Source organism: Roseateles sp. T103, assembly GCF_057219915.1.
Map to the genome: position 1 here is coordinate 847128 of NZ_JBXVVS010000001.1, position 57671 is coordinate 904798.

A 57671-nucleotide genomic window follows, 5' to 3' on the forward strand; every position below is an offset into this window, starting at 1 on the left:
ACCGCTTCATCCTCAGCAAGGGCCACGCTTGCGTGGCGGTCTATGCGGCGCTGGCCGAGACCGGATACATCAGCGAGCAGGACCTGCTCAGCTACGGGCAGGACCACTCGATGCTGATGAATCACATCAGCCACAAGGTACCTGGCGTGGAGTTCTCCACCGGTTCGCTGGGCCACGGCCTGTCGTTCGGCGTGGGCAAAGCGCTGGCGGCCAAGAAGCGTGGTCAGTCCTGGCGTACCTTTGTGCAGCTCAGCGACGGCGAACTGGGCGAGGGCTCGAACTGGGAGGCCTTCATGTTTGCGGCCCATCACCGCCTCGACAATCTGGTGGCCATCATCGACTACAACAAGCTGCAGAGCCTGACCACGGTGGAGCAGACCCTGCGCATTGAGCCGCTGGCCGACAAGCTGCGCGCCTTTGGCTGGGCCGTGCGAGAACACGACGGCCACGACCATGCAGCGCTGGCCGAGGCGCTGGGCGGCGCGCCGTGGCAGCCCGACCAGCCCTCGGTATTGATTGCCCACACTATCAAGGGCCGTGGGGTCAGCTTCATGGAGAACAGCGTGGATTGGCACTACAGATCGCCCTCGGCCGAGCAGCTGGCCCAGGCCCTCGCGGAGCTGAATCATGCGTAACGCATTCATCCAGGAGCTGGTCACGCTGGCGCGCGCCAACCCGCAGATTGCACTGGTGGTCGGTGATCTGGGCTACTCGGTGATCGAACCCTTCGCCGACGAGTTCCCCGATCGCTTCATCAACGCCGGCGTCGCCGAGCAGAATATGACAGGCCTTGCCGCCGGCATGGCCTCCGAGGGCTACCACGTCTTCACGTACTCGATCGCCAACTTTCCGACCTTCCGCTGCGCCGAGCAGATCCGCAACGACGTGGACTACCACCGGCTGCCGGTGACCGTGGTCTCGGTCGGTGGTGGACTGGCCTACGGCGCACTCGGCTACTCTCACCATGCAGTGCAGGATTACGCGCTGATGCGCAGTCTGCCCAACATGCTGATCGCAGCACCTGGAGATCCGATGGAGGTGCGGGCCTGCCTGAGGCACCTGGTGGCCAACCCGGGGCCCTCTTACCTGCGCCTGGGCAAGGCAGGTGAGCCCTGCTTTCATGCCGATGTGCCATTGCTTGCGCCCGGTCAGTGGCTGAGTGTTCGGCCGGGTGCCGGCCCGCGCGCCCTGCTGTGCACCGGCGCCGGCCTGGGCATCGCGATGGGCTGGAGCGGGTCCAGTGTCGAGTTGCCCGTCTACAGCCTGCCCCTGTGGTCGATGAGTAGCAAGTCAATGCAGGCGCCGCAACTGGCTGCCTATGAAGAAGTGACGTCGGTCGAGGACCATCTGCTCGATGGCGGCTTCGCCTCCTGGTTGTTGGAGGCGCAGGCGCTGAATCCTGCCCTGCGGACCCGCATCAGGCCGCTCGCACTGGACCCGCGGGTTTGTGGCACGGTGGGCAGCCAGGCCATGCTTAACAGCCTCGGCGGCCTGAACTGTCCTGACTGAGGCAATTGCACTCAGCCCCAGTCACATCTGAACAAGCAGAGCATTCCCATGAGCCCTTTGGACCAAAGTCTGCGCAGTCGTCGCCAGGTCGATTTCGACGGCTTCGCAAACGGCACGGTGTTCTGCATCTGGAGCGGCGACAACCCGATGTCGTCTGACCGTGAGCAGGCTCTGCTGTCGATCTTCCGCAATGTGCAGACGCCCGTGATGTTCTTGGACCGTCGCAACATCGACGAGTGGCAGTACCCCGGGGCGCCGTTTCACGCCGCTTATCCCTACCTGAGTGCTACCCACAAGTCCGACTACCTGCGCTGTTACCTGATGCATCACTACGGCGGCGGCTACACCGATATCAAGCACACGTCTAAGCCCTGGGGGCCGCTGTTTCGCATGCTCGACGCGCTGCAGGCGCACGAGGCGCTGGGTTACCAGGAGATCGGGCCGCAAGGTGTGGCACGCGTGGGGGGAGGCCTGCAAGTCGAGATGCAGCAGAACTACCAACGCCTGATTGGCCTTTGCGCTTTCATCTTCAGGCGCCGCTCGCCACTGACTGCGGAATGGCTGACGCAAACGCATGCGCTGCTGGACAGCAAGCTCGAGGCCTTGAAGCAGCACCCGGCTCGGCATCCTCAGGACCAACGCGGCGCGCAGTTCACCGACGGTTCGGTGAGCGAATACCCGATAGGCTGGACTGAGATGCTGGGCAACCTGTTCCATCCGCTGGTGTACAAGTGGTCGGATAGGATCGCGCAGGCCGATATCGCCCCCAGCTTCAGCAACTACCGCTGAACGACAGCCCCTCATGACCCAAGAAGGACACCCAGTGCAAGCGAGGACTTGGATCGATGCCAGCGCCATGGTGCGCAGTCGCAGTGTGGCGGCGGATTGCCGCATCGGTCCCTTCGCCATCGTTGAGGACGATGTCAGTTTAGGCCGCGGCGTCGAGATCGGCGCCGGCGTCTATCTTTGGTCTGGCATGCGGGTGGAAGAGGGCGCGCAGATCGCTGCCCGCGTTTGCTTCGTGCGCGGCGACGCGGACAAACCCTGCGCCACCCATGTGCGCGCCGGCGTGCAGATCGGCGAGAACGCCACCATCGCCGCCGGCGTCGTGCTCGGGCCCGGCTGCCGCATCGCCGCCGGCTCGGTGGTCACGCGCGACGTGCCGCCCAATGCCATCGTCAGCGGCAATCCGGCGCACATCAGCGGCTATGTCAACACGCCGCACCTCGACCTGCCCGGCCAGGGCACGCGCGGCAGCGCGCTGGCCAGCCAGGATGCGCTGCCGCAGCTCAATGTCGCCGCGGCAAAGCTTCATCGTCTGCCCAAGATCGTCGACCTGCGTGGCGCCTTGAGCTTCGGCGAGACCGGCGCGCACCTGCCGTTTGCGCCGGAGCGCGTCTTCCTGGTCTACGACGTGCCGAGCAAGGAAGTGCGCGGCGAGCATGCGCACAAGGCCTGCCACCAGTTCCTCGTCTGCGTGAAGGGCAGCGTCGGCATCGTGCTGGATGACGGCGACAAGCGCGATGAGATCGTGCTGGACAGTGCCCGCGTCGGCCTGCACATCCCGCCCATGGTCTGGGGCATCCAGTACCAGTTCTCCGCCGACGCGGTGCTGCTGGTGCTTGCCTCGGACCGCTATGACGCGGCCGACTACATCCGCAACTACGACGAGTTCCTCGCCGCCGTCGGCAAGGGAGGCGCGCGTCATGGCTGAGCCCGGCAGCATCAAGGTTCCCTTCCTGGACCTGCAGCCGATCTACCGGCGCAGCCAGGCAGCGATCGACGCGGCGCTGGCGCGCGTGGCCGGCAGCGGCTGGTTCCTGCTCGGCAAGGAACTGGCCGATTTCGAGGCCGCCTATGCGCAGCACTGCGGCGCTGCACATTGCGTGGGCCTGGCCAACGGGCTGGATGCGCTGCACCTGGCGCTGTTGGCGCTGGGCGTGGGCGAGGGCGACGAGGTCATCGTGCCGTCCAATACCTATATCGCCACCTGGCTGGCGGTGAGCCAGTGCGGCGCGACGCCGGTGCCGGTGGAACCGGACCCGGCGACTTTCAACATCGATCCCGCACGGATCGAAGCCGCGATCACGCCGCGGACCAAGGTGCTGCTGCCGGTTCATCTGTACGGCCAGGCGGCCGATATGGATGCGATCCGCGCCATCGCCGCTAGGCATGGCCTCAAGGTGCTGGACGACTGCGCGCAGGCCCACGCCGCCCGCTACAAGGGCCGCGCGGTAGGCAGCCTGGCCGATGTCTCGGCCTGGAGCTTCTACCCCGGCAAGAATCTCGGCGCGATGGGCGACGGCGGTGGTGCCACCACCGACGACGCGGCGCTTGCCGAGCGCCTGCGCGTGCTGCGCAACTACGGCTCGCGGGTCAAGTACCACAACGAGGTCAAGGGCTTCAATTCGCGCCTGGACGAGATCCAGGCCGCGGTGCTGGCCGCCAAGCTGCCGGCGCTGGAAGAGGCGACGAACGAGCGCCGCGCCATCGCCGCGCGCTTCCTAGACGGCATTGCCGGCCTGCCGCTGCAGCTGCCGCAGGTGCCTGAGTGGGCCGAGCCGGCCTGGCATCTGTTCGTCGTGCGCCATGAGGACCGCGACGGCCTGCAGCAGCGCCTCGCTGCCGAAGGTGTGGGCACGCTGATCCACTACCCGGTGCCGCCGCATCTGCAGCCGGCCTATGCCGAGCTGGGCTATGCGGCGGGCGACCTGCCTGTCGCCGAAGCCATCCACCGCGAGGTGCTCAGCCTGCCGCTGTGGCCGGGCATGAGCGAGGCGCAGGTCGAGCGGGTGATCGCGGCGGTGCGGCGCTGCGTGTAGCAACCGGCGTCGGCTGGACGGCGAAGCTCTGTCGCCTGCTTGTGGGCTAGGCAAGCGGCCTGGGGTTTGCTCGTTCCTAGGGCCTGCAAAGGTCGGCGCGTGACGGCGACTCGGCCCGCTGCCGGGCTCATGCTGCACGGGTCGGCCCTGCGGGCCGACTGCCCTCGATGCTCGCTGCGCGGGTCGGGGGCGCAGAACTCGCTTCGTTCGCTGCGCTCACTTCGCTCGACCAACCGCGCCCAGTCAGATGTGGAAGCGCGCTGCGCGCGCCGACCCACTCCGCTGCGCTCTCGGCCGTGCAGAAATCGCCCGGCAGCGGGCCGAGCCGCCGCCCGAGCACGTGGTGGCACGCCATGAGTTCTTGCCAGCGCTCAGCTTCCGTTAGCACTGTGGCCTGGGCAGTCGCCGGGTGAATGTGAGGCGCTGAGCAGCGCAAGGGAGTCGGCTCGGGGAGCCGACCGCCGAACCTGAACCCGGCGGCTGCCCGGGTCGCAGTGCCGCGCTCCAGCCTTCGCAAGGACCGCTGTGCTCAACAAGTGCAAGCGCTTGATTGAGCAAGCCTCAGCTACCCGGCACCAGCCCACGCGACCGCGCCGGATTCCCCAGCCACAGCTCGCCTGCCGGCACGTCGCGCGTGACCACGCTGCCGGCGCCGATCAGCGCGCCTTCGCCTATGGTCACGCCGCCGAGGATGGTCGCGTTGGCGCCGATTGACGCGCCGCGCTTCACCACCGTGCGCTGGAAGCTCTCAGGGTAGATCTTGGAGCGCGGGTACTTGTCGTTGGCGAAGGTGACGTTGGGGCCGACGAAGACGTCGTCCTCCAGCGTGATGCCGTCCCACAGCTGCACCCCGCACTTCACCGTCACGCGGTCGCCGACCAGCACATCGTTCTCTATGAAGCACTGCGCGTTGATATTGCAGTCGCGGCCGATGCGCGCGCCGGGCAGCACCACACAGAACTGCCAGACCAGCGTGCCCGGGCCGATGGCCGTGCTCTGTACGTCGGCGCTGGGATGGATGCGGGGCGGCTGCCCGCTGTCGGTGCTCGCAATCATGGCCGCAAAGCATACGTGAGATGCCCGGCGGGGAAGCCCTGAAAAACGATGCCCCGCCGGGCTTGCACCGGGCGGGGCATCTTTGTGGGGACTCTTGCGGGTGGCTTGCGCCACCTGCTAGCCCCATGGCGTCAGCCTCAGATCAGCGGCGTCAGGCGGTTGAGGTCGTCGTCGTCCAGCTTGGGCTTGATCAGCAACTGCGCCGACTGCTCTGCCGGCGGCGGCGTGTAGCCGCTGGCGGCGCTGGACGCCTCGCCCAGCAGCGTGCCCGCCGGTCCAGCCAGCACATCGCCCAGGCTCAGCTTGCCGGCCTTGCCCTCGTCGCTGGACGGCTCCTGGTCGGCCGGCACATCCTTGGCGAACCAGACGTCGGCCACCGTGTGGCTGGTGCCATCGGCAGTCTTGTAGCTGGAGACCAGGCCGATCAGGTTGCCGTTGTCGGTCTGCGTGCTCGTCTGGGCGCCAAGGCCGATCTCGGTGATGCCGAGATCCACCAGGCCCTTGAGCTCGCCGACGTCGGTGATGCCATCCTTGTCGGCGTCGACCCAGACCTGCAGCTTGTGGAAGTCGGCGTCGGCAGCGCTGAGCTTGCCGTCGGCATTGCTGTCGAGTTCGGCCATGGCCTGGTAGCCGTTGGCGGCACGTTGGCCGTTGCCGAGCACCGTGCCGGAGCCGAACAGCTCCTTGCCGTCGTTGATGCTGCCGTCGCCGTTACGGTCCATCACCAGCAGGCCGTCCTTGCCATCCGTCCAGCCCCAGGTCTGCGCGTTGCCGGTGCCGTTCAGGTCGAACGAGACACCTTGAGCCGCAGCCGTGGTCCTGATGCCGTCGCCGTTGAGGTCCAGCATGATCGGCGTGGCCAGGAACATCGCGTCGAGCTGCTCGCCGGTCATCGACTGGATCTGATCCGAGGTGAACGCTCCCACCTGGGTCATGTTCATCTTCGCGATGTCGGCCGCATCCAGACCGTCGATCTGGTCGGTGGTCAGGCTCTTGATCTGGTCGGTGGTGATGCCGGCCATCTGTGCCGTCGTCAGCGCCTTGATGTCGTCCGAGTCCAGCGCACGCAGCTGATCGGTGCTGATCGCACGGATCTGCGCCGAGCTGAAGGCGGCGATCTCGTCGGTGCGCAGCGCGGCGAACTCGTCGGTCGAGATGGCCGCGATCTGGTCGGTGCGGATCGCGGTGATCTGCGCCGTCGTCAGGCTGGACAGCTGCTCGCTGGTGAAGGCCTCGAACTGCTCGGTCGTCAGGGCGCGCAGTGCCGCGCTGCTCAGGCCGCGCAGGGCGTCGGTGGCGATGTTGTCCAGATCCGCCGCGTCGATGCCCAGCACCTGCGCGGTGCTCAGCACGCCGAGCTGCACGCTGGTGAAGGCCGCGATCTGGTCGGAGTCCAGCGCCTTCAGGTCTTCCGAGGCCAGGCCGCGGATGCCCGAGGTACCCAGCGCCTGCAGATCGTCGGTCGCGAAGACCTTGATCTGGTCGCTGCTCATCGCGCCGATCTGGCTGGACGACAGGGCCGAGACCTGGCTGGAGCTCAGCGCCTGCACATCGTCGGTGGCCCACTTGGACACCTGCGTCGTGCTCAGGCCGAGGATCTGCACATTGCTCAGCGCCTGCACCTGGTCGGTGGTCAGCGCATTGAGCTGGTCGGTGCTCAGGGCGCGGACGCCGAAGATGCTGATCGCACGCAGGTCATCGGTCTCCAACTTGGCCATGGCGTCGGTGGACAGGCCGGCCACCTGGACCGATGTCATCGCCGCGAACTGCGCCGTCGTCATCGCCACCACATCGTCGGTGGAGAAGGAGGCTACCTGGGCCGAGCTGAGCGCTGCTACCTGGGCGTTGGTCAGCTGCGAGACTTGGTCGGAGTCGAGCGCGCCGATCTGGTCGGTCGTCATCTTGCTCAGTGCTGCGGTCGACAGGGCGCGCAGGTCGTCGCTTTCGAGCTTGAGCACCTGGTCGGTACTCAGACCCTGGACCTGGGCGCTGGTCAACGAGGCCACCTGGGCGGTGCTCAGCGCGACGATGCCGTCGGTGGTCAGCGCGGCGAGCTGGGCAGAACCCAGACCACGCAGGCCGGCCGTCGAGATCGAGGCGAGATCCTCGGTCTGCATCGCCTTGAGCTGGTCGGTGGTCAGCACGGCCACCTGTGCCGAGCCAAGCGCCCGGAACTGGTCGGACACCATGGCGTTGAGGTCGTCGGTCGACAGGCCCTTGATCTGGCCGGTGGTCAGCGCGCCAACCTGGACGGTGGTCAGCAGACCGATCTGGTCGGTGGTCAGCGCGTTGAACTGGTCGGTGCTCAGCGTCCGCAGCGCGGTCGTGGACATCGCCCGCAGGTCATCGGTCTCCAGCTTGCCGATCTGGTCGGTCGTCAGGCCGGCCACCTGCTGGCTGCTCAGCGAGGCGAACTGGGCGGTCGACAGCGCGACGATCTGGTCGGTCGTCATCGCCGCGATCTGTGCCGAGTTGATGCCGCGGAAGCCCGCCGAGCTGATGCCACCGAGGTCGTCCGTGGTCAGCGCCTTGAACTGATCCGAGGTCAGGCCGGCGATCTGCGCCGAGCTCATCGCGTAGAACTGCTCGGTGGTGAAGGCGTTCAGGTCGTCGGTGTTCAGCCCACGCAGCTGCGAGGTCTGCAGTGCGGCCACCTGCACGGTGCTCATCGCGCCGAGCTGATCGGAGCCCAAAGCGCCGAGCTGGTCGGTGCTGAGATTGCGCAGCGCAGCGGTGTTCAGCGCACGCAGATCGTCGGTCTCGATCGCGGCCATCTGGTCGGTCGACAGGCCGCGGATCTGGCTCGAGCTCAGTGCTGCGAACTGTGCCGTGGTCATAGCACGCAGCTCGTCAGTGGTGATCGCCGAGAACTGGTTCACCGGGCTGGTCGCCAGCGCGGCCACCTGGGCGGTGGTCAGCGCCGACAGCTGGTCGGAGTTCAGCGCGGAGATCTGGTCCGAGCTGAACTTGCTCAGCGCAGCGGTGGACAGTGCGCGCAGATCATCGGTCTCGAGCTTGGCGATCTGGTCGCTGGTCAAGCCGGCGGTCTGGGCGCTGGAGAGCGCGGCGACCTGCTGCGTGCCCAGCGCCACCACCTCGTCGGTGGTCAACGCGCCGAGCTGGCTGGACGTCAGACCCTTGATGCCGGCGGTGGAGATCGCCGCCAGATCGTCGGTGGTCAGCGTGCGCAGCTGGTCGGTGCCGATGGCAGCAACCTGGGCCGAGCTCATCAGCGCGAACTGTTCGGTGGTCAGCGCATTCAGGTCATCGCTGACCAGGCTGCGGATCTGCGCCGAGCTCAGCGCATTCACCTGGGCGCTGCTCAGTGCGGCGAACTGGTCCGAACCCATGGCGCCGAGCTGATCGCTGTCGAGCGAGCGCAGCGCGGCGGTGTTCAGCGCACGCAGGTCATCGGTCTCCAGCTTGGCCATCTGGTCGGTGCTCAAGCCCTTGACCTGGGCGGTGCCGAGCTGGGCCACCTGCTGGGTACTCAGGGCGACCACCTCGTCGGTGGTCAGCGCGCCGATCTGCGCCGAGCCCAGGCCCTTGATGCCGGCGGTGGAGATCGCCGCCAGATCGTCGGTGGTCAGCGTCTTGATCTGATCGGTGCCGATCGCGGCGATCTGCGCCGAGCTCATCTGGTTGAACTGCTCGGTGGTGAAGGCGTTCAGGTCGTCGCTGACCAGGCCGCGAATCTGTGCCGAAGTCAGGGCATTGACCTGGGTGCTGCTCATCGCGGCGAACTGGTCGGAGCCCATCGCGCCGAGCTGGTCGGTGCCGAGGTTGCGCAGCGCGGCGGTGGAGAGCGCCCGCAGGTCATCGGTCTCGATGGCGGCCATCTGGTCGGTGGACAGGCCACGGACCTGGGCTGAGCTCAGCGCCTTGAACTGGTCGGTGCCCATGGCGCGGAACTCGTCCGTCGTCATCGCGGCGAACTGGTTCACCGGGCTGGTGGCCAATGCGGCCACCTGGGCGGTGGTCAGCGCGGCGATCTGGTCGGAATTGAGCGCCGTCATCTGGTCGCTGCTGAACTTGCTCAGCGCGGCGGTATTGAGGGCGCGCAGATCGTCGGTCTCGATCTTGGCAATCTGGTCGCTACTCAGGCCCGCGGTCTGGGCGCTGGTCAGTGCCGCGACCTGGGCGGTGCCGAGCGCAACCACTTCGTCGGTGGTCAGCGCGCCGACCTGGGCCGAGCTCAGGCCGCGCAGACCGGCCGTCGAGATGGCGGCCAGGTCCTCGGTCTGCAGCGTCTTCACCTGATCAGTGCTCAGGGCGCTGATCTGTGCCGAGCTCATCAGGCGGAACTGCTCGGTGGTGAAGGCGTTCAGGTCGTCGCTGACCAGGCCGCGGATCTGCGCCGAGGTCAAGGCGTTGACCTGGGCACTGGTCATGGTCGACAGCTGGTCGGAGCCCAGAGCGCCGAGCTGGTCGGTATCCAAGGCACGAAGTGCCGCGGTGTTCAGCGCACGCAGGTCGTCAGTTTCGATCTTGGCGATCTGGTCGGTGCTCAGGCCCTTGACTTGGGCGCTGCTGAGCTGGGCCACCTGCTGAGTGCCCAGTGCGACGATTTCGTCGGTCGTCATCGCAGCGATCTGCGCCGAACCCAGGCCGCGGATGCCGCCTGTGGAGATCGAGGCGAGATCCTCGGTCTGCAGCGTCTTGATCTGGTCGGTGCCGATTGCGGCGATCTGCGCCGAGCTCATCTGTGCGAACTGCTCGGTGGTGAAGGCGTTCAGGTCGTCGCTGACCAGGCCGCGGATCTGCGCCGAGGTCAGCGCATTCACCTGCGCCGTGGTCATCGCAGCGAACTGGTCAGAGCCCATGGCGCCGAGCTGGTCGGTGCCGAGTGCCCGCAGCGCGGCGGTATTCAGCGCACGCAGATCATCGGTCTCGATCGCGGCCAGCTGGTCGGTCGAGAGGCCCTTGACCTGGGCTGAATTCAGCGCAGCGAACTGTGCCGTGGTCAGCGCACGGAACTCGTCCGTGGTCAGCGCCGACAGCTGGTTGGCCGGCGTGGTCTGCAGCGCGGCCACCTGGGCGGTGGTCAGCGAGGCGAGCTGGTCGGAGTTCAGCGCGGTGACCTGGTCGGTAGAGAGCTTGCTCAGCGCGGCGGTGGACAGCGCGCGCAGATCGTCGGTCTCGATCTTGGCGATCTGGTCGCTGGTCAAGCCGGCGGTCTGGGCGCTGGAGAGCGCGGCGACCTGCTGCGTGCCCAGTGCCACCACCTCGTCGGTGGTCAGCGCGCCGAGTTGTGCGGACGACAGGCCCCGGATGCCGGCGGTGGAGATGGCCGCCACATCGTCGGTGGTGAGGTTCCTGATCTGGTCCGTGGTCAGCGCTGCGATCTGCGCCGAGCTCAGCGCCCTGAACTGATCGGTGGTCAGTGCATTGAGGTCATCGCTGGACAGGCCCTTGAGCTGCGCCGTCGTCAGCGAGCTGACCTGGGCGGTCGTCAGCGCGGCGATCTGGTCGGAACCCAGCGCGCCGAGTTGGTCGGTGTCGAGCGCACGCAGCGCCGCGCTGTTGAGCGCACGCAGGTCGTCGGTCTCGATCTTGGCGATCTGATCAGTGTTCAGGCCCTTGATCTGCGCAGTGCCGAGCTGGGCCACCTGCTGTGTGCCCAACGCGACGATTTGATCGGTGGTCAGCGCGCTGATCTGTGCCGAGCCCAGGCCCTTGATGCCGGCGGTGGAGATCGCGGCGAGGTCGTCGGTGGTCAGCGTCTTGATCTGATCGGTGCCGATCGCGGCGATCTGCGCCGAGCTCATCTGGCTGAACTGCTCGGTGGTGAAGGCGTTCAGATCGTCGCTGACCAGGCCCTTGATCTGGGCCGAGGTCAGGGCATTGACCTGCACGCTGCTCATCGCGGCGAACTGGTCGGAGCCCATCGCGCCGAGCTGGTCGGTGCCGAGGCTGCGCAGCGCCGCGGTGTTCAGCGCACGCAGGTCGTCGGTCTCGATGGCGGCCATCTGGTCGGTGGACAGGCCACGGACCTGAGCCGAGCTGAGCGCCTTGAACTGGTCAGTGCCCAGTGCGCGGAACTCATCGGTCGTTAGCGCCGCGAGCTGGTTGACCGGCGTGGTCTGCAGCGCGGCCACCTGGGCGGTGGTCAGCGCGGACAGCTGATCAGAATCCAGCGCCGTCATCTGGTCAGAGCTGAACTTGCTCAGCGCCGCGGTGGACAGGGCGCGCAGATCGTCGGTCTCGATCTTGGCAATCTGGTCGCTGCTCAGGCCGGCGGTCTGCGCGCTGGTCAGCGCGGCGACCTGCGCGGTGCCAAGCGCCACCACTTCGTCGGTGGTCAGCGCGGCCAGCTGGGCCGAGCTCAGGCCGCGGATTCCGGCGGTGGAAATGGCCGCCAGGTCCTCGGTGCTGAGGTTCTTCAGCTGATCGGTGGTCAGCGCGGCAATCTGCGTGGAGCTCATCAGGCGGAACTGGTCCGTCGTGAAGGCATTGAGGTCGTCAGTGGACAGGCCCTTGATCTGGGCCGATGTCAGCGCGTTGACCTGGGCGCTGGTCATGGCCGCCAGCTGGTCGGAGCCGAGGGCGCCGAGCTGGTCGGTGTCGAGCGCACGCAGCGCGGCGGTGTTCAGCGCACGCAGGTCGTCGGTTTCGAGCTTGGCGATTTGGTCGGTGCTCAGGCCTTTGACCTGTGCGCTGCTGAGCTGGGCCACCTGCTGGGTGCCCAGCGCGACGATCTCGTCGGTGGTCAGCGCGGCGATCTGTGCCGAGCCCAGGCCCCGCATGCCGGCGGTGGAGATCGCGGCCAGATCATCGGTGGTCAGCGTCTTGATCTGGTCGGTGCCGATCGCGGCGATCTGCGCCGAGCTCATCTGTGCGAACTGCTCGGTGGTGAAGGCGTTCAGGTCGTCGCTGACCAAGCCGCGGATCTGCGCCGAAGTCAGGGCATTGACCTGGGTGCTGCTCATCGCGGCGAACTGGTCGGAGCCCATGGCGCCGAGCTGGTCGGTGCCAAGGCTGCGCAGCGCCGCAGTGTTCAGCGCACGCAGGTCGTCGGTCTCGATCGCGGCCATCTGGTCGGTGGACAGGCCACGGACCTGGGCCGAGGTGAGAGCCCGGAACTGCTCGGTGCCCAGCGCGCGGAACTCGTCCGTCGTCAGCGCCGAGAGCTGGTTGACCGGCTGGGTCTGCAGCGCGGCAATCTGGGTCGTGCTCAGTGCGGCGAGTTGGTCGGAACTCAGGGCCGTCATCTGGTCGGTCGAGAACTTGCTCAGCGCAGCAGTGGACAGGGCGCGCAGATCGTCGGTCTCGATCTTTGCGATCTGGTCGCTGCTCAGTCCGGCGGTCTGGGCACTTGTCAGTGCGGCGACCTGCTGGGTGCCGAGCGCCACCACCTCATCGGTGGTCAGCGCGGCTACCTGGGCCGAGCTCAGGCCCCTCAGGCCGGCCGTCGACAGGGAAGCCAGGTCCTCGGTCTGCAGCGTCTTGATCTGGTCGGTGCTGATCGCGGCGACCTGGCCCGAGGTCATGGCCCTGAACTGCTCGGTGGTGAAGGCATTCAGGTCATCGCTGACCAGCCCCTTGATCTGCGTGGAGGTCAGGGCGTTGACCTGGGCGCTGCTCATGGCGGCGAACTGGTCTGAGCCCAGGGCGCCGAGCTGGTCGGTGTCCAGCGCACGCAGTGCGGCGGTGTTCATCGCGCGCAGGTCGTCGGTCTCGAGCTTGGCCGCCTGGTCGGTGGTCAGGCCCTTGATCTGCGCGGAATTGAGCGACGCTACCTGGGCGGTGCCCAGGGCGACGATGCCATCGGTGCTCAGTGCCGCCAGCTGTGCCGAGCCCATGCCGCGCAGACCGGCGGTGGAGATCGCGGACAGGTCATCCGTGGTCAGCGTCTTGAACTGATCCGTGCTGATCGCGGCCACCTGGGCCGAACTCATGGCGCGGAACTGGTCGGTGGTCAGCGCATTGAGGTCGTCGCTGGACAGGCCCCTGATCTGCGCGGAGGTCAACGCGTTGACCTGGGCCGTGGTCAGTGCGGCGAGCTGATCGGAACCCAGCGCTGCCAGCTGGTCGGTGCCGAGGTTGCGCAGCGCGGCGGTGCTCAGCGCGCGCAGGTCGTCGGTCTCGATCGCGGCCATCTGGTCGGTCGACAGGCCGCGGACCTGGGCCGAGTTCAGCGCCTTGAACTGGTCGCTGGTCATGGCCTGGAACTCGTCGGTGGTCAGCGCAGACAGCTGGTTGACCGGCTGGGTCTGCAGCGCGGCCACCTGGGCGGTGCTCATGGCGGCGATCTGGTCGGAGCCCAGCGCCGACATCTGGTCGGAGCTGAGCTTGCTCAGTGCCGAGGAGGACAGGGCGCGCAGATCGTCAGTCTCGATCTTGGCCATCTGGTCGCTCGTCAGACCGGCGACCTGGGCGCTGGTCAGTGCGGCGAACTGGGCCGTGCTCATCGCGACGATCTCGTCGGTGCTCAGTGCGGCCAGCTGGGCCGAACCCAGGCCGCGGATGCCTGCGGTTGACAGCGCGGCCAGGTCTTCGGTCGTCAGGTTCTTCAGCTGGTCGGTGCTCAGTGCGGCGATTTGCGCCGAGCCCATCTGGCGGAACTGCTCCGTCGTAAAGGCATTGAGGTCGTCGCTGGAGAGCGCGCGCAGCTGGGCCGAAGTCAGCGCATTGACCTGGGCCGTGCTCATCGCGGCCAGCTGGTCGGAACCGAGGGCGCCGAGCTGGTCACTGTCCAGCGCGCGCAGCGCGGCGGTGTTCAGGGCGCGCAGGTCGTCGGTGGCCAGCGCAGCCGCCTGGTCGGTGGTCAGGCCCTTGATCTGGGCCGAGTTCAGTGCAGCGACCTGCTGGGTGCCCAGCGCAACGATCTCGTCGGTGCTCAGTGCAGCTAGCTGGGCCGAGCCAAGACCGCGGATACCGGAGGTGGAGATCGCGGCCAGGTCGTCGGTGCTGAGGTTCCTGAGCTGGTCGGTCGTCAGCGCAGCGATCTGGGCCGAGCTCATCAGACGGAACTGGTCCGTCGTGAAGGCGTTCAGGTCGTCGCTGGACAAGCCCCTGATCTGTGCCGAGCTCAGCGCATTGACCTGGGTCGAGGTCATTGCCGCGAGCTGGTCTGAGCCCAGGGCGCCAAGCTGGTCGGTATCGAGGGCGCGCAGCGCCGCGGTATTGATGGCGCGCAGATCATCGGTCTCGAGCTTGGCGATCTGGTCGGTCGTCAGCCCCTTGAGCTGCGCCGAGCCCAGGGCGGCGACCTGCTGGGTGCCCAGCGCGACGATCTCGTCGGTGGTCAGCGCGGCGAGCTGGGCCGAGCCCAGGCCCTTGAGGCCGGCGGTGGAGATCGAGGCCAGGTCTTCGGTGCTGAGGTTCTTGAGCTGGTCGGTGCTCAGCGCCGCAACCTGATTCGAGCTCATCAGCCGGAACTGGTCGGTGGTCAGTGCATTGAGGTCGTCGCTGGACAGCCCCTTGATCTGCGCAGAGGTCAGCGCGTTGACCTGCGCTGTGGTCAGCGCAGCGATCTGGTCGGAGCCCAACGCGCCGAGCTGGTCGGTATCCAGCGCGCGCAGCGCGGCGGTGTTCAGCGCACGGAGATCGTCGGTCTCGAGCTTGGCGATCTGGTCGCTGCTCAGCCCCTTGACCTGGGCAGAGCCCAGCGCTGCCACTTGCTGTGTACCCAGCGCGACGATCTCGTCGGTGCTCAGTGCAGCCAGCTGGGCCGAGCCCAGACCGCGGATGCCGGCCGTCGAGATGGCGGCAAGGTCATCGGTGGTGAGGCTCTTGAGCTGGTCGGTCGTCATCGCGCCGACCTGGGCCGAGCTCAACAGGCGGAACTGCTCCGTCGTCAGCGCATTCAGGTCGTCGCTGGACAGGCCCTTGATCTGCGTCGAGCTCAGTGAGATCACCTGGCTGCTGGTCAGCGCGGCAATTTGGTCGGAACCCAGCGCGCCGATCTGGTCGGTGCCCATGGCGCGCAGCGCGGCGGTGTTCAGCGCGCGAAGGTCGTCGCTTTCGAGCTTGGCGATCTGGTCGGTGGTCAGGCCCTTGACCTGGGCCGAGCTCAGCTGGGCGACCTGCTGGGTGCCCAGCGCAACGATCTGGTCGGTGCTCAGCGCGCCGAGCTGCGCTGAGCTCAGGCCCTTGATGCCGGCGGTGGAGATGGCCGCGAGGTCCTCGGTCTCCAGCTTTGAGACCTGGTCGGTGCCGATGGCGGCCACCTGGGCCGAGCTCATCAGGCGGAATTGGTCGGTGGTCAGCGCGTTGAGGTCATCGCTGGCCAGGCCCTTGATCTGCGCGGAGGTCAGCGCGTTGACCTGCTGGCTGGTCAGCGCGGCGAACTGGTCGGATCCCAGCGAACTCAGCTGCTCGGTATTGAATGCCCGCAGCGCTGCGGTGTTCAGCACGCGCAGGTCATCGGTCTCGAAGGCGGAGAGCTGATCGGTGCGCAGACCGGCGGCCTGGGCGCTGGTCAGCACGCGGAACTGCTCGGTCGTCAGCGCGTTGAGGTCATCGGTGCTCAAGCCGCGCAGCTGGGCCGAGCTGAAGGCCGTCACTTGCGAGGTGGAGAACGCCGGCAGCTGATCCGAACTCAGCGCTCCCAGCTTGTCGGTGGCGATGGCGCGGATCGCCGCGGTGTTCAGCGCGCGCAGGTCATCGGTCTGGAAGGCCTGGAACTGGTCGCTGCGCAGCGCGTTGATCGCGAATGTGCCCAGCGTCGAGACCTGCCTGGTCGTCAGCGCCGCGATCTGGTCCGAGTTGAACGCTGCCCAGTCTTCGGTGGTCAGCTTGGCCAGTGTCGAGGTGGAGAGACTGGCAATCTGGTCAGTCGTGAAGCTGGAGATCAGAGAAGCCATGGTGAACTCACTTATTAGTCTGGTTGACCCAAGCTGCTGGGTACTCGATCAGCCCGGCCCTATGACGCGGTCTGCTCGCAAAAGGATCGACTCATGCCGGGCAAAGCTGTCCATGGCTCGCACGGCCTCATCCCGCCTCGTTCGGCGAAGGTATCCCATTAACAATCCGTCACTCGAAGTTACGCACGAGACCAAACCGGCCTCATGTGAACTCCTACGTGCTTCCGTCGGTTTTCGTCTGAGGCGGGCAGAACTTGAGCCATGCCCAGCGTCGCGGACTTCACGGACCTTGAATGCTAGGGACGCGCGTTTTCGGCAAAGGGTTCAAAAGCTTGAGCTTTGTTTGGCTGTTTTTTTGATGCAGATTCACGCCCGGCGGGTGTAATGCCATGGCTCTCATTGCGAGGGCGATGCGCATATGGACATCACCACCCTGATCCCGGCCTACAAGACCAAGTACCTCCCGGACCTGCTGACGGGTCTGCGCGTGCAGACCGTGCCGTGCCGGCGCATCATCGTTTCTGATGACAGCCCGGGCGGCGAGTTCGCCGAGGCGCTGATGTCCCCCGAGATGGCCCGGTATCGCGGCCGCTTGCCGATCGAGATCCATCAGGGCCCGCGCGCCGGCGCTTACCAGAACTTTCAGCATCTGGTGAAGCTCTGGGACGGCTCCAGCGAGTTCGTCCACCTGATGCTGGACGATGACATCCTTTATCCGGACTTCTTCGAGCGCCACCGCGCTGCGCATGCGGCCGGTGCCTTCAGCTGCAGCATCAGCGCACGCTGGACCGCCAACGAGCAGGGCATGCCGATCGAAGGCATGCCCATCCCGCCGGGCGTCTGGCACAACCCGCAGCGCATGCTGGCACTGGATTCCAGCGTGATGCTGGCCAGCACCGTGGCGCTGTGCCAGAACTGGTTTGGCGAGTTCTCCAACTGCGTGTTCCGCCGCGAGCAGGCCGACCTGATCTTCAAGCCCGAGTTCGGCGGCGTGTCCTACGCCGGCCTGTGGGACCTGGGCTTCTTCATCGCCGCCAGCCTGCGCGCGCCGGTGGCCTATATACAAGAGCGGCTCGGCGCCTTCCGCACCGGCGGCGAGGGGCACTCGGCCCAGCTGATGGGCAAGCACATGAAGGCGGCGCACCTGGGCTATGCCGCGATTGCGCGAGGAGCGCACAAGCTGGGCCGGCTCGACGAGACCCTGGCCCGCCAGTGCTACGAAGGCATAGGCCTGGCGGTGCAGCAGCGCTATGCGAGCCAGGACGACATCGCGCACTTCGGGCCGATGCTGCTGGCGATGGCACGTGGCGACGCCGCGGCGGCCGAGCAGTTCGAACCGGCGTGGACGAAGTTCCTCGCCCATCACGGCTTCTGAACAGGCGCGCCGGCATGAACATCCTGCTCAAACGCATCGAGAAGCTGCGGGCGCTGATCGCCCAGGCGCCGGCGCTGGAGCTGGACCACTGGCTGCGCATGCTGCTGGTGCAGTACTTCTTCCAGGTCTCCGACCGCGGCCGGCTGGAGGTCTTCGGCGAGGGTCAGCGCTTGCTGAACCTGCTGACGCCCACGCATTTCAAAGGGGCAGGGCGGATCCGCATCGCCGCGAATGCAGTGCTGGGCGTGCCGCGCTCGCCGGGCAGCTACAGCGCCAGCTATGTGGAGGCGCGCACGCCGGAGTCGCTGATCGAGATCGGCCCCGGCTCGGTGTTCAACAACCGCTGCGTGCTGATTTCTGAGGGCGCGAGCATCCGCTTCGGCGCGAACTGCCTGATCGGCCCGGAGCTGCATGTGATGGACAGCAACTCGCACGACCTGGCGCTGGAGCGCCGTCGCCAGCCCGACCCGCGGCCGGCGCCGGTGCTGATCGGCGACGACGTCTTCATCGGCTCGCGCGTCACCATCCTGAAGGGCGCGCAGATCGGCCGCGGCTGCGTGATTGCCGCCGGCGCGGTGGTCTTTCCGCATTTCGTCGCGCCCGAGATGAGCATGATCGCCGGCAATCCGGCCCAAGTGGTCAGCCGGCTGCAGCCGGCCGAAACAGAAGAGGAGAACCCGGCATGAGTGCAACGGCAAGCAGCTCCGGCAGCGTCCAAGACATTCCCATCGTCACCGTCTCCTACAACGCGCCGCAGCTGCTGCAGGGCCTGCTGGTCTCGCTGCGCCGCTTCTACCCGCACAACCCGGTGCATGTGGTGGACGGCTCCGACGCGGGTCACCAGGCGGCGATCAAGGGCGTCTGCGACGCCATCGACGGCGTGATGCTGCATGCGATGGGCTACAACATCCACCACGGGCCCGGCATGGCCTGGGCGATCCAGAACCTGGGCCTGCAGGGGCGGGTGCTCTTCATGGACACCGACATCGTCGTGCTGCGCGAGGGCTTCATCGAGTCGCTCGACCAGGCGCTGCAGCCCGGCGACTATGGCGCCGGCGGCGTCGCCTACGTGAACCGCGAGGGCTTCGACATCCCCTATGCCTACGGCGCGGTGGCCTATCTGCATCCGCCCTGCATGCTGTGCAACGTCGAGGTGATGCGCCAGTGGCCGATGCCGATCAAGCACGGCGCGCCGATGGTCGCGCCTATGCTGGCGCTGCACGATGCCGGCAAGTCCGGCCTGCTCAAGGCGGTGGACTGGTGCGGCAACGACGTGCTGATGGGCACGCGCAAGGTCTACATCGACCACATCGGCATGGGCACCAGCAGCGCCACCGGCGGCTACCACCTCGAGGAATGGTTCGCCGAGGTGCAGGCCCGCCAGGCGGCCAAGAAGGCCAAGGCCGCACCGACCGAGGCGCCCGGCGAGGGCTACAACCCTGACCTGCTGGCGATGATCCCGCCGCAGGCGCGCGCGATCGTCGAGGTAGGCTGCAGCACCGGCGCGCTGGCCTATGCGCTGAAGCGCCAGCGCCCCGAGGTGCATTACCTCGGGCTGGAGCTGGACGCCAAGGCCGCCGAGATCGCCGCGCGCTACTGCGACGGCGTCTCCGCGTTGAACATCGAGGAAGCCGACGGCTCGCTGTACCGCGACTACGCCTCGCGCGACTGCTGGGTGTTCGGCGACGTGCTCGAACATCTGCGCGATCCTTGGACGGTGCTGGAGCGCATCCGCGCGGTGCTGCCGCCCGGCGGCTGCGTCGTCGCCAGCGTGCCCAACGCGCAGCACTGGAGCCTGCAGGCCAAGCTGGCGGTGGGCGAGTTCCGCTACGAGAGCGCCGGCTTGCTGGACCGCACGCATCTGCGCTGGTTCACGCGCGTGACGCTGTTCGAGCTCTTCGCCCGCGCGGGGCTGCGCATCGAGGCCGGCGTGCCGCGCATCTTCGACGAGCCGGGCCGCGAGCCCATCCTGAACGCGATCCGCCAGATGGCCGCGGCCCAGGGGCGCGACCCCGAGGGCGCCGTGCGCGATGCGCTGCCGCTGCAGTACGTGGTGCGGGCGGTGGCCGCCTGAGGCGCGCCGCCAGCCGATACAGTCTTGAGACGCCCTCGACGGGCGCAAGGAGCAAGAACGATGAGCGAGAAGGACAACAACAACAAGCGCAAGGTCGCCCTGATCACCGGTGTGACCGGCCAGGACGGCTCCTATCTGGCCGAGTTCCTGCTGGAGAAGGGCTACCAGGTGCACGGCATCAAGCGCCGCGCCTCGTCCTTCAACACCGACCGCATCGACCACATCTTCGAAGACCCGCATGTGCAGTCGCCGCAGTTCCATCTGCACTACGGCGACCTGAGCGACACCAGCAACCTGATCCGCATCGTGCAGGAGGTGCGGCCTGACGAGATCTACAACCTCGGCGCGCAAAGCCATGTGGCGGTGTCCTTCGAGTCGCCCGAGTACACCGCCGACGTCGACGCGATCGGCACGCTGCGCCTGCTGGAGGCGATCCGCATCCTCGGCCTCGAGAAGACGACGCGCTTCTACCAGGCCAGCACCAGCGAGCTCTACGGCCTGGTGCAGGAGGTGCCGCAGCGCGAGACCACGCCCTTCTATCCGCGCAGCCCCTATGCGGTGGCGAAGATGTACGCCTACTGGATCACGGTGAACTACCGCGAGGCCTACGGCATCTACGCCTGCAACGGCATCCTCTTCAACCACGAGAGCCCGCGCCGCGGCGAGACCTTCGTGACGCGCAAGATCACCCGCGGGCTGTGCAATATCGCGCAGGGGCTGGACGCCTGCCTCTACGTCGGCAATATGGATGCGCTGCGCGACTGGGGCCATGCCAAGGACTATGTGCGCATGCAGTGGCTGATGCTGCAGCAGGACCATCCGGAGGACTTCGTCATCGCCACCGGCGTGCAGCACAGCGTGCGCGAGTTCGTGCAGATGAGCGCCGGCGAGCTGGGCCTGACGATCAAGTTCGAAGGCAAGGGCGTCGATGAGATCGGCGTTGTCGAACGCGTCGGTGCGCCGGACAAGACGCCTGCGGTCAAGGTGGGCGACGTGATCCTGCGCGTGGACCCGCGCTACTTCCGTCCCACCGAGGTCGAGACCCTGCTGGGCGACCCGGCCAAGGCCAAGCAGAAGCTGGGCTGGACGCCCGAGATCACGCTGGCGCAGATGACCGCCGAGATGGTCGCGCACGACCTGGACCAGGCGCGCCAGCATGCGCTGCTCAAGCGCCATGGCTACACGCCGACGGTGAGCCACGAATGACGCAACAGACGGCCAAGCCGCGCGTCTTCCTGACCGGCGGTGGCGGCATGGTCGGGCGCAATATCGCCGAACATCCGGCCGCTGCCGCCTGGGAGCTGATCGCGCCGCGCCGCACCGAGCTGGACCTGGAGCGCTTCGACGCGGTGGCGGCCTTTATCCGCGATGTGCGGCCCGATGTGGTGATCCACTCGGCCGGCCTGGTCGGCGGCATCCAGGCCAATATCGCGCGGCCGGTGGACTTCCTGGTGCGCAATGTGGACATGGGCCGCAACGTCATCCTCGCCGCGCATCAGGCTGGCGTGCAGCAGTTCATCAACCTGGCCAGCTCCTGCATGTACCCGCGCAATGGACAGAACCCGCTGCGCGAGGAACAGGTGCTGGCCGGCGAGCTGGAACCCACCAACGAGGGCTACGCGATCGCCAAGATCTACGCGACGCGGCTGTGCCAGTACCTGCGCCGCCAGGAGCCGGCGCTGCAGTACAAGACGCTGATTCCCTGCAATCTCTACGGCCGCTTCGACAAGTTCGACCCGGCGCATTCGCACCTGATTCCCGCGGTGATCCGCAAGGTGCATGAGGCCAAGGCGGCCGGCGCGCCCACGGTGGAGATCTGGGGCGACGGCCTGGCGCGGCGCGAGTTCATGGATGCGGCCGACCTGGCCGACGCGGTGGTCCGCCATGTGGAGCAGGGCGACCCCGCGCCTGAGCTGATGAATATCGGCCTGGGCCACGATTACACGATCAACGAGTACTACGCGGCGGTGGCTCGCGTGGTCGGCTGGCAGGGCGAATTCGTCCACGATCTGAGCAAGCCCGTGGGAATGCGCCAGAAGCTGGTGGACGTGAGCCGGCAGACGGCCTGGGGCTGGGCGCCGAAGATCAGCCTGGAGCAGGGCATCGCGCGCTGCTATCAATACTTTCTCGACAAGGTGGCTTGAGACATGACTTACCAGTTCCCGCTCGCGACTTCGTCCTGGGGCGCCGAGGAGTATGCGGCGATGGCCGGCGTCATCGCCAGCGGCCACTTCACGATGGGCGAGAAGGTCGCGGCCTTCGAGCGCGACTTCGCGCGCTTCACCGGCTCCAAGCACTGCGTGATGGTCAATTCGGGCTCGTCGGCCAATCTGCTGATGATCGCCGCGCTGTGCTACACGAAGAACGACAAGCTGCGCTTGAAGCGCGGCGACGAGGTCATCGTGCCGGCGGTGTCCTGGCCGACCACCTACTACCCGCTGCACCAATACGGCCTGCGGCTGAAGTTCGTCGACATCGACCCTGAGACGCTGAACTACGACCTCGAGGCGCTGGCATCGGCGATCGGTCCGCGCACCCGCGCGATCATGATCGTCAACCTGCTGGGCAACCCCAACGATTTCGACGCGATCCGCAACATGGTCGCCGGCCGCGATATCGTGCTGATGGAGGACAACTGCGAGTCGATGGGCGCGACCTTCGGCGGCAAGCAGACCGGCACCTTCGGCGTGGTCGGCAGCTTCAGCAGCTTCTTCTCGCACCATATCTCGACGATGGAAGGCGGCATGGTCGTCACCGACGACGAGGAGCTCTATCACGTGATGCTCTCGCTGCGCGCCCATGGCTGGACGCGCAACCTGCCCAAGCACAACCATGTCTGCGGCACGAAGAGCGACGATCCTTTCGAGGAGAGCTTCCGCTTCGTGCTGCCGGGCTACAACCTGCGGCCGCTGGAGTTGTCTGGCGCTCTGGGCATCGAGCAGGTCAAGCGCCTGCCCGGGCTGATCAAGGAGCGCCGCGCCAATGGCCAGGCGCTGCAGGCCGCCTTTGCCGATCACCCGCGGCTGATGATCCAGCGCGAGCTGGGCGAGAGCAGCTGGTTCGGCTTCGCGCTGACCATCAAGCCCGGCGTGGGACGCGATCGCAAGGCTCTGGTGGCGGCGCTCAGCGAGGCGGGTTTCGAGTGCCGTCCGGTAGTGGCCGGCAACTTTGCCAAGAACACCGTGGTGCAGTACTTCGATCACGAGATCCACGGTTCGCTGCGCAATGCCGAGTATCTGGACAAGAACAGCCTGTTCGTGGGGAATCATCACTATCCGATTCCGGAGGCGGTGGCGGCGTTGAGCAGCGTTTGGCGGAGTTGATTGCCGGGGCATGCCATGTGTGAGGCTTGGCGGCGGCTCGGCCCGCTGCCGGGCTCCTGCTGCACGGGTCGGCCCGGCGGGCCGACTGCCCTCGGTGCTCGCTACGCGGGCCGGGGGCGCAGAACTCGCTACGCTCACCTGCGGTTCGCTGCGCTCGGACAACCGCGCCCAGTCAGGTGTTGAAGCGCGCTGCGCGCGCCCGGCCCACTACGCTGCGCTCTCGGCCGTGCAGAAGTCGCCCGGCAGCGGGCCGAGCCGCCGCCTGGCAGCATGGTGGCGCGCCACGAGTTCGTGCCAGTACTCGTTCGTCCGGCACTGCGGCCCGGGCAGCGGCAGGGTGAATGTGAGGCGCTGAGCAGCGCAACTGCGCCGGGTGCGCGCGAAGCGCGCTTCAAGCACTGACTCGGCGCCACTGTCTGACCAGAGCGAGCGTTAGCGAGCGGCGGGAGTTTGGCGCCGACCCGGCGCGGCGAGCAGCGCAAGGGAGTCGGCCCGCAGGGGCGACCGCCGAACCTGAACCCGCCCGCTGCCCGGGCCGCAGTGCTGCACCAAACCGCTGCAGTAGAGCGGCTGCAGTCAGTCCGCCGCAGTCAGGGCGCCGTCGTCGCCGCCGCCAGCCCGTTGTCGAAATGCTCGCGCATCAACTGCGCGGCCTTCGCGCCGTCGCGCCTGAGCATGGCCTGCATCAGCGCGCGGTGCTCGGCCAGCGAATCCGCCAGGCGGCCTTGCTTGAACAGCGAGTGGTGGCGGTTGAGTTTCATCACACGGCGCAAGTCAGTGACGATCTGTTGGCGCCAGCGGTTGCCTTCGATCTCCAGCAAGCGCATATGGAAACGCTCGTTGGTGGCGAAGAAGGCATCGCGCTGCTCGACCTGACGTTCCAGGTCTGCGTGCAGGGTGTTGAGCTCGGCCAGCGCTGCCTCGCTGGCCGACCGTGCCACATTGGCGGCGGCGTCGCTTTCCAGTAGCGCCAGCAACTGGTAGGCCTCGCGCACGTCCTGCTCGCTCATCTCGGTGACATAGGCACCGCGGCGCACCTTCATTGTCACCAGGCCTTCGACGGCCAGCACCTTCAGCGCCTCGCGCAGCGGCGTGCGGCTGATGCCCATCTCATGGCACAGCTTGAGCTCGTCGATCCAGGCGCCGGGCTCCAGCTGACGGCCGAAGATGCGCTGGCGCAGCTGTTCCGCCACTTCCTGGTAAAGGGCGCGTGGGGCGAGCGGCGCGGCGGTTGAGGCGGTGGCGTTCATCGACGGAGCAGGGCTGTTTCGACCCTTATTGTAGTCGGCTTGCATTCATAATTATGAATGACAAATGGGCTAGAATGCCGCGATCTCAGGAGTTCCTCCCATGTCGCAGACGCCGAACAAGCCCAATCCCAGCAACGAATTCGCCCAGGCCACGCTGGAGCAATGGCACAAGGCCGCCGCCAAGTCCGCCCCCGGCGGCGATGTGTCGGCGCTGAACTGGGTGACCCCCGAAGGCCTGACGGTCAAGCCGCTGTACACGGCCGAGGACACGGCGAATCTGCCCTACGCGAACACGCTGCCCGGCTTCGAGCCCTTCCTGCGCGGCCCGCAGGCCACGATGTATGCGGTACGTCCTTGGACCATCCGCCAGTACGCGGGCTTCTCGACCGCCGAGGAAAGCAATGCCTTCTATCGCAAGGCGCTGGCCGCCGGCGGGCAGGGTGTCTCGGTGGCTTTCGACCTGGCCACGCACCGCGGCTACGACAGTGACCATCCGCGCGTGACCGGTGACGTCGGCAAGGCGGGCGTGGCGATCGATTCGGTGGAGGACATGAAGATCCTCTTCGACGGCATCCCGCTGGACAAGGTCTCGGTCTCGATGACGATGAACGGCGCCGTGCTGCCGGTGCTGGCCGGCTATGTGGTCGCTGCCGAAGAGCAGGGCGTCAGCCAGGACAAATTGAGCGGCACCATCCAGAACGACATCCTCAAGGAGTTCATGGTCCGTAACACCTACATCTACCCGCCCGAGCCGTCGATGAAGATCATCGGCGACATCATCGAGTACACGAGCAAGAACATGCCCAAGTTCAACTCGATCTCGATCTCGGGCTATCACATGCAGGAAGCGGGCGCCAACCAGGCGCTGGAGCTGGCCTTCACGCTGGCCGATGGCAAGGAATATGTGAAGACCGCCATCGCCAAGGGCATGGACGTCGACGACTTCGCCGGCCGCCTGAGCTTCTTCTGGGCGGTGGGCATGAACTTCTATCTGGAGATCGCCAAGATGCGCGCTGCGCGTCTGCTGTGGTGCCGGATCATGAAGGGCTTCAATGCCAAGAACCCCAAGAGCCTGATGCTGCGCACGCACAGCCAGACCTCGGGCTGGAGCCTGACCGAGCAGGACCCCTACAACAACGTGGTGCGCACGACCATCGAGGCGATGGCCGCGGTGTTCGGCGGCACGCAGAGCCTGCACACCAACTCGCTGGACGAAGCGATCGCGCTGCCCACCGAGTTCAGCGCCCGCATCGCGCGCAACACCCAGCTGATCATCCAGGAAGAGACGCACATCACCAAGGTCATCGACCCCTGGGCCGGCAGCTACCTGATGGAGTCGCTGACCCAGGACATGGCGGACAAGGCCTGGGCCATCATCGAGGAAGTCGATGCGATGGGCGGCATGACCAAGGCGGTGGACAGCGGCTGGGCCAAGCTGAAGATCGAGGCCAGCGCTGCCGAGAAGCAGGCGCGCATCGATTCGGGCAAGGACGTGATTGTCGGCGTCAACAAGTACAAGCTGGCCAAGGAAGATGCGATCGACATCCTCGACGTCGACAACGTCAAGGTGCGCGACAGCCAGATCGCACGACTCAAGGACATCAAGGCCAAGCGCGACAATGCCGCGGTGCAGGCCGCGCTGGACGCGCTGACCGCAGCAGCGCAGAGCGGCCAGGGCAATCTGCTCGACCTCAGCATCAAGGCCGTGCGCCTGCGCGCCACGGTGGGCGAAGTTTCCGACGCGCTGGAAAAGGTCTATGGCCGCCATCGCGCCGATACGCAAAAGGTGACCGGTGTGTATGCCGCTGCTTACGATTCCGCCGAGGGCTGGGCCAAGCTGCAGGACGAGATCAAGGCCTTTGCCGACGAACAGGGCCGCCGCCCGCGCGTGATGATCGCCAAGCTGGGCCAGGACGGGCACGACCGCGGCGCCAAGGTGGTGGCCACGGCTTACGCCGACCTGGGCTTCGACGTGGACATGGGCCCGCTGTTCCAGACCCCCGAGGAATGCGCCCGCCAGGCGATCGAGAACGATGTGCACGCGGTGGGCATCTCCACGCTGGCCGCCGGTCACAAAACCCTGGTGCCGGCCATCATTGCCGAGCTGAAGAAGCAAGGCGCCGACGACATCATCGTCTTCGTCGGCGGCGTGATCCCGCAGCAGGACTACGAGTTCCTCTATGAGGCCGGCGTCAAGGGCATCTACGGCCCGGGTACGCCGATTCCGGCCAGCGCCAAGGACGTGCTGGAACAGATCCGCAAGGCGGTCGGCGCGGCGTCCTGAATCAGCTCCGACAGCGGTAGCCCGTCATGACCTCACCGAGTTGGCCCGAGCTCGTGCAGTCCATCCTGTCCGGCCCGGGCCCGCGCCAGCGCCGCGCGATGGCCAAGGCGATCACGCTGCTGGAAAGCAGCCGGCCCGATCACCGCGCGCAGGGCGATGCGCTGCTGACCGAGTTGCTGCCCAGAAGCGGCCGCTCGCTGCGCCTGGGCATCTCCGGCGTGCCGGGCGTGGGCAAGAGCACCTTCATCGAGGCGCTGGGCCTGTTCCTGATCGCGCAGGGCCACCGCGTCGCGGTGCTGGCCGTCGATCCCTCGTCCAGCGTGTCCGGCGGCTCCATCCTGGGCGACAAGACTCGCATGGAGCATCTGTCGATGGACGAGCGTGCCTACATCCGCCCCAGCCCGAGCAGCGGCACGCTCGGCGGCGTGGCCGAGAAGACGCGCGAGGCCATGCTGGTCTGCGAGGCCGCGGGCTACGACATCGTCATCGTCGAGACCGTTGGCGTCGGCCAGAGCGAGACCGCGGTGGCCGGCATGACGGACATGTACGTGCTGCTGCAGCTGCCCAATGCCGGCGACGACCTGCAGGCGATCAAGAAGGGCGTGATGGAGCTCGCCGATCTGGTGGTGATCAACAAGGCCGACCTCGACGCTGCCGCGGCCACGCGCGCGCAGGCGCAGATCGCCTCCAGCCTGCGCCTCTACGGCCTGCACGGCCACCCGGACCATGCGCACCACGACACGTCCATCTGGCACCCGCAGGTGATGCAGCTCTCGGCACTGAAGTCCGAAGGGCTGGACCGCTTCTGGGCGCAGGTGGCGAAGTTCAAGGACACGCAGCAGGCCAATGGCCGCTTCGAATCCAAGCGCCAGCAGCAATCGCTGGCGTGGATGTGGGAGCGCATCCAGGCCGGGCTGAAACATGAGTTCCAGGAAGCGAGCGCGGTGCGCGCCGTCCTGCCCGAGACCACCGAGCGCGTGCTGCAAGGCCGGCTCGCGCCCTCGACCGCAGCCCGCGAGCTGCTGACCCGATTCTTTGGAGACCACCATGCATGACATTCAGAAGATGCTCGAAGAAAAGCGCGCATTGGCGCGCCTGGGCGGCGGCGAGAAACGCATCGCCGCCCAGCACGCCAAGGGCAAGCTGACCGCGCGCGAGCGCCTGGAGCTGCTCTTCGACGAAGGCACGTTCGAGGAATGGGACATGTTCGTCGAGCACCGCTGCGTGGACTTCGGCATGGCCGACAACAAGATCCCCGGCGACGGCGTGGTCACCGGCTACGGCATGATCAACGGCCGCCTGGCCTTTGCCTTCAGCCAGGACTTCACCGTCTTCGGCGGTGCGCTCTCCGAGACGCATGCCGAGAAGATCTGCAAGGTGATGGACCAGGCGATGAAGGTCGGCGCGCCGGTGATCGGCCTGAACGACTCGGGCGGTGCCCGCATCCAGGAAGGCGTGGCCTCGCTCGGCGGCTATGCCGACGTGTTCCAGAAAAACGTGATGGCCTCGGGCGTGATCCCGCAGATCAGCATGATCATGGGTCCCTGCGCTGGCGGCGCGGTGTACTCGCCGTCGATGACCGACTTCATCTTCATGGTGAAGGACTCGTCCTATATGTTCGTCACCGGCCCCGAGGTGGTGAAGACGGTCACGCACGAGGAAGTCACGGCCGAGGAGCTGGGCGGCGCGGTGACGCACACCAGCAAGAGCGGCGTGGCCGACCTGGCCTTCGACAACGACGTCGAAGCCATCCTGATGCTGCGCCGCTTCTTCAACTACCTGCCGCTGAACAACCGCGAGAAGCCGCCGGTGCGTCCCAGCGGCGACCCCGGCAGCCGCCTGGACTACTCGCTGGACACGCTGGTGCCCGAGAACCCGAACAAGCCCTACGACATCAAGGAACTGATCCTGAAGGTCGTCGACGACGGCGACTTCTTCGAGCTGCAGCCCGACTACGCGGCCAATATCGTCATCGGCATGGCGCGCATGGAAGGCCAGACGGTGGGCATCGTCGCCAACAACCCGCTGGTGCTGGCCGGCTGCCTGGACATCAAGAGCTCCATCAAGGCAGCGCGTTTCGTGCGCTTCTGCGATGCCTTCAACATCCCGGTGATCACCTTCGTCGACGTGCCCGGCTTCATGCCCGGCACCAGCCAGGAGTACGGCGGCATCATCAAGCACGGCGCCAAGCTGCTTTACGCCTATGCCGAGTGCACGGTGCCCAAGGTCACGGTGATCACGCGCAAGGCCTATGGCGGCGCCTATGACGTGATGGCCTCCAAGCATCTGCGTGGCGACGTCAACTTCGCCTGGCCCAATGCCGAGATCGCGGTGATGGGTGCCAAGGGCGCGGTGGAGATCATCTTCCGCGAGGACAAGGGCGACCCCGAGAAGCTTAGCAAGCGCGAGGCCGAGTACAAGGCCCGCTTCGCCAACCCCTTTGTCGCCGGCGCGCGCGGCTTCATCGACGACGTGATCCAGCCGCACGAGACGCGCAAGCGCATCTGCCGCTCGTTGACCATGTTGAAAGACAAGAAGCTGGAAAACCCGTGGCGCAAGCACGGCAATATTCCTCTGTGATCGGGACCCAAGGAGATAGCAACATGTTCAAGAAGATCCTGATCGCGAACCGGGGTGAAATCGCCTGCCGCGTCATCAAGACCGCCAAGAAGCTCGGCATCAAGACGGTGGCCGTCTATTCCGAGGCCGACAAGGAAGCCCGCCACGTCGAGCTGGCCGACGAGGCCGTGCTGCTGGGACCGGCACCCAGCCGCGAGTCCTATCTGGTGGCCGACAAGATCATCGCCGCGTGCAAGGCGACCGGCGCCGAGGCCCTGCATCCGGGCTACGGCTTCCTGTCCGAGAACGAGGACTTCGCCCGCCGCTGCGAGGAAGAAGGCATCGTCTTCATCGGCCCCAAGCACTACAGCATCGCGGCGATGGGCGACAAGATCGCCTCGAAGAAGCTCGCCAACGAAGCCAAGGTCAGCACCATCCCTGGTCACAACGAGCCCATCCTCTCGCCCGAGGAAGCTGTCGAGATCGCCAAGAAGATCGGCTACCCGGTGATGATCAAGGCCAGCGCCGGCGGCGGCGGCAAGGGCCTGCGCGTGGCCTTCAACGACAAGGAATGCTTCGACGGCTTCAGCTCCTGCCGTAACGAGGCGCGCAACAGCTTCGGCGACGACCGCGTCTTCATGGAGAAGTTTGTCGAGCAGCCGCGCCACATCGAGATCCAGGTGCTGGGCGACAGCCACGGCAATGTGGTCTACCTGCATGAGCGCGAGTGCTCGATCCAGCGCCGCCACCAGAAGGTGATCGAGGAAGCCCCTAGCCCCTTCATCAGCGACGCCACCCGCAAGGCCATGGGCGAGCAGGCCGTGGCGCTGGCCAAGGCGGTGAAGTACCAGAGCGCTGGCACGGTGGAGTTCGTCGTCGGCAAGAACCAGGACTTCTATTTCCTGGAGATGAACACCCGTCTGCAGGTGGAGCACCCGGTCACCGAGTGCATCACCGGCCTGGACCTGGTGGAGCAGATGATCCGCGTGGCCGCCGGCGAGAAGCTCGCGTTCAAGCAGCAGGACATCCGACGTGAAGGTTGGGCCATCGAGTGCCGCATCAATGCGGAAGACCCGTTCCGCAACTTCCTGCCCTCGACCGGCCGCCTGGTGAAGTACCAGCCGCCCGAGGCGAACCTGGAGCAGGGCAGCGAGACGCTGGTCGGCGCCAGCTACGCGGCGGGCAGCTTCGGCGGCGTGCGGGTGGACACTGGCGTCTACGAGGGCGGCGAGATCCCGATGTTCTACGACTCGATGATCGCCAAGCTCATCGTGCACGGCAAGGATCGCAACGACGCGATCGCGAAGATGCGCGAGGCGCTCAACGGCTTCGTGATCCGCGGCATCAGCTCCAACATTCCCTTCCAGGCCGCGCTGCTGGCGCACCCGGACTTCGTCACCGGCAACTTCAACACCGGCTTCATCGCGCAGCACTATGGCGGCGGCTTCCGTGCCGAGGACGTGCCGCACGAGGATCCGGCCTTCCTGGTCGCGCTGGCCGCCTTCATCCGCCGCAAGACGCGCGAGCGCGCCGCCGGCATCAGCGGCCAGCTGCCCGGGCACGAGATGCGCATCGACAGCGACTATGTCGCCATCGTCAACGAAGGCCAGGGCAAGACGCGCCGCCACAAGGTGCATGTGGCCGAGTACGCCGGCCATAAAGGTGAAGCGCGTGTCTGGGTGGACGAGCAGAGCTACGACATCTGCTGCGCCTCGCGCCTGAACGACATCCGCCTGACCGGCACGGTCAACGGCAAGCCCTTCACCGCCCAGGCCGAGCGCGGCACGCTGAAGAAACCGCTGGCCTACCGCGTCAGCCACAACGGCACGGCGATCGAGGTCACGGTGCTGTCGCCACGCGCTGCCGAGCTGGCCGCGCTGATGCCCTACAAGGCGCCGCCCGATACCAGCAAGTCGCTGCTCTCGCCGATGCCGGGTCTGCTGGTCGCGATCGCCGCACAGCCGGGCCAGATCGTCCAGGCCGGCGAGCGCCTGGCGGTGATTGAGGCGATGAAGATGGAGAACATCCTCGTCGCCACGCAGGACGTCAAGGTGGCTGAGGTGCTGGCCAAGGTGGGCGAGAGCCTTGCGGTCGATCAGCCCATCATGAAGTTCGAGTGAGGGTCAGGTCATGACAGCCAAGCCCTACAAGATCCTCGGCATCCAGCAGATCGCCATCGGCGGCCCGGACAAGGCCGCATTGCGCAAGCTGTGGGTGGATGTGCTGGGCCTCACGGTGACCGGCAACTTCGTCTCCGAGCGCGAGAACGTCGACGAAGACATCTGCGCCATCGGCAGCGGCCCGCACAAGGTCGAGGTCGACCTGATGCAGCCGCTGGACCCGGAGAAGAAGCCGGCCGTGCACGCCACGCCGCTCAACCACGTCGGCCTGTGGGTGGACGACCTGCCCAAGGCGGTGGAGTGGATGAGCGCCAACGGCGTGCGCTTCGCTCCCGGCGGCATCCGCAAGGGTGCGGCCGGCTACGACATCTGCTTCATCCACCCGAAGAGCAACGACGAGTTCCCCATCGGCGGCGAAGGCGTGCTGATCGAGCTGGTGCAGGCGCCGCCGGAGGTGGTGGCAGCGCTCGGCTGAGCCCGCCAGTCGCCGCGCTCGCGAGGCTCCCAGTGTGCCGCGGTGGGCATCAGCAGTCAGCTGGAGCCTGCGGCGAGCTGTGCATGCTCAGCCCTGGAGCAGACGGTCGACCTGGGTCATCAGCTCTGACTTGCGAAAAGGCTTGCTGAGTGTCGAGCAGCCGCTTCGAGCAAGGAAGGCAGCCGACACCGACGACAAGGCGTCGCCGGTCATGAACAGGATGCGCCGCGCGAGCGCTGGCTGCTGGCTGCTGAGCCGAGCCCACAGCGCCGCCCCATCCATCCCTGGCATGTGCAGATCGCTGACCACGGCGTCGATGGCGTCTGCTGCCAGGATCGCCAGCGCCTCTTGCCCTGTCCGCGCCGTGCTGACTTCGTAGCCGGCGCTCTCGAGCATCTCGCCCACCATCTGCGCGAGTGCCACCTCGTCATCCACGACCAGAATTCGCCCTGAGCGTGCCGAGGCTGTCCCAGCTGGCGCAGCCGCGGCTGTCGCCGCGTCCTGACGTCCTTCCATCTGACCGACCGGCAACTCCAGCACGAAGCTCGCCCCGCAGCCGACGGTCTGGCTCGCCAGCCGGAGCTCGCCCCCATGCTCGCGAGCGATGGCTCGCGATGACGACAGTCCCAGCCCCGTGCCGCGGCCGTTCGTCTTGGTCGTGAAGTAAGGTTCGAAGACACGCTCGCGCAGTTCCGCTGGCACGCCGGGTCCGGTGTCGGTTACCTTCAAGCACACGCGCTCGGTCTTGTGCGGACCTTCTTCCCTGCTGGTGCAGACGCGGATCTTTCGTTCGCCATCGGTCCGGCTCTCCAGCGCCTGTTGCGCATTGACCAGCAGATTCAGCAACACCTGTCCCAGCTGATCGCCGTCGGCTTGAATCTCCGGCAGGTGCTCGTCGAGCTCCAGTTCGATGGTCACCCCGTGGCTGCACAAGGAGTACGCAAGCAGTTCGGTGCTCGCGTTCACCAGCGTGTTCAGCTGCACGGCACGTCGGTCGGCAGGCTTCTTGCGTGCCAGATCGAGGAAGGTGCGCACGATACGGCCGCAACGCTCCGCAGCCTCGCGCACCTGTCGCGCCTCGGTCTGCAGCGTCTCGGTCTGCAAGGTCGCACAACCGCGCACGCGCTCTTCCAGCAGCGTGGCGCGGCCGATCACGATGGCCAGAGGGTTGTTGAGCTCGTGGGCTACGCCGGCGAGCAGGCCGCCCATGGCGCTGAGTTTCTGGGCCTGGTGAAGAGCGTCGCGATGCGCTCGCGGCACCAGCGCCTCGGACGCACAGTGGCCGAGAACCTGAGAAGCCGTGCAGTCGAACAGCGACTCCGCCGCCCGGTTCATGCTCGTAATCCGCCCCTGCTCGTCGGTCGTGATGAGCAGGGTGTGCCCACCGCCTGGCAGCGGCGCTGCGCGGGTGAACGGCGCTGCTCCTGTTCGGCAGTTCGGCTCAGTTCGACTCGAGTCCATGTTCAGCCAGGCGGCAGAGCGACGAGCTCAGATGCCTTCCATGCCAACGAAGCCCGGCAGCGCGCGGACGCGGTCGCACCATGCGATGACGGCGGGATAGTCCTGCAGCGAGAAGTTGCCTTCATGGCAAAGCGCTGTGTAGGGAAAGCAGGCGATGTCGGCAATGCTTGGATGAGCGCCAGGCAGCAGCCAGGGCTGGGTGGCCAGCGTCGCCTGCATCAGGCCGAAGGCCCGCCGTGTGACGGCAGCGGCCCATTCGACGTTGATCGGGCGCTTGAAGCGTGCGCCGACGCGCAGCGCTGCCGGCCCATTGGCCAGCTCGTTGGCTGCCAGCGAGAGCCAGGCGACAAGCCGTGCCTGACCGAGCGGGTCCTCGGGCATCCATTTGCCTTGCCCGTAGCGGCGCGCGAGGTAGAACAGGATCGCCTGCGAGTCCCGCAAGGCTTCGTCGCCGTCGCGAAGGGCTGGCACCTGCCCCAGCTCGCTCACGGCCAGGTACTCCGGCCGTTGGCCTTCGCCAGCGAACAGGTCGACCCGGTGCGCGGTGAAGGGCAGATTCAGCAGCGAGAGAAAGAGCCTGACCTTGTAGGAGTTGCCCGACAGTTCGTGCTCGTACAGATGGAGGGGGCTGTTCATTGGACGCGTCCTCGGCGCGGTAGCTCGGTGCGAGGAAATTTACCAAGCAGGCGTCAGCGGTGGGGCTCCGTAAATGCGCAGGTGCACAATCTGATATTGCATTGGTGCAATAAAGAACGAGGTGCCACGACATGGACTGGAACGATCTGCGCCTGTTGGCCACGCTCATGGCCGAGGGCAACCTGAAAGCCACTGCACGGGCTCTTGAACTCGACTACTCGACGGTCTGGCGCCATGTGCAGCGGCTCGAAGCGGCGCTCGGCGGGCGCCTGTTCGTGCGCATGCGCGGCCGCGTGCAGCCGACGGCACTGGGGCGCCAGCTGGGCGAGCGGGCTCGCGAGATTGAGCGCCTGCTCGTCGCCGCGCAGGCGATGGGCGCCGAAAGCGCGGAGCTGGCGGGAGAGCTTCGCGTCGGCACCGCAGACATGCTGCTCGGCCCGCTGGTGCTGCCCACGCTGCGCCGATTGCGCCAGGACGCACCCAGTCTGCGGCTGTCGCTCGCAGTTGCACCCGATCTGCGCAGCGTGGCGCGGCTCGAGATCGATGCCGCGATCCGTCTGGGCGCCCCGGCCAGCGACGATGTCGTCGATCTGCCGCTGGGACAACTCGGCTACGGCGCCTATGCGACCCCGGAGCTGGCCAGCCAGTGCCGCGGCCAGAAGATCGCGCAGTGGCCGATGCTGATGCTGCATGAGCGCTGGCACCGTTTCACGACCATGCAGTGGCTGTTTCGCCAGGTCGCCGTGCCGCGCGGCGTGGGTGAGTTCGACACGATGATGTCCATGGTCGAGGCAGCAGAGGCAGGACTGGGCGTCGGCCTGCTGCCGCACGCTGTCGCGGTGCGCTCGGGACGACTGTCGGAGCTGCCCCTGGAATCGCCCATTGAATCGTCACGCCTGGCCCTGGTCTATCACCCCGGCATGCGCAAGGATGCGCGCATCCGCGCGCTGGCCTCGGCCGTGAGCGCCGAGGCCAAGGAGCGTCGGCACCTGTTGCTCGGCGGCAGCAGCGCGCCGCGGCGCTAGACGGCGGCGGCCAGGACCGAGCGCTCAGTTCTGTGCAGCAAGGGCGGGTTCAGCCTGGCGTGGCCAAGGCCGCGGGTCTGTCCAGCATGCGCTGCACCTGTGCCAGAAGATCACCCCGTGTGAAGGGCTTGTCGAGGCTCAGGCTGCCTGTCTCGTCAAGGAAGCTGCGTGCGCCTGGGCTCAAGGTATCGCCGGTGACGAACAGCAGGCGCTGCGCCAGAGTGGGCCAGTCGCTGCGCAGCTGCCTGAAGAACCCTGCGCCGTCCAGATCGGGCATGCGCAGGTCCGAGATCACGCCGTCGAAGCGCGCTTCCTTCAGCAGGGCCAGCGCAACTTCGCCCGACTCGCAGGTGGCCACTTCGTAACCGGCGCCCTCCAGAAAGGTGCGTATCAGCGCGGCGATGTCCGGCTCGTCGTCGATGACCAGCAGTCGGGCGCGCCCCTCCTCAAGCGGCGCCGGCGGGGCAACAGGTGGCGCGGGAAGCGGCGCCCCGCTGACGGGCAGGCTCAGGCGAAAGCAGGCGCCGCTGCCCTGGTGCTTGGCCTCGATGCGAAGTTCTCCGCCATGCTCGCGCGCCATCGAGCGAGACATGGCCAGTCCCAGGCCAGTGCCCATGCCCTCCGATTTGGTGGTGAAGAAGGGTTCGAAGATGGTCTCGCGCATCTCCTGCGGCACCCCAGGCCCGTTGTCCTGGACGCGCACCCAGACATGCGGCTCGCGGTCCGTGCGGCGGACCTCGACGCCGGAGCTGATGTGCAGCCAGCGAGGCTGCGGCGCGCCGGCCATGGCCTGCTGCGCGTTGACGATCAGATTCAGCAGGATCTGGCCGATCTGTTCCGACTCGGCCATGACTGTCGGCAGGCCCTCGGCCAGTTCGAGCTGGACCTCGATGCCGTGGCTGCGCAAGCCGTAGTTCAGCAATTCGGTGGCACCGCGCACCAGGTCGTTGATCGCCACTTGCACACGTTCGGCAGGTCTGCTGCGCGCCATGTTCAGGAAGGTGCGCACAATGCGGCCGCAGCGTTCGGCGGCCTCATGGATGCGCTGCGCGTCGGCCTCCAGCGCCGTGCCCGCTGCCTTTTCCTCGAGCAGGCTGGCGCGGCCCATCACGATGGCCAGCGGGTTGTTCAACTCGTGCGCCACGCCGGCCAGCAGGCTGCCCATGGCGGTGAGCTTCTCGCTCTGCCGCAGGGCATCACGCTGGCGTTCGATGATCTCCTGCGTGCGCAGCCGCTCGCTGACGTCGAGGATCGACGCGGTGTAGTAGATGCTGCCGGCCGCGTCGGTGCGCCACAACACCATCTCGATCGGGAAGGTGCTGCCGTCGGCACGCAAGGCCTGCAGCTCCAGTCGCCGGCCCATCACGCGGGGTGCGCCGCCGCTGGCCATGCGCGCCATGCCTGCCGCATGCGCCTCTCGGTAGCGGGGCGGGATCATCACCTCGGCAACCGGGACACCGACGACAGCCTGCCGGGCGTGCCCGAACATGGCCTCGGCAGCGGGGTTGAACTCGACGATGCGGCCCTCGGCATCGGTGGTGACCAGCGCGGCAAACGCGTTGTCGACGATGGCGGTCTTCAGGTGCTCAGCCAGCTGCGTCTGGGCTGCCTGTTGCTTCAGCTCGGTGAGATCGCTCGCCACGCCCATGACGAGTTGCATGCGGCCGTCCTTGAAGTAGGGCACAAGCCATTCCTGGGTGTAGCGTCGCCCCACGCCGGCATACTCGGCCCAGCCTTCCCACTCGATGCGTTCGCCGCTGCGAAGGCGCTCGAACACAGGGCGGTTGCGCTCGGCGATGTGCTCGCCGCGTATGTCGGCGACGGACCGACCGATCAGTTGCTCGGCCGGCAGCCGCAGGAACTCCAGGGCGGCACGATTCGCGTACAGATAGCGCTGATCGCCGTTCAGCAGCACCACGCGCGAGGGGACATCGTCCAGCAGCGCCAGCAGCAGTTCAGCGTTGAGCAGGTCGTTCATGGTCGAGGTCCGAGCCGAGGAAACCATCGCTGGCGAAGCCTCAGTCCCGCTGCGGGGGGCTGCGGCGCGCCTGAGGCCCTATTCAGCGCGCACGAACACATAGCCGACATTGCGCACCGTCTTCAGCACCTCCGGTTTGTCGGGGTTGCGCTCGATCTTGCGGCGCAGCCGCATCACGCGCAGGTCGATGCTCCGGTCGTAGACGTCCCAGCCGCGGTTGTGCGCCTGCTCCATGATCTGGTCGCGGTTCAGCGGCCGGTTGGGATGGCGCGCGAACAGGGCCAGCAGGTCGAACTCGGCCGAGGTGATCGGCACCTCCTCGCCGTCGGCATCGAAGAGCCGGCGCTGGTCCAGGTCGAGCTGGCAGCGGCCGAAGCCGACGCGGCGTGAGGCGGGTGCCGTCGCTGGTTCAGGTGCCAGCGGTGCGGCCGCTGCTGCTGTCGCAGTGGCGGGCTGCAGCCGGCGCAGCACCGCGCGCACGCGGGCCAGCAGTTCACGCAGTTCGAAGGGCTTGGGCACGTAGTCGTCCGCGCCCATCTCCAGCCCGACGACGCGATCGACAGACTCGCTGGCGGTGGTGAGCATCACGATGCCCAGGCCGGGCTGCGTCTCGCGCAGCCAGCGGGCCAGTGACAGACCGTTCTCGCCGGGCATGTTGACGTCCAGCACCGCCAGCTGCGGCAGCTGCGCGGCGACGGACGCGCGCGCCTCGGTGGCATCGGCCGCCAGCGCGACGCGCATGCCGTGGCGCTGGAAATACTCGCCCAGCAGTTCGCGCAGCGCCGGCTCGTCGTCGACGACCAGCACCAGCGGGTTGGCGAAGGGATTGCTCGTTGCGTTCATCGTGGACAGCGGCCGGCCGGGCCGATGATAGTCGTCTGCCTGCGCGGCCTGGCCCTGGGTTTGCACCGCCGCTGCGGCCGGGCGTAGCGCCTGGGCGACGACCGCGCCGAGCCAGGGATGGACATGGTGGCCGTCGTGCGCTGCCTGATCGCGGGCCGGATGCTGCTGCGGCTGGCCGTGGGGACGGCGGATCTCGGCCATGGCTTCAAGCCTGTGTGCTGCGGTCGTTGCGGCGACGCAGCTGCAGCCGGGCAGCACCCAGGGCCAGCAGCACGAGGGCAGCGCTGGCGGGTTCGGGCACGTTGTTGTCGCCGATGCCGCCGCCACCGCCACCGCCACCACCACCACCACCACCACCGCCACCACCGCCACCGCCACCGCCGGCAACGCAGCCGGAGACGCAATCGAAGGCGGAGAGCCTGCCTTGGAAGCTGTCGCTGCCGTCCTCGAAAAGGAAGTCGCTCCAGTCGAAGTTGGCCAGCGTCAGGCCGCTGTTCAGGGCGCTAAGACTGATGTCGCCGAGCAAGGCGGCCGTGAAGTCCTGCAGGTCGAAGCTGGCGCTGTGCGTGCCGTCGCTGGCCAGGGCACCGATGCGATCCCAGCCGGCGAGGTTGTTGCTGACATTGATGTTGAGGCTGCTGTCCAGCGTGAAGCTGGCGCCGCCGATGAAGCTCAGCGTCATGCCCCAGCCACCGCCGCTGGCATGCGCGTAGGTTTCGGTAACGCCGTTGTTGATGGCAGGTGTGGCGGCACTGTTGTAGGTGAAGCTGCCGCTGAAGCTGGCGGCGCTGGCGTCGCTGCTCCAGTCTCCGCTGCCGGCGAAGCTGTAGGTCACCGCGGCGGCCTGGGCCGGCGGGGCAGCGGTGCCGAGCATCGCGGCAGCGACCGCCAGTGCGGAGGCGCCGGCGAGGGAACGCCAGGCGGCGCGGGGCTTTCTTGTCGTGAGCTGCTTCATCAGGGATGTCGTGGCCATGGGGCACCTCGAAGAGGGTTGAATCGATGGATCAGTGACTGGGCGATTGGCTTGCAAAGCCGTAGCGACGGGATGCGGACGCGAGTGAAACTGGCTGCCACTGTGCCGGTCGCCGGTGTCAAGCCGGTTTCGCGGCCGATGGCGCTGTGTTGCAAATGTTTCAGCGTGTTTGGATGCCGCAGTGGCGCCTGCCGAGTCAGAAGAAGGTTGTTCCTTCGTGGTTCCCGCCAGCGGGAATCGGTGTGCCAAGCATGTTGCCGCCGCCCGAGTTGTTGAACAGGAAGGTATTGCCCCGAAGCACGGCCGTGGCGTAGTTGGTCAAGCGCAGGCCATGCAGGTGGTTCCCATGTGCCAGCGAATCGGAGATGTAGCTGACGACATAGTCGCTGGTTGCTGAAGTGATTCCCCAGGCACCGTTGAACATCGCCATCACGTTGAGCAGCACGGCCGACTGGCCGAGCCAGAATCCGGCGTATCGGTTTCGTTCGGCGCGCACGCGCTCGAAGAAGGCGCCAGCCGTTGACCCAACCACGTACGCCCCGTTGGCGATGTTGTCGTTCAGCGTCAGATCCGTGAATCTGCCTGCAGCCTCGGTGTGGAGCCCGTGGTTGCCGAAGCCGCCGACAGTGCCGTTGCGAACCTGCGCATTCGTCGCAGCCGCTTGGATGTGAACTCCGTTGGACAGGGCGACCTGCGGGCTGCACATCTGTCCGGTGCCGATTGGCCCGGTGCAGGACACGGGGCCACGGATCGAGAAGCCGTTGAGGTCCAGCGTCACATCGCGAGCCGTGATCACGATGCCAGTGCTGCCAGCCGGCACGACGAGATTGCCCATCAGCTTGTAGTGTCCCGGCTGGCTAAGCGTGACCGGGTAGCCGGCGGCGTCGCCCGGCGTCACGTTGCCGGCCAAAGCCCTGTCGTGAGTGATGGTGGCTTGGGCGAAGGCGCTGCTGCTGCCGGCAGCCAGTGCGAGGGAGGCGAGGGTCAGCTGAAGAAGGTGCTTCATGGCGGGCTCCTGAAGGGTTGAAGGGCCTCGAACGAGCGAGCGTCTGTGCGTTCTTTGCCTGCGGCTTTCGCTGCGCCGGTCTGCGCTGTGCGGTGTTGACGTCGCTCTTGCGCTGCGATGGCTGGAGTCTCGAAAGCCGCCGTACCAGCCGCGTTACAAGCCTGGGACGGGCCTGTTTCGTTTGTTGCGACGGCCGGGCGCTGATCAGTACAGCCAGAGCTGCACGCCGTAGCCGAACTTGATGACGCCTTCGACCGCCTTGTCGGCCGGCTTGGTGACCAGGCCGCTGAGTGTGCTGGCCTTGGCGTACATCGACACCTTGGTGGCCGAGTCGCCCCACCACCAGACGCGGTCCTGGCTGTCGACGAGCACGCCGACGGCCTGGGTCTCCGTCCAACGCGCTGCTGCCGCCTGGTCGGGGTTGGCGATGCTGCCGTTCAAGGTCGAGGCGTTGGCAAAGGCGTAGACGGTGTTGTTGTCCATCGATGCGAGGTACAGGCGGTTGTGTGTGGCGTCCACCGCCACGTCCATCAGGCTCAGGCCGGCGAAGCTCACGGTTCGCGCGGGTGTCAGCACGCTGCCGTTGGCGGCGCTGCCGATGCCGTCAAACACATAGAGCTCGCTGTTGGCGGTGAGGTAGAGGCGCTTGTTGCTGACGTCCAGATGCATCCGGTTTGCGCCCGCGCTGGAGGCCGGTCCCAGGTCCACCAAAGCATCCGGCGTGGTCGTGCCGGTGCGGGTGCTGGCCTGGTTGACAATGGCCAGCCGGCGGCCGGCGGCGGTCTGGACCAGCACATAGATGCGGTCGGCGGCGGCATCCAGCGCGATGGCTTTGCCACCGGTGGCTCCCTTGATGGTGATGGTGCGGCTCGCCGTCAGCGCGCCCGTCAGCGCGGCCGCATCCGCCCAGACCTGGACCCGGCCAATCGCGCCACCGATGCCGCTGTCCACCTTGTAGATGAGGTCGCGCGATGCATCGACGGCCAGGTCGTTCGTCGCGTTGCTGGTGGTCAGCCCGGTAGCGCCACCGGTCAACATGGCGGGCGTTGCCGGGTTGGTGCTGCTCAGCACATCGGCGGTGATGCGGATGGCCGGCTCGAACCAGCTGCTGGCGAACAGGCGCACCCGTCCCGGTGCGACCGACAGCGCGGCTGGCGAGGACGTGGCCGAGCCCTTGGCATTGCTCACCACCACCGTGTAGCTGGCGCCGTCGTCGCCCACGGCAGTGGCCGGCGTGGTGTAGCTGGCGGCGGTGGCGCCGGCGATGTCGGTGCCGTTGCGCTTCCATTGATAGCTCAGCGGCGCCGTACCGGTGGCGGCCACGGTGAAGGTGGCGGCGCCGGGCGTGAGCACGCTCTGGCTCAGTGGCGCAGTGCTGATGGACGGCGCGCTGTCCGCCGGCACGACGACCGGGGGCGGGCTGGCGGGCGGCGCCGAGTTGTCCTCGGCGGCACCGCCGCCGCAGGCGGTGAGCAGGGCGGCTAGGGTGGCGGCCGCGGCGAATCGAATGAACGTCTTGAAGCCAGGCATGGGGGGAGTTCGCGTAAGAAGTGAGTGTGATGTGCGGACGCGCGGGAAGACTTGCCCAGCCGAACCGCGGGCACCGGCGCCTTCGTTGGCGCGGCCGGCATCGCACCGATGCCGCCGCGGCCGCGTCGTCAGAGGGGCTTACTGGAACTGGTTGCCGCCGAGGTCGGTCAGGTAGTCCACCTGGAACTGCGCATGGCTGGTGTAGTTCTTGATGACCTGGCTGCCGCGCACCGCCAGGATCTTGACGTTGCCAGTGGAATTGGAAATACCGAAGGCGCCGTTGTCAGACACCACGCTGTTCTCGATCAGCACCGAGTCTGAGCCCTGGATGAAGATGCCCATCCCTCCGTTGCGCGACGAGTTGATGCCGGAGAGCTTGTGGACACCGCTTTGCATAGTGACGCCCGTGCTCTGCGAAAGCGTGACGACAATGTCCGTCCACGTTGCCGGGTGCTTGGTGCTGTCCACGCTTGCGCTGGCACTGATTCCAGACTCGTTGTTCGCCAAGTACAACTTTTCCGCGCCCGCACTGCCCCAGCTCCACAAAGCAGTTTTGAAGCCGCGGATGCTGCCATTGCGCACGAACGAACCCAGTCCACGGACATCAATGCCGACGCCCTGCAAGCTCGCACAGGTCACAGATTTGTTCGCCTCAAGGCGTACGCACTTTCCTGCGCCGATCACGGCAAAGCCGTTCAAGTCCAGCGTGACGCCTTCGGCGCTGATGATGATCCCGGTTTGACCAGCCGGCACGACGAGGTTGCTGGTCAGCTTGTAACTGCCGGGCTGCGTGATCTGCACCGGAAATCCGGCCGTATCGCCAGCCGTCACGCCGCCGGCCAACGCCTTGTTCTGGTCGATGGTGGCCTGGGCAAAGGCGTTGCTGCCGCTGGCGGCCAGTGTGAGGGAGGCGAGGGTCAGTTGAAGGAAGCGATTCATGGCGGGCTCCTAACGGTTTGATTGACTGAAGGAAGGAAAGAAAGGCAACCTGGGCGGCTGGCCTCGTCGCGCCATGCTGGTTTCATTGGCTCCGGCGCTGCGATGGCCTCAGTGTCGAAAGCGCCGGTTTCAGGCGCGTTCCACGCCAGAGGCAGGCGTGTTTCGTTTGTTGTTGCTGCTGCCGCTGCTCGTGTTCAGCGCAGCGGCGAATGCCGGCTCATCTCGCGCTCCAGCAGGTCCAGCACACGCGAGCGGCGCGCCAGGTCGATATAGGTTTCGTCCTCGTGCTCGTTGACGGTGCGCCGCGGGTCGGCGCCGTAGCGCAGCAGCAGCGGCAGCAGCTTGCGGCCGAAGTCGACGCTGGCGGGCCAGGAGCAGGCGTCGATCGCGGCCCACAGCGGCGTGTGGCCGGAGGCATCGCGCACATTGGCGTCGGCACCCTGCTTGAGCAGCGACTCGACGAGCTTCAGGTCCTTCTTGCGGATGGCCATGTCCAGCGGATGCTCGGCATAGCGTCCGCGCAGCACGTCCGCAGGTCCGCCGCCGAGCAGCTCGACCAGCACGAGCTTCTCCGCCGGCGAGCGCCAGGCGAAGCGCTCGTTGGCGATGGCGATGTCCAGCGCGCGGCGGCCGCGCCTGTCGCGTGCGTTCAGGTCGGCACCGCGCTCGCGCAGCCAGCGCAGCACTTCTGGCCGCGGTTCGTACGAGGCCAGGTGCAGCGGCGTGTGGCCGTCGGCATCGGCCTGCAGGCTCAGCGCGCCGCGTTCGGCCAGCCATTGCAGGGCCGGCAGGTTGGCGGCGAAGGCTGCGGCCGCGAACACGGTCTGGCCACCGGCATCGATGGCCTTGAGGTCGGCGCCGCGTTCGGCCAGGCGCTGCAGCAGCGGCAGCAGCTCGCGCTGCGCAGCGGCCAGGTGCGCGGTGCTCTTGCCCTGGTCGTCGCGGGCCTTCAGGTGGCGCGGCTGCGCGGCCGCGAACAGCAGCTTGGCGTTGCCCAGGCCCTCGGCATCGCCGGCGGCTCGCAGAGCCTGGAGCAGCGCGTCGTCGGGCATGGGAAGCCCGCGCTGCAACAGGCGCTGCAGAAGGGGCGGATGGCGCCACTCCATGATGCGCAGGAGCAGCGGTCTGCCGTCGGCGTCGCTGGCATCCAGCGAAGCGCCGGCAGCCAGCAACTGCTCGGCCACCACCAGCATGCGCGCACCGCCTTCGGGCTGGTGCTGATACTGGGCATAGGACAGCGCCGCTTGCAGCGGGGTCTCGCCGAAGCTGTTGCGTGCCCGCACAGGCGCCCCGGCGCGCAACAGCGCGGCAATGAGCGCCTTGTCGCCGCTGAAGACCACAGCATCGTGCAGCAGCGTCTCGCCGCTCGACAGTGCCGCCTTGGTGTCGACCCCGCGTGCGATCAGCGCGAGGGCCTTGTCGATGTCGCCGTTGCGGATCGCAAAGGCCGCGGCTTCGGTGAGTGCTTCCATCGGGGCTTTGGGCGTTGAGGCCGCCTGGTTTGCGGTGGCCGCAAGGGCCGGGGAACCCGGCAACTGGGCCAGCGCGGCCAGCAGCGCCAGGGCGGTACCGGTGGCAAGGTGTCGTGGCTTGAGCCTGCTCATCGCTGTCACCGCATCTTCATGATGAGCGTGTCGTTGACGAGGGCGGCGACGAGCAGCCCCAGCAGCGCCAGCGGCAGCGGCGCCCAGGTCCACAGCGCGGCAGGCGCGTCGGCAGCACCCTCAGGAGCGCGACGCCACAGCCACCACGCGGCCACCGTGGCCAGCACCGCCAGCAGCGCGCAGGCGGCTGTGATCAGCAGGGTCCGGTAGCCGTAGCCGGCAGCGCCGGCCGTATCGAACAGCGTGCCGACTAGCTCCAGCCCCGATGCGGGCTTGCGGATCGCCGGCGGTGGCGAGATCCAGTGGATCAGCAGCGGCAGCAGCGGCTGGCCCAGCGCCAGAACATAGGCCAGCGCCAACAGGTGGTGGGGCTTGGGGCTCATCGCGGCGGTGCTCAGAGACGCGCCATCAGCGCATCGCGGATCGCGCCGTCGCCGTGCATGCCCTGCGTGCCCAGGGCCCAGGGGGCGTGCAGTTCGAGCACGCCGTCGGCGAAGTCCAGCTTGCGCTGCGCCGCGTCGGCGACGTTCTTGAGCTTGATGGTCTTCAGGCTGTCGCGCAGCGCGTCGCGGCCCATCTGGTCCAGCGCGATGGTGCGCAGCGCCATATTGATGCGGTGGCAGGCGATGTTGTCGAGGAAGTTCAGCGCCTGCGCGTCGCTCTCGAACGAGGACCAGTCGACCTCGTAGGGCACGGCCCTGCCGCAGATCTCCTCGATCTCGCGGCTGCGCTCGGGCAGCGTGGTGTCTTGCAGCTCGGCGATCATGCGGCGTTCTTGCAGTCCCATGGCTAGGTTCTCCTGTGTCGGTGGTGGGCTGAAATCGATGCGCTCATCGTGGCCGGCATGTGTCTCAACGCGGTTTCATGGGTGGGCTGCCTGAGTTGCATTGGTTGCATCGCGGCACCTGCGCGTGAAGCGCGGCTGAAACAAGCGCTGCCGATACTGGCCTGATGGATACGCCGATCGATCGACGCCAGCTGGCGATGCCGCCCGGCGGCCTGCTGCGGGTTCAGTCCTGTGAGGCAGCTCAGCTGCCGGCTCGCTTCACGCCGCCGCTGGCGCGCGTGGCCCAGTACCCCGACTGCCAGCAGCTGCAGCTGTGGCTGCCCGAGGAGGCGCAGCCCGAAGACTGGCAGCGCCTGCGCCTGCGCGATGCGGGCGGTCTGATGCTGCTGGACGAGCCGGTGCAGGCGCTGCTGCTGGCGCGCACGCGGCTGCTGCTCGATGCACTGCCCTGGCCCGCTGGCGAGCTGTGGCTGGAGATCGGCCATGCCTCGGGCGGCTGCCTGCGCGTGCATCTGCACAAGGACGCCGCGCAGCCGCGCACGCTGCCGCAGCCGGCCGCACTGGCCGATGCTGGCGAGGACCTGCAGCGCCGCGATGCGCAGCGGCAGCAGCTGGCGCGGCGCTTCTCGCGCCGGCTCAGCTACACGAACCAGGGCCGCGCCGGGCTGGTGCACTATCACGAGGGCGACGAGCTGAGCCTGTCCTTCCCCTGGGAGATGAGCAGCGACGACGCCGAGCCGCTGTGGATAGACGTGCCGACCGCGCAGGACTGGGAGCGCGTCACCGGGGTGCCGCTGCAGCGGCGCGAAGAGATCCTCCGCTTCGTCGCCGAGACGGCCTGCCGCGAGCAGAGCTCAAACTGGACCGCCGAGCTGCGCGACGGCGCGATCGTCTTGCTGGCCGCGCGCTAGCCGGCCAGCGACCGCGGTGCCTGCACCGGCTAACGGCGCACCGGCGCGGTGTCCTTGCGCAGCAGCTGCAGCAGCGTGGTGTCGTGGCCGTACTCGATGTCGCTGATGCGCCAGTCACCTTGCGGCTGGCGCTGCAGGCGGTAGACGATCGAGCGACGGATGCCGCCCTCGAACTCGACGAAGACGGTCTGCCAGGCTTGCGCGCCGCTGTGCCTGAGCTCGCCCAGGGTCAGCGCCGCCGGGGGCTCCTGCGAGTCGGTGAAGGGATCGCCGTCGAGATAGGGCGCTTCGGCTGGGTTGGCCGGCCGAGCGAACCAGGCCTCGAAGGCCCTCCGCAGCGATGGCGACAGCCAGGCGCGCAGCCGTGCCAGGCGCTCGGTGTCGAAGGCACCCTGTTCGGCCAGATGCTGCAGCAGCAGCTCGCGCACCGGCGTTCCCGCGTTGGCGCGATCGGGGAGGTGCTGCAGTACCAACACCTGGCCATCGATCGCGGTGAGCAGATGGTCTGGCGTCGCGCGGTGCAGATCGAAGCTGGCATTGGCGCAGTCCAGCCGCAGCGTGGTGGTCTGCGTGCCGCTCAAGCCCAGGGCCTGGGCCTTGGCGATTGCCTGTGCATCGGCGTCGTTCTGCCAGGCGCCCTGGAACAGACCCTGGGGTCGCAGGCGCAGCAGCTGTTGGCGTGCGCGCTGGCATTGCAGTGGCATCGGCCCGCGCAGCCCCGCAGCGTCGAACTGCCAGCGTGTGCCTGGCGGCCAGGGCAGCGGACCTGGGGACGCGCCGGCATCGAGCGGGCGACTCTGCAGCAGGGTCAGCGTGCCCGCAGCATGTGCAGGCAGTGGGCTCAGGGCCAGCGTGCCAGCGCTGAGTAGCGCAGCGAGCAGCGGGGCGAGCCAGCGCAGCAGGCCGGTTCTGCCCGGGCCTTGCCGGTGCGAGGCCGCGAGGTGCGGCAGGGATGGATCAGGCGCCAAGAGCTTGCTCCTCGGGTGGTGCTGGCCGGCAGTGTGCGCGGCCACGGTTGCAGTGCGATGGCGGCGGCGTTTCATTTGTTGCAGCGCTGTGCGCAGCAACCTGTCGCGACACAGAATGCGCACCCGCAGCGCCTACGCCAACGGGTCGCTCAAGCATGAGGGCAAACAGCGCATGTCGAATTCATCCACCGACCGGAGCAGCATCGCCGGGTGTCGGCACAGCCTGTTCTCAGCCGGCCTGGATGGGCGCGCCCGCCTGCTGCATGAGCTGGGCCAGGGCGCGGTCGGCGCGGTGAAGACGCGCGATGAGGCGCTGGAGCTTCTGCTGTGGTGGCTGGCGCAGCGCGATGTGCAGCCCAATGCGCAGCAGGACCTGGCGGCCACCTTCGCCGCGCTGGGCGAGCTCGGCGATGCACGTGCCGCACCGACGCTGCGGGCGCTGGCCCGAAGCGTGGAACCCAGCGGGCTACATGACGAACGCGGGTTTCCTGTCCCGTTGGGCCAGCTGGCCAGCGATACGCTGCGTCGTCTGCAGCGGCAGTGCGGGACGCTGCAGGATCTGCCGTCCGCGCTGGCCGGGGTGTCAGCCGTGCCAAGTCCGCATGAGCTGCAAGCGACGCAGCGGCCATCGCCATCCGCCGGGACCAGCCACCGCCTTGAGCTGCCCGCCAGACAAGGCCATTTGCAGCGCTTGTTGCGCTGGCCGCATCTGCCGTTGGTGCTGGGCCTGGCGGCGCCGGCATGGGCCTTCGTGGTGGTGGTCGCCGCAGTGGATGCCAAAGGGCATCTGACGCCCAGCCCGGCCGGGCGTCACGCGCTGGCGCTGCTGGCGGTGCTGCCTGCTGCTGTCGGCCTGTTCGTCGCGGCACGCCAGCTGCTGGCAGGCGTGGCGGCGAACAGCGCGCAGCGCGTCTCGCTGGCCTGTGGCACCTTGCTCAGCGCGCTGGTGCTGCGGGCCTTCTGGAGCGATCTGTTCTGAGCCGTGGCTCAGCGCTGCATGGCGAGGAACTGGCGCCAGGGGCCCCCATCGGCCAGCTGGGCTTCGATTGCTTCGCCGAAGCAGGTGACGGCGGTCTGTGCCCAGAGCAGGTCTTGCGTAGGGGCTGACTCGACGATCAGGCTGCGGCCATCGGCTTCGTAACGCAGCACCAACGGCATGATCCAGTAGTTGAGCCGCGCGAATTGCTCGGCCGGCGGATCGCCCGGCTCAGCTGGCTGAGGCTTGGCTTGGCAGTGCTCGATCAGGTGATCGCGCACTGCGGCGAACATCGCCGCTCGCACCGGCGCCACGCTGTAGCGTGGCAGTCGTTGGCCCTGCGGCGACAGCGGCGCGGCGACGCCGAACTGGAACTGCGACTGCCAGCCCTTGCGGCTCTTGTCGCTGGCGCCGCGTGGACGCAGTCGGGGAAGCTCCGTGCCTGCTGACGCGGTCCATTCGAAGTGGTGCAGCAAGGGCTCCACGGTGTCGGGATACTCCTTCAAGCCGGTGAGCGCGCGCAGATCGAGGGGCAGGAAATGCCGCTGGCCGCTGCCGTCCATGCTGCTGACCACGACGAGCGAGTCGCGCGGCGAATTCGACGGCCCTCGGTAGAGCTGGGCGATGGCGCGGCCGTCGGGCGAGGTGCCCAGCGGGTCGCGCACGGCGAGCACATAGCCCGCGGGGATGGGGGCAGCCGCTTCGCCGGGCTCGGCAGTGGCAGCCGCAGAGGCACGATCGGCGCTGCGCTGGCCGGGGTTCCGGGTTTGCAGCGTGCCGATGTCCAGCACGGTCTTCTCGTCGAGCAGCAGGTGGCGTCGGCCCCTGAGCTCCAGCGAGGCCGGCGCCTCGGTGCGCGTGCGGCCGACGTCGATGCGCCGCTCGGCCGGCGGGCCTTCGGCCCAGCGCAGCGTGTCGGCGCGACCCTGGGTGAGGGGGCTGATCATCAGCTTGCCGTCGCGCTCGGTGATCAGCTGCCAGCCCTGGTTCGCGACCAGCAGCGCTGGCTCGGGCGCACCGACCAGCACGAAGGCATCGCTGAAGTCGCTTGCCTTGCGGCCGGCTTCGTCGCGCAGCGTCATCGGCTTGCCCCGGTACAGCAAGCGGATCTCGTAGTAGCGCACGCGCACGAAGCCGTAGTTGGCATTGAACTGCAGGCCGCTGCGCTTCTCGATCAGCCGCAAGGCGAAGGGCCCGCTGCTGGCGGCGATGTCCTGCGCGTGGGCCGCCATCGTGCTGAACAGGCTCAGCACGGCGGCCGTGACGACGCACAGGCGCTGCAGCAGCAGTGCGTAGGGTGTGCTCATGGCTGACGGTGCTCCGGGCGCTCGAGTCCGTGCGTCTGCAGCCACGCGTCGATGTCACGCTGGCCGGCCATGCGCGGCGTCGGCTGCGCGTAGCCGGTGCGCGGTGCATCGAAGGCACCGCGCAGCTGCTTCAGCGCCGGGCGGAAGTCCACGCCCTGGTCGGCGAAGCGATCCACCGTGGCGAGGATGCGGCGCACGGCGGGCTGGTAGTCGTCGGCGCGCAGCGTGTGGGTGCGGGAGATGTCGTCCTGCAGCTGGCTCGAATAGGCCGCGATGCCATCGCGGATCGCGGCGGCCATCGCAGCCCGGTTCTTCACCTCTTGGGCCTTCAGGTAGGAGAAGGCTTTCTCGGGGTAGGCGCCGCGCAGCACCTGCATCAGCGCGCCATCCAGGTCGGGGTGCTGGCGCAGCTTGGCCAGCGCCAGTTCGCGGATCTGCGTCTCTTCAAACGGCGAGCTGTGCGGCAGCAGGTTGAGCAAGTCACGCTGCACGTCGGCTTGCTGCACCTTGGCCAGCATGTCGGCGTTGCGCTTGTTCATGAATGCGACGTCTTCCTGGACGCGCTGGACCTGCGATTCGTGCTGCGTTTGCACCAGCTGCACCAGCAGGCCGGCGCAGAGCAGCAGCGAAAGCCCGGCCACTGCGCTCAGCGGGGCCTGCCAGGCCCAGGCGGGCAGGCTCTGGCGCAGCGTAGGGTAGAGACCCAGCGCAGCGCCGGCCAGCAAGGTCGGCAACCAGACCCAATGCGCCCAGTCGCGCACCGGCCACAGTGCCCAGGGTGTCTGCTCGGTCACTTCGGTGCGCACTGCGGCGCTCAGCGTGGTGACGACGGCCGCCGCGATCAGCGCGGCCAGCACCAGCAGCCAGCGTGCCGGGGCGGTGCCGCGCTCGCCCAGCACCCAGTCGAAACCGGCATTGCCCAGCCCGCAGCCATAGGCCAGCAGCAGTCCGCCGAGCAGCGGCAGGCCGGCGATGATGGCGGACCAGAAGCGACCGCCGTCGCGGCCTCCGGCGCTGCTGGCGGCAATGCCGAAGAGCAGCAGGGCCGAGAGCGTGGCCACGGCAAGGCCGGCGCTGCCGAAGATCTTGATCATCACGGGCCCTCCAGTCGTTGTTGACGGTGGGGGCATGGTTCCGCGCTTTGGTTGCAGCGCCGTTTCTCCCATCCTGGCTGGGCCGTTTCAGTTGTTGCAGGGTGACCATGCAGATGACGGTGATCTGCATGCGTTTCGCTCCGGACTGTTGAGCGAGTTCGCGGCAGCCGCGACATCCGTTTCGCCCAGCTAGGCAGCAACAACAGGTTACCGGCCGGTGGCTGAGGCGCACGGCTCGACCCGATGCCGGCGCCGCAGCCGGTCCTCTCCGCCAGCGGCTGATCTCATGAAATTGCCAATTACTTGGTTCATCAGCTCGGCAAAGGCAGGTGTCGAAACTTTTGACATGTCTCGCTCTGGCTCAAGCGTCGCTGACATTGGTGCCATGGTAACCACTTGAAGAACAAGGGCATTTCTTGCCTTGCCGACACGCTGGCCCGGTTCTTGCTGCTAAGAGGCATCTCTTGTCGCAAGTATTTGAGGAGCATGTAGATGAAAGCACATAAGGTCAAAACGATTCTGGCTGGTGTCAGTCTCTTCGCCGCTGCCCTGAGCGCGAATGCAGCAGCATTGGTGACGGATTGGACTGCCACCATCACGAGTCAATGGAGCAGCCGTACGCCCGGATCCGTGAGTCTCAGTCCAGACAATCTGACGTTGTCCTGGGGTACGTCAACGGGCCAGGGTCAGAGCCAGCTGGTGATTGGCAATCCTGCTGCCAATCAGAATGTCCAGACCTATGTCGGTGGCGGCGCGGTGCCTAACTCGTTCTGGGCTTTGGGCAGTTCCGTGACTCACAGGAACCGCCCTATTACTGGTGACTCGTTGACCGGTGCTACGCTGAGGTCCACGATTACGCTGAGTGCAGCCAATCCCGCCAGCGCTGGCCCGGGAGGTCTGCCGTCGCTGATCGTGCCGATCTCGTTCACTGAGACCCCTAACGATACGCCTTGCGCTCAGGCCACGAACGGTGTGCTGTGTGATGACATCTTCGTGCTGACCGGTGGCCTGTTGAACCAGTCGTTCGACTACGATGGCTACACCTACTTCGTCAATGTGTTTCCGACCAGCGCCGGCGCGTTCCACCCGCTGAGCAATGGGGTTTGCGCTGTCGCAGGCCAAGCGAGTGGCTGTATCGGCTTTACCACGCAAGAAGGCCAGAACACGTTTGTGCCGTTCTCCTTCACCATTTCGACCGCGCCGTTGAACGTTCCGGAGCCTGGCGTTCTCGCCTTGGCGGGCTTGGCACTGGCTGCCATGTCTATGGCGCGCCGCCGCAAGGCCTGAATCCAGACAGCGGCTGACTAGCACCCTGTTCTGATTGGGGCGTGCCAATTGGCACGCCCCATTTTTTTCCGATGGCCTGGTTGCGGGCTACCTACTGGCAGTTGCCTAATGGCTTCGCGTTCTGCGATGTCATCGTTGCATTATCTGGTATTGTTGGCTGTTGGCGCGAAGGCTGGCTGAGCGTATCCTGCGTCCGCAAAATGCTGGACTCGCGTTTGAGTCACGCCCCGACAAATGCGTTTGGACCTAACAACCCTGAATCTCGTGCTGGCGATCGAGCAGACGCGCTCGATCACGCGTGGCGCGCAGCAGGAGCATCTGGCGCTGGCCGCGGCGAGCAAGCGCATCTCCGACCTGGAGGCGCGGCTCGGCGTGCAGCTCTTCGAGCGCCGCGCGCGCGGTGTCGAGCCGACGGAGGCCTGCCGGGCGCTGGTGCGCCATATCCGCTCGCTGCATGCCTCGCTGCATGCGCTGGAGAGCGAGGTGATGGAGTTCGCCCGCGGCATCAAGGGCCATCTGCGCATCGCGGCCAATACTGGCTCGATCGCCGAGTGCCTGCCGCCGGACCTGGCGGCCTTCTCACAGCATCATCCGCAGATCCGCATCAGCCTGGAAGACCTGACCAGCACCGAGGTGCAGGCCGCGGTGGCCGAGGGGCGTGCCGATGTCGGCGTGTTCACGCCGCCGCTGCTGGACAACCGGCTGCAGACCTGGATCTACAAGCCGGCCCGCCTGGCGGTGCTGGTGCCACGCGGCCACGCGCTGGCCACGCGCGAGGCGGTCAGCTTCGACGACCTGCTCGACTACGACCTGATCGGCCTGCATGCCGGCGCCGCGGCGCAGGACTTGATGCGCGAGCAGGCGCTGGCGCGCGGCCGCACACTCAAGGCGCGGCTGCAGGTGCGCGGCTTCGATGCGATCGCGCAGCTGGTGGAAACCGGCCTGGGCGTGGCGGTGCTGCCCGAGGTGCCGGCGGAGCGCTTTGCCCGCGTGTTCGAGGTGAAGCGCCTGCGCCTGGATGAGCCCTGGGCGCAGCGCGACTATGTTCTGGGGGTGGTGCGCCAGGAGCGCCTGCCCATGGTGGTGCAGCGCTTTGTCGACGCGCTGTGCCCGGCGGACAGCCGCCAGGAAGAAACGATGATCAAACCGTCGATCAAGACCCTGAAGAAAGGCCAAGCAGCATGACCATTGCTCGCACGCTTTACGACAAGCTCTGGGACGAGCATGTCGTCCACACCGAGGAAGACGGTACCGCCGTCCTGTATATCGATCGCCATCTGGTGCACGAGGTGACCAGCCCGCAGGCCTTCGAAGGCCTGCGCCTGGCCGGCCGCAAGGTCTGGCGCGTCAGCTCGGTCGTCGCCACCGCCGACCACAACACGCCGACCACCGGCTGGGAACTGGGCTACGACGGCATCGTCGACTCGACCAGCAAGCAGCAGATCACCACGCTGGACGCCAATATCAAGGCCTTCGGCGCGGCAGCCTATTTCCCCTTCCTGGACAAGCGCCAGGGCATCGTCCATGTGATGGGTCCGGAGCAGGGCGCCACGCTGCCCGGCATGACCGTGGTCTGCGGCGACAGCCATACCTCCACCCACGGTGCCTTTGGCGCTCTGGCGCATGGCATCGGCACCTCGGAGGTCGAGCATGTGCTGGCTACGCAGACGCTGCTGGCCAAGAAGGCCAAGAACATGTTGGTGAAGGTGGAAGGCCAGGTGGCCAAGGGCGTCGGCGCCAAGGACATCGTGCTGGCCATCATCGGCAAGATCGGCACGGCCGGTGGCACCGGCTACACCATCGAGTTCGGCGGCTCCGCCATTCGTGCGCTGTCCATGGAAGGCCGCATGACGGTCTGCAATATGGCGATCGAGGCGGGTGCGCGCGCCGGCCTGGTGGCCGTGGACGACACGACGATCAACTATGTGAAGGGCCGTCCTTTCACGCCGACGGGTGTGGAATGGGATCAGGCTGTCGCCTACTGGCGCACGCTGCACTCCGACCCCGGTGCGAAGTTCGATGCCGTGGTCGAGCTGGACGCCGCGCAGATCCGTCCGCAGGTGACTTGGGGCACCAGCCCGGAGATGGTGCTGTCCATCGAGGACCGCGTGCCCGATCCGGACAAGGAGAAGGACGCCGTCAAGCGCGGTGCCATCGAGCGCGCGCTGCAGTACATGGCGCTGGAGCCGAACAAGGCGATCAGCGACATCCGCATCGACAAGGTCTTCATCGGTTCCTGCACCAACAGCCGCATCGAGGACATGCGAGAGGCTGCTGCCGTGGTCAAGCGCCTGGGCGGCCGCGTGGCCAGCAATGTGAAGCTCGCGCTGGTGGTGCCGGGCTCGGGCCTGGTGAAGGCCCAGGCCGAGGCCGAAGGCCTGGACCAGATCTTCAAGGCTGCCGGTTTCGAGTGGCGCGAGCCTGGCTGCTCGATGTGCCTGGCGATGAACGCCGACCGGCTGGAGCCGGGCGAGCGCTGCGCGTCGACCAGCAACCGCAACTTCGAAGGTCGCCAGGGCGCCGGCGGGCGCACCCATCTGGTCAGTCCCGCGATGGCTGCCGCAGCGGCCATTGAAGGCCATTTCGTCGACGTGCGTCGCATCGCCTGATCGAGGAGCGCAAAGCAAATGGATAAGTTCACCGTGCACAAGGGTCTGGTGGCCCCGATGGATCGCGCCAACGTCGATACCGACGCGATCATCCCCAAGCAGTTCCTGAAGTCGATCAAGCGCAGCGGCTTCGGCCCTAATCTTTTCGATGAGTGGCGCTATCTGGACCGCGGCGAGCCCGGCCAGGATCCGGCCAGCCGCAAGCCCAACCCCGACTTCGTGCTGAACCAGCCGCGCTATGCGGGCGCGAGCATCCTGCTGGCGCGCGAGAATTTCGGTTGCGGCTCCAGCCGCGAGCACGCGCCTTGGGCGCTGGAGCAGTACGGCTTCCGCTGCATCATTGCGCCGAGCTTCGCCGACATCTTCTTCAACAACTGCTTCAAGAACGGCCTGCTGCCCATCGCGCTGCCGGAGTCGCAGGTGGCGCGTCTGTTCGACGAAGTGGCCGCCTTCCCGGGCTACCAGCTGACCATCGACCTGGAACGTCAGCGCATCGTCAAGCCCGATGGCGAAGAGCTGCCTTTCGAGGTGCAGGCCTTCCGCAAGTACTGTCTGCTCAATGGCTTCGACGACATCGGGCTGACGCTGCGCCATGCCGACAAGATCAAGGCCTACGAGGCGGAGCGTCTGGCCCATAAGCCGTGGCTGGCCCACCAGCTGCAGGGCTGAACAACGAATACCAAGGAACCCCCATGAAGATCGCAATCCTGCCGGGCGATGGCATTGGCCCGGAGATCGTGGCCGAGGCAGTAAAGGTGCTGAAGGCGTTGGACCTGCCACTGACGATGGAAGAGGCGCCCGTGGGCGGCGCCGCTTACGAAGCTGCCGGCCATCCGCTGCCTGAGGCGACGCTGAAGCTGGCGCAGGAGGCTGATGCCATCCTGTTCGGCGCCGTCGGCGACTGGAAGTACGACAAGCTGGACCGCCCTCTGCGCCCCGAGCAGGCCATCCTGGGCCTGCGCAAGCACCTGGGCCTGTTCGCCAATTTCCGTCCGGCGATCTGCTACGAGCAACTGACCCACGCATCGAGCCTGAAGCCCGAGCTGGTGTCCGGCCTGGACATCCTGATCATCCGCGAGCTGACCGGCGACATCTATTTCGGCCAGCCGCGCGGCCGCCGCACCGCGGTGGATGGTCACTTCCCCGGCGCCGAGGAAGCCTTCGACACGATGCGCTATTCGCGCCCGGAGATCGAGCGCATCGCCCATGTGGCCTTCCAGGCTGCGCGCAAGCGCAACAAGAAGGTGACATCGGTGGACAAGGCCAATGTGCTGGAGACCTTCCAGTTCTGGAAGGACGTCGTGACCGAGGTGCACAAGGACTACCCGGACGTCGAGCTCGAGCACATGTACGTGGACAACGCCGCGATGCAGCTGGTCAAGGCGCCGAAGAAGTTCGACGTGGTGTTCACCGGCAATATGTTTGGCGACATCCTGTCGGACGAGGCGGCGATGCTGACCGGCTCGATTGGCATGCTGCCTTCGGCCTCGTTGGACAAGAACAACAAGGGCCTCTACGAGCCCAGCCACGGCAGCGCGCCGGACATCGCCGGTAAGGGTATTGCAAACCCGCTGGCTACAATTCTCTCCGCTGCCATGATGCTCAAGTTCTCCCTCAACCAGCCTGAAGCCGCCGCCCGTATCGAGGTCGCGGTCCAGTCCGTGCTGGCCCAGGGGCTGCGTACCGCGGACATCTGGTCCGAGGGCACGAAGAAGGTGAGCACCCGCGAGATGGGCGATGCGGTCGTTGCCGCTATCGCCACCACGACCAAAACCATTAAGAGCTGATTCAGCTCCGGTTCGTCTCGCCCCTACACACCCGGCGAAGCGAGCCGGGGAGGAAGAAGATCCGAGCCGATTTTTCTTTTCTTCATTGTTAGGGCGATAGAGGTATCAAGATGACGACACTTGTTGGACTGGTGGGCTGGCGCGGCATGGTGGGCTCCGTGCTGATGGACCGCATGGTGGCCGAGCGCGACTTCGACCTGATCGAGCCGCTGTTCTTCAGCACCTCCAATGCCGGTGGCGCCGCCCCGGCGCAGGCCAAGAACGAGACCAAGCTGCAGGACGCCTATGACATCGAGCAGCTCAAGCGCTGCGAGATCATCATCACGGCCCAGGGCGGCGACTACACGACCGAGGTCTTCCCCAAGCTGCGCGCCGCCGGCTGGAACGGCCACTGGATCGACGCGGCCTCGACGCTGCGCATGCAGGACGACGCCGTCATCATCCTCGACCCGGTGAACATGCCGGTGATCAAGGACGCTCTGTCCAAGGGCGGCAAGAACTGGGTGGGCGGCAACTGCACCGTCAGCTGCATGCTGATGGGCGTGGGCGCGCTCTACAAGGCCGGCCTGGTCGAGTGGATGAGCACGCAGACCTATCAGGCGGCCTCCGGCGGCGGCGCGCAGCATATGCGCGAGCTGCTGACGCAGTACGGCACGCTGAACGCCGAGGTCAAGGCGCTGCTCGATGATCCGAAGAGTGCGATCCTCGAGATCGACCGCAAGGTCATCGCCAAGCAGCGCAGCCTGAGCGCCGCCGAGACCGCCAACTTCGGCGTGCCGCTGGGCGGCTCGCTGATCCCCTGGATCGACAAGGACCTCGGCAACGGCCAGTCCAAGGAAGAGTGGAAGGGCATGGCCGAGACCAACAAGATTCTCGGCATGGGTGAGGGCTTCGGCACGGCAGCGATCCCGGTCGATGGTTTCTGCGTGCGCGTCGGTGCGATGCGCTGCCACAGCCAGGCGCTGACCTTCAAGCTGAAGAAGGACGTGCCGGTGGCCGACATCGAGGCGATGATCGCCGCCGACAACCAGTGGGTAAAGGTGGTGCCCAACACCCGCGAGGCCACCATTCAAGACCTGACCCCGGTGGCGGTGACCGGCACGATGACCATCCCCGTCGGCCGCATCCGCAAGCTGGCGATGGGTCCGGAGTATGTCGGCGCCTTCACCATCGGCGACCAGCTGCTGTGGGGCGCTGCCGAACCGCTGCGCCGCATGCTGCGCATCCTGCTGGCGCGCTGATCGACACCGCCTGTCACGCGAAGAAGGGGCCCTGTCGGGCCCCTTTCTCGTTGCCGACAAGCCACAAGCCGGTAACCGCTGGTTAATCAGGAGGGAGACTCTCGCGGTATTCAGGTTCTGCGTGAGCAGATGAGCGTATATGCTTGACGCTGTTGTGATTTCATAGATCGCGATTCATGAGGTCAGCTGCATCTGCTTTGCTGGGTCGGGGAAATCATGCTGAGGAGGGCGGGTTGCTGTGCCAACCCGCCTTGTCGCTTTGGGGGACGCCTTGAAAAAGAAACATAGCTCTTGGGGGCGTTTTGCCCTGACCCATGTGGCGGTAGCGACCTTGAGTGTGGCGAGCACCGCGGCTTGGGGCCTGGGCCTCGGCCGGCTCAGCGTGCAGTCCGCGCTGGGCGAAACGCTCGCGGCCGAGATCGATATCGCCTCCATCACGCCGGAAGAGGCCGGCACGCTGCGTGTGCGCGTGGCCACGCCCGATGCCTACCGCGCGACTGGGGTTGACTACAACCCGGTGCTGACCAGCACCCGAGTCGAACTTGCGCGTCGTAGCGACGGGCGGCCTTATTTGCGAATTGCGAGCGACCGCGCCGTGCAGGAGCCCTTTGTCGATGTGATCCTCGAGATCACATGGGCGGGCGGGCGTCTGGTGCGTGAGTACACAATGCTGTTCGATCCGCCGACGCTGGCCCGACCGGTGCCGCCCGCGGCGGTCAGCACCGCTCCAGCCATCGCCCCAGCGCCCGTGGAGACTCGTCCGCTGGTGCCAGCAGCGCCCGCCGTGGCAGCGGCGCCTCGTGCGGCCGCTGCAGCGGCCCCCGCCTCAGCACCGGCCCGCGCGGCCACGCCCTCGGGCGTATCTGCCCCTGCACCCAAGCCCGCGCAGGTGGCCACCGAGCGTCCGCCTGCTGCGACGCAGTACAGGGTCAAGCCTGGCGACACGCTGTCCAGGGTAGCTGGCATGACCAAGCCGGCGGAAGTCTCGTTGGACCAGATGCTGGTCGGGCTCTATCGCAGCAATCCGGAGGCCTTCGTCGGAGACAACATGAAC

General features: G+C 67.0%; 42 protein-coding genes and 2 pseudogenes (2 of these 44 cut by a window edge). 26 read left to right on the forward strand and 18 right to left on the reverse strand.

Features of this window, described 5'->3' with window-relative positions:
* The 5 genes in view from AC2EBS_RS03725 to AC2EBS_RS03745 are tightly spaced (at most 48 nt apart) and all read left to right on the forward strand, a layout consistent with a single transcriptional unit that may run on beyond the window.
* Nucleotides 1–635, forward strand: partial view of a transketolase gene (locus AC2EBS_RS03725; RefSeq protein ID WP_484727029.1) — the 3' portion only. Its footprint begins 184 nt before the window's first position; only the last 635 of its 819 coding nucleotides appear in the window; its start codon lies off the left edge, out of view; the stop codon is at nucleotides 633–635.
* The gene (locus AC2EBS_RS03730; protein ID WP_484727030.1) at nucleotides 628–1509 is read left to right on the forward strand and encodes a transketolase family protein; all 882 of its coding nucleotides are present in this window, start codon (nucleotides 628–630) and stop codon (nucleotides 1507–1509) included. The genes AC2EBS_RS03725 and AC2EBS_RS03730 overlap by 8 nt, the downstream gene beginning before the upstream one ends.
* 48 nt (nucleotides 1510–1557) lie before the next feature.
* Nucleotides 1558–2298, forward strand: a complete 741-nt coding sequence (locus AC2EBS_RS03735; RefSeq protein ID WP_484727031.1) for a glycosyltransferase family 32 protein — start codon at nucleotides 1558–1560, stop codon at nucleotides 2296–2298.
* 34 nt (nucleotides 2299–2332) lie between these two features.
* Nucleotides 2333–3223 (forward strand): WxcM-like domain-containing protein, encoded by an 891-nt coding sequence (locus tag AC2EBS_RS03740; protein WP_484727032.1) that lies wholly within the window; start codon nucleotides 2333–2335, stop codon nucleotides 3221–3223.
* Nucleotides 3216–4331: a DegT/DnrJ/EryC1/StrS family aminotransferase gene (locus tag AC2EBS_RS03745; protein WP_484727033.1), complete on the forward strand. Its 1116-nt coding sequence runs from the start codon at nucleotides 3216–3218 to the stop codon at nucleotides 4329–4331. The genes AC2EBS_RS03740 and AC2EBS_RS03745 overlap by 8 nt, the downstream gene beginning before the upstream one ends.
* 591 nt (nucleotides 4332–4922) lie before the next feature.
* On the opposite strand, the pseudogene AC2EBS_RS03750 reads toward AC2EBS_RS03745, so the two are convergent.
* From AC2EBS_RS03750 to AC2EBS_RS03760, 3 genes and pseudogenes are all read right to left on the reverse strand, one after another.
* Nucleotides 4923–5216, reverse strand: a pseudogene (locus AC2EBS_RS03750) (acyltransferase); the annotation flags it as partial.
* 18 nt (nucleotides 5217–5234) lie between these two features.
* A pseudogene (locus tag AC2EBS_RS03755) lies at nucleotides 5235–5387 on the reverse strand (hypothetical protein); the annotation flags it as partial.
* A 137-nt stretch (nucleotides 5388–5524) separates the two neighbouring features.
* The gene (locus AC2EBS_RS03760; RefSeq protein WP_484727034.1) at nucleotides 5525–16195 is read right to left on the reverse strand and encodes a hypothetical protein; all 10671 of its coding nucleotides are present in this window, start codon (nucleotides 16193–16195) and stop codon (nucleotides 5525–5527) included.
* Between the two features lie 418 nt (nucleotides 16196–16613).
* On the opposite strand from AC2EBS_RS03760, the gene AC2EBS_RS03765 reads away from it, so the two are divergent.
* From AC2EBS_RS03765 to AC2EBS_RS03790, 6 genes are read left to right on the forward strand one after another with little or no spacing between them, the layout of a single operon-like run.
* The gene (locus AC2EBS_RS03765; protein ID WP_484727035.1) at nucleotides 16614–17570 is read left to right on the forward strand and encodes a glycosyltransferase family 2 protein; all 957 of its coding nucleotides are present in this window, start codon (nucleotides 16614–16616) and stop codon (nucleotides 17568–17570) included.
* 14 nt (nucleotides 17571–17584) lie between these two features.
* Nucleotides 17585–18256 carry an acyltransferase gene (locus AC2EBS_RS03770; RefSeq protein ID WP_484727036.1) on the forward strand — a complete coding sequence of 224 codons (672 nt, stop codon included), beginning with the start codon at nucleotides 17585–17587 and terminating at the stop codon, nucleotides 18254–18256.
* The gene (locus AC2EBS_RS03775; RefSeq protein WP_484727037.1) at nucleotides 18253–19644 is read left to right on the forward strand and encodes a methyltransferase domain-containing protein; all 1392 of its coding nucleotides are present in this window, start codon (nucleotides 18253–18255) and stop codon (nucleotides 19642–19644) included. The genes AC2EBS_RS03770 and AC2EBS_RS03775 overlap by 4 nt, the downstream gene beginning before the upstream one ends.
* A 60-nt stretch (nucleotides 19645–19704) precedes the next feature.
* Entirely contained in the window at nucleotides 19705–20850 is a 1146-nt protein-coding gene (gene gmd, locus AC2EBS_RS03780; protein ID WP_484727038.1) for a GDP-mannose 4,6-dehydratase, read from the forward strand.
* A complete protein-coding gene (locus AC2EBS_RS03785) occupies nucleotides 20847–21788 on the forward strand; it encodes a GDP-L-fucose synthase family protein (protein ID WP_484727039.1) in 942 nt (313 codons plus the stop codon). Before gmd ends, AC2EBS_RS03785 begins: the two co-directional genes overlap by 4 nt.
* A gap of 3 nt (nucleotides 21789–21791) precedes the next feature.
* Nucleotides 21792–22967 carry a DegT/DnrJ/EryC1/StrS family aminotransferase gene (locus AC2EBS_RS03790; protein WP_484727040.1) on the forward strand — a complete coding sequence of 392 codons (1176 nt, stop codon included), beginning with the start codon at nucleotides 21792–21794 and terminating at the stop codon, nucleotides 22965–22967.
* A 590-nt stretch (nucleotides 22968–23557) separates the two neighbouring features.
* On the opposite strand, the gene AC2EBS_RS03795 is transcribed toward AC2EBS_RS03790, so the two are convergent.
* Complete coding sequence (locus AC2EBS_RS03795; RefSeq protein WP_484727041.1) at nucleotides 23558–24217, reverse strand: GntR family transcriptional regulator; 660 nt, start codon at nucleotides 24215–24217, stop codon at nucleotides 23558–23560.
* 100 nt (nucleotides 24218–24317) lie between these two features.
* Between AC2EBS_RS03795 and scpA the strand changes: the two genes are divergently transcribed.
* From scpA to AC2EBS_RS03820, 5 genes are read left to right on the forward strand one after another with little or no spacing between them, the layout of a single operon-like run.
* The gene (scpA, locus tag AC2EBS_RS03800; protein WP_484727042.1) at nucleotides 24318–26501 is read left to right on the forward strand and encodes a methylmalonyl-CoA mutase; all 2184 of its coding nucleotides are present in this window, start codon (nucleotides 24318–24320) and stop codon (nucleotides 26499–26501) included.
* Between the two features lie 26 nt (nucleotides 26502–26527).
* Entirely contained in the window at nucleotides 26528–27556 is a 1029-nt protein-coding gene (meaB, locus tag AC2EBS_RS03805; protein ID WP_484727043.1) for a methylmalonyl Co-A mutase-associated GTPase MeaB, read from the forward strand.
* A complete protein-coding gene (locus tag AC2EBS_RS03810) occupies nucleotides 27549–29081 on the forward strand; it encodes an acyl-CoA carboxylase subunit beta (RefSeq protein WP_484727044.1) in 1533 nt (510 codons plus the stop codon). Before meaB ends, AC2EBS_RS03810 begins: the two co-directional genes overlap by 8 nt.
* Nucleotides 29082–29104: 23 nt before the next feature.
* The gene (locus AC2EBS_RS03815; protein ID WP_484727045.1) at nucleotides 29105–31180 is read left to right on the forward strand and encodes an acetyl-CoA carboxylase biotin carboxylase subunit; all 2076 of its coding nucleotides are present in this window, start codon (nucleotides 29105–29107) and stop codon (nucleotides 31178–31180) included.
* Between the two features lie 10 nt (nucleotides 31181–31190).
* Nucleotides 31191–31655, forward strand: coding sequence for a VOC family protein (locus AC2EBS_RS03820; protein WP_484727046.1), 465 nt, complete (start codon nucleotides 31191–31193; stop codon nucleotides 31653–31655).
* Nucleotides 31656–31742: 87 nt separating this feature from the next.
* Here the strand turns inward: AC2EBS_RS03820 and AC2EBS_RS03825 are convergent, their stop codons facing one another.
* Both AC2EBS_RS03825 and AC2EBS_RS03830 read right to left on the reverse strand, forming a co-directional pair.
* Nucleotides 31743–33116: an ATP-binding protein gene (locus AC2EBS_RS03825; RefSeq protein ID WP_484727047.1), complete on the reverse strand. Its 1374-nt coding sequence runs from the start codon at nucleotides 33114–33116 to the stop codon at nucleotides 31743–31745.
* A 27-nt stretch (nucleotides 33117–33143) separates the two neighbouring features.
* Complete coding sequence (locus AC2EBS_RS03830; protein WP_484727048.1) at nucleotides 33144–33752, reverse strand: glutathione S-transferase family protein; 609 nt, start codon at nucleotides 33750–33752, stop codon at nucleotides 33144–33146.
* Nucleotides 33753–33883: 131 nt separating this feature from the next.
* Here AC2EBS_RS03830 and AC2EBS_RS03835 point away from each other — a divergent pair, with 131 nt between their 5' ends.
* Nucleotides 33884–34777 carry a LysR family transcriptional regulator gene (locus tag AC2EBS_RS03835; RefSeq protein ID WP_484727049.1) on the forward strand — a complete coding sequence of 298 codons (894 nt, stop codon included), beginning with the start codon at nucleotides 33884–33886 and terminating at the stop codon, nucleotides 34775–34777.
* Nucleotides 34778–34826: 49 nt separating this feature from the next.
* Here AC2EBS_RS03835 and AC2EBS_RS03840 read toward each other — a convergent pair whose 3' ends face one another.
* The 9 genes from AC2EBS_RS03840 to AC2EBS_RS03880 form a co-directional block, all read right to left on the reverse strand.
* The gene (locus AC2EBS_RS03840) at nucleotides 34827–36755 is read right to left on the reverse strand and encodes a hybrid sensor histidine kinase/response regulator (protein WP_484727050.1); all 1929 of its coding nucleotides are present in this window, start codon (nucleotides 36753–36755) and stop codon (nucleotides 34827–34829) included.
* 78 nt (nucleotides 36756–36833) lie between these two features.
* Nucleotides 36834–37799, reverse strand: coding sequence for a response regulator (locus tag AC2EBS_RS03845; protein WP_484727051.1), 966 nt, complete (start codon nucleotides 37797–37799; stop codon nucleotides 36834–36836).
* Between the two features lie 4 nt (nucleotides 37800–37803).
* On the reverse strand, nucleotides 37804–38571 hold the full coding sequence (locus AC2EBS_RS03850; RefSeq protein ID WP_484727052.1) for a hypothetical protein: 768 nt from the start codon (nucleotides 38569–38571) through the stop codon (nucleotides 37804–37806).
* Nucleotides 38572–38767: 196 nt separating this feature from the next.
* Complete coding sequence (locus AC2EBS_RS03855) at nucleotides 38768–39577, reverse strand: NosD domain-containing protein (protein WP_484727053.1); 810 nt, start codon at nucleotides 39575–39577, stop codon at nucleotides 38768–38770.
* A gap of 204 nt (nucleotides 39578–39781) precedes the next feature.
* Entirely contained in the window at nucleotides 39782–41107 is a 1326-nt protein-coding gene (locus AC2EBS_RS03860) for an immunoglobulin domain-containing protein (RefSeq protein WP_484727054.1), read from the reverse strand.
* Between the two features lie 138 nt (nucleotides 41108–41245).
* Complete coding sequence (locus tag AC2EBS_RS03865) at nucleotides 41246–42046, reverse strand: right-handed parallel beta-helix repeat-containing protein (RefSeq protein ID WP_484727055.1); 801 nt, start codon at nucleotides 42044–42046, stop codon at nucleotides 41246–41248.
* A 194-nt stretch (nucleotides 42047–42240) separates the two neighbouring features.
* Nucleotides 42241–43650 carry an ankyrin repeat domain-containing protein gene (locus AC2EBS_RS03870; RefSeq protein ID WP_484727056.1) on the reverse strand — a complete coding sequence of 470 codons (1410 nt, stop codon included), beginning with the start codon at nucleotides 43648–43650 and terminating at the stop codon, nucleotides 42241–42243.
* A gap of 5 nt (nucleotides 43651–43655) precedes the next feature.
* A complete protein-coding gene (locus AC2EBS_RS03875; protein ID WP_484727057.1) occupies nucleotides 43656–44033 on the reverse strand; it encodes a hypothetical protein in 378 nt (125 codons plus the stop codon).
* Nucleotides 44034–44044: 11 nt separating this feature from the next.
* Nucleotides 44045–44437: a hypothetical protein gene (locus AC2EBS_RS03880; protein WP_484727058.1), complete on the reverse strand. Its 393-nt coding sequence runs from the start codon at nucleotides 44435–44437 to the stop codon at nucleotides 44045–44047.
* Nucleotides 44438–44601: 164 nt separating this feature from the next.
* Between AC2EBS_RS03880 and AC2EBS_RS03885 the strand changes: the two genes are divergently transcribed.
* On the forward strand, nucleotides 44602–45348 hold the full coding sequence (locus AC2EBS_RS03885) for a hypothetical protein (RefSeq protein ID WP_484727059.1): 747 nt from the start codon (nucleotides 44602–44604) through the stop codon (nucleotides 45346–45348).
* A gap of 29 nt (nucleotides 45349–45377) precedes the next feature.
* Here AC2EBS_RS03885 and AC2EBS_RS03890 read toward each other — a convergent pair whose 3' ends face one another.
* Complete coding sequence (locus AC2EBS_RS03890; RefSeq protein WP_484727060.1) at nucleotides 45378–46316, reverse strand: DUF4864 domain-containing protein; 939 nt, start codon at nucleotides 46314–46316, stop codon at nucleotides 45378–45380.
* 115 nt (nucleotides 46317–46431) lie between these two features.
* Here AC2EBS_RS03890 and AC2EBS_RS03895 point away from each other — a divergent pair, with 115 nt between their 5' ends.
* A complete protein-coding gene (locus tag AC2EBS_RS03895) occupies nucleotides 46432–47295 on the forward strand; it encodes a hypothetical protein (protein ID WP_484727061.1) in 864 nt (287 codons plus the stop codon).
* Between the two features lie 8 nt (nucleotides 47296–47303).
* On the opposite strand, the gene AC2EBS_RS03900 is transcribed toward AC2EBS_RS03895, so the two are convergent.
* Together AC2EBS_RS03900 and AC2EBS_RS03905 are read right to left on the reverse strand one after the other, a co-directional pair.
* Nucleotides 47304–48599 carry a hypothetical protein gene (locus AC2EBS_RS03900; protein ID WP_484727062.1) on the reverse strand — a complete coding sequence of 432 codons (1296 nt, stop codon included), beginning with the start codon at nucleotides 48597–48599 and terminating at the stop codon, nucleotides 47304–47306.
* Complete coding sequence (locus AC2EBS_RS03905; protein WP_484727063.1) at nucleotides 48596–49693, reverse strand: hypothetical protein; 1098 nt, start codon at nucleotides 49691–49693, stop codon at nucleotides 48596–48598. The genes AC2EBS_RS03900 and AC2EBS_RS03905 overlap by 4 nt, the downstream gene beginning before the upstream one ends.
* A 492-nt stretch (nucleotides 49694–50185) precedes the next feature.
* Here AC2EBS_RS03905 and AC2EBS_RS03910 point away from each other — a divergent pair, with 492 nt between their 5' ends.
* From AC2EBS_RS03910 to AC2EBS_RS03940, 7 genes are all read left to right on the forward strand, one after another.
* Nucleotides 50186–50980 (forward strand): THxN family PEP-CTERM protein, encoded by a 795-nt coding sequence (locus AC2EBS_RS03910; protein ID WP_484727064.1) that lies wholly within the window; start codon nucleotides 50186–50188, stop codon nucleotides 50978–50980.
* Between the two features lie 234 nt (nucleotides 50981–51214).
* The gene (locus AC2EBS_RS03915) at nucleotides 51215–52165 is read left to right on the forward strand and encodes a LysR family transcriptional regulator (RefSeq protein WP_484727065.1); all 951 of its coding nucleotides are present in this window, start codon (nucleotides 51215–51217) and stop codon (nucleotides 52163–52165) included.
* A gap of 2 nt (nucleotides 52166–52167) precedes the next feature.
* Entirely contained in the window at nucleotides 52168–53589 is a 1422-nt protein-coding gene (gene leuC, locus AC2EBS_RS03920; protein ID WP_484727555.1) for a 3-isopropylmalate dehydratase large subunit, read from the forward strand.
* Between the two features lie 18 nt (nucleotides 53590–53607).
* The gene (gene leuD / locus AC2EBS_RS03925) at nucleotides 53608–54258 is read left to right on the forward strand and encodes a 3-isopropylmalate dehydratase small subunit (RefSeq protein ID WP_484727066.1); all 651 of its coding nucleotides are present in this window, start codon (nucleotides 53608–53610) and stop codon (nucleotides 54256–54258) included.
* A 23-nt stretch (nucleotides 54259–54281) separates the two neighbouring features.
* Nucleotides 54282–55376, forward strand: a complete 1095-nt coding sequence (leuB, locus tag AC2EBS_RS03930; RefSeq protein WP_484727067.1) for a 3-isopropylmalate dehydrogenase — start codon at nucleotides 54282–54284, stop codon at nucleotides 55374–55376.
* 110 nt (nucleotides 55377–55486) lie between these two features.
* Nucleotides 55487–56617, forward strand: a complete 1131-nt coding sequence (gene asd / locus AC2EBS_RS03935) for an aspartate-semialdehyde dehydrogenase (protein ID WP_484727068.1) — start codon at nucleotides 55487–55489, stop codon at nucleotides 56615–56617.
* 337 nt (nucleotides 56618–56954) lie between these two features.
* Nucleotides 56955–57671, forward strand: partial view of a FimV/HubP family polar landmark protein gene (locus AC2EBS_RS03940; protein WP_484727556.1) — the beginning only. It continues 1857 nt past the right edge of the window; the window shows 717 of its 2574 coding nt (coding positions 1–717); it begins with the start codon at nucleotides 56955–56957; its stop codon lies off the right edge, out of view.

Bases quoted from the DNA above. Each gene is read 5' to 3' on its own strand.
- AC2EBS_RS03885 (WP_484727059.1), top strand. From the start codon at position 44,602: ATGGATACGCCGATCGATCGACGCCAGCTGGCGATGCCGCCCGGCGGC.
- leuB (WP_484727067.1), top strand. From the start codon at position 54,282: ATGAAGATCGCAATCCTGCCGGGCGATGGCATTGGCCCGGAGATCGTG.
- AC2EBS_RS03795 (WP_484727041.1), bottom strand. From the start codon at position 24,217: ATGAACGCCACCGCCTCAACCGCCGCGCCGCTCGCCCCACGCGCCCTT.
- AC2EBS_RS03910 (WP_484727064.1), top strand. From the start codon at position 50,186: ATGAAAGCACATAAGGTCAAAACGATTCTGGCTGGTGTCAGTCTCTTC.
- asd (WP_484727068.1), top strand. From the start codon at position 55,487: ATGACGACACTTGTTGGACTGGTGGGCTGGCGCGGCATGGTGGGCTCC.
- AC2EBS_RS03865 (WP_484727055.1), bottom strand. From the start codon at position 42,046: ATGAATCGCTTCCTTCAACTGACCCTCGCCTCCCTCACACTGGCCGCC.
- AC2EBS_RS03735 (WP_484727031.1), top strand. From the start codon at position 1,558: ATGAGCCCTTTGGACCAAAGTCTGCGCAGTCGTCGCCAGGTCGATTTC.
- AC2EBS_RS03815 (WP_484727045.1), top strand. From the start codon at position 29,105: ATGTTCAAGAAGATCCTGATCGCGAACCGGGGTGAAATCGCCTGCCGC.
- AC2EBS_RS03790 (WP_484727040.1), top strand. From the start codon at position 21,792: ATGACTTACCAGTTCCCGCTCGCGACTTCGTCCTGGGGCGCCGAGGAG.
- AC2EBS_RS03875 (WP_484727057.1), bottom strand. From the start codon at position 44,033: ATGAGCCCCAAGCCCCACCACCTGTTGGCGCTGGCCTATGTTCTGGCG.
- AC2EBS_RS03760 (WP_484727034.1), bottom strand. From the start codon at position 16,195: ATGGCTTCTCTGATCTCCAGCTTCACGACTGACCAGATTGCCAGTCTC.
- meaB (WP_484727043.1), top strand. From the start codon at position 26,528: ATGACCTCACCGAGTTGGCCCGAGCTCGTGCAGTCCATCCTGTCCGGC.
- AC2EBS_RS03855 (WP_484727053.1), bottom strand. From the start codon at position 39,577: ATGAAGCACCTTCTTCAGCTGACCCTCGCCTCCCTCGCACTGGCTGCC.
- AC2EBS_RS03905 (WP_484727063.1), bottom strand. From the start codon at position 49,693: ATGATCAAGATCTTCGGCAGCGCCGGCCTTGCCGTGGCCACGCTCTCG.
- scpA (WP_484727042.1), top strand. From the start codon at position 24,318: ATGTCGCAGACGCCGAACAAGCCCAATCCCAGCAACGAATTCGCCCAG.
- AC2EBS_RS03825 (WP_484727047.1), bottom strand. From the start codon at position 33,116: ATGGACTCGAGTCGAACTGAGCCGAACTGCCGAACAGGAGCAGCGCCG.
- leuD (WP_484727066.1), top strand. From the start codon at position 53,608: ATGGATAAGTTCACCGTGCACAAGGGTCTGGTGGCCCCGATGGATCGC.
- AC2EBS_RS03915 (WP_484727065.1), top strand. From the start codon at position 51,215: ATGCGTTTGGACCTAACAACCCTGAATCTCGTGCTGGCGATCGAGCAG.
- AC2EBS_RS03810 (WP_484727044.1), top strand. From the start codon at position 27,549: ATGCATGACATTCAGAAGATGCTCGAAGAAAAGCGCGCATTGGCGCGC.
- AC2EBS_RS03880 (WP_484727058.1), bottom strand. From the start codon at position 44,437: ATGGGACTGCAAGAACGCCGCATGATCGCCGAGCTGCAAGACACCACG.
- AC2EBS_RS03900 (WP_484727062.1), bottom strand. From the start codon at position 48,599: ATGAGCACACCCTACGCACTGCTGCTGCAGCGCCTGTGCGTCGTCACG.
- AC2EBS_RS03845 (WP_484727051.1), bottom strand. From the start codon at position 37,799: ATGGCCGAGATCCGCCGTCCCCACGGCCAGCCGCAGCAGCATCCGGCC.
- AC2EBS_RS03820 (WP_484727046.1), top strand. From the start codon at position 31,191: ATGACAGCCAAGCCCTACAAGATCCTCGGCATCCAGCAGATCGCCATC.
- AC2EBS_RS03785 (WP_484727039.1), top strand. From the start codon at position 20,847: ATGACGCAACAGACGGCCAAGCCGCGCGTCTTCCTGACCGGCGGTGGC.
- AC2EBS_RS03840 (WP_484727050.1), bottom strand. From the start codon at position 36,755: ATGAACGACCTGCTCAACGCTGAACTGCTGCTGGCGCTGCTGGACGAT.
- AC2EBS_RS03895 (WP_484727061.1), top strand. From the start codon at position 46,432: ATGCGCACCCGCAGCGCCTACGCCAACGGGTCGCTCAAGCATGAGGGC.
- gmd (WP_484727038.1), top strand. From the start codon at position 19,705: ATGAGCGAGAAGGACAACAACAACAAGCGCAAGGTCGCCCTGATCACC.
- AC2EBS_RS03850 (WP_484727052.1), bottom strand. From the start codon at position 38,571: ATGGCCACGACATCCCTGATGAAGCAGCTCACGACAAGAAAGCCCCGC.
- AC2EBS_RS03830 (WP_484727048.1), bottom strand. From the start codon at position 33,752: ATGAACAGCCCCCTCCATCTGTACGAGCACGAACTGTCGGGCAACTCC.
- AC2EBS_RS03835 (WP_484727049.1), top strand. From the start codon at position 33,884: ATGGACTGGAACGATCTGCGCCTGTTGGCCACGCTCATGGCCGAGGGC.
- AC2EBS_RS03860 (WP_484727054.1), bottom strand. From the start codon at position 41,107: ATGCCTGGCTTCAAGACGTTCATTCGATTCGCCGCGGCCGCCACCCTA.
- AC2EBS_RS03745 (WP_484727033.1), top strand. From the start codon at position 3,216: ATGGCTGAGCCCGGCAGCATCAAGGTTCCCTTCCTGGACCTGCAGCCG.
- AC2EBS_RS03770 (WP_484727036.1), top strand. From the start codon at position 17,585: ATGAACATCCTGCTCAAACGCATCGAGAAGCTGCGGGCGCTGATCGCC.
- AC2EBS_RS03870 (WP_484727056.1), bottom strand. From the start codon at position 43,650: ATGAGCAGGCTCAAGCCACGACACCTTGCCACCGGTACCGCCCTGGCG.
- AC2EBS_RS03775 (WP_484727037.1), top strand. From the start codon at position 18,253: ATGAGTGCAACGGCAAGCAGCTCCGGCAGCGTCCAAGACATTCCCATC.
- AC2EBS_RS03765 (WP_484727035.1), top strand. From the start codon at position 16,614: ATGGACATCACCACCCTGATCCCGGCCTACAAGACCAAGTACCTCCCG.
- AC2EBS_RS03730 (WP_484727030.1), top strand. From the start codon at position 628: ATGCGTAACGCATTCATCCAGGAGCTGGTCACGCTGGCGCGCGCCAAC.